The sequence below is a fragment of the Candidatus Villigracilis sp. genome (genome assembly GCF_057083605.1).
The window spans coordinates 1-40,657 of sequence record NZ_JBXMTI010000109.1; the positions used below are offsets into that span (position 1 = coordinate 1).

The 40,657-nt window shown below is 48.4% G+C and carries 37 protein-coding genes; 19 read left to right on the forward strand and 18 right to left on the reverse strand.

Annotated features, from left to right (window positions below; genetic code table 11):
- The 3 genes from AC14M5_RS15535 to AC14M5_RS15545 all read left to right on the forward strand — a co-directional run.
- Window positions 1-907 (forward strand): xanthine dehydrogenase family protein molybdopterin-binding subunit (locus tag AC14M5_RS15535; protein ID WP_484030599.1); only part of this gene is annotated, 907 nt, incomplete at its 5' end.
- Between the two features lie 167 nt (window positions 908-1,074).
- Entirely contained in the window at window positions 1,075-1,539 is a 465-nt protein-coding gene (locus AC14M5_RS15540) for a hypothetical protein (protein WP_484030600.1), read from the forward strand.
- Window positions 1,540-1,590: 51 nt separating this feature from the next.
- The gene (locus AC14M5_RS15545) at window positions 1,591-2,310 is read left to right on the forward strand and encodes a hypothetical protein (protein WP_484030601.1); all 720 of its coding nucleotides are present in this window, start codon (window positions 1,591-1,593) and stop codon (window positions 2,308-2,310) included.
- Window positions 2,311-2,565: 255 nt separating this feature from the next.
- On the opposite strand, the gene AC14M5_RS15550 is transcribed toward AC14M5_RS15545, so the two are convergent.
- The 4 genes from AC14M5_RS15550 to AC14M5_RS15565 all read right to left on the reverse strand — a co-directional run bounded on the left by AC14M5_RS15550 (window position 2,566) and on the right by AC14M5_RS15565 (window position 5,781).
- Window positions 2,566-3,555, reverse strand: coding sequence for an NAD(P)-dependent alcohol dehydrogenase (locus tag AC14M5_RS15550; RefSeq protein WP_484030602.1), 990 nt, complete (start codon window positions 3,553-3,555; stop codon window positions 2,566-2,568).
- 104 nt (window positions 3,556-3,659) lie between these two features.
- Window positions 3,660-4,634: an NAD(P)-dependent alcohol dehydrogenase gene (locus tag AC14M5_RS15555; protein WP_484030603.1), complete on the reverse strand. Its 975-nt coding sequence runs from the start codon at window positions 4,632-4,634 to the stop codon at window positions 3,660-3,662.
- A gap of 24 nt (window positions 4,635-4,658) precedes the next feature.
- Complete coding sequence (locus AC14M5_RS15560; RefSeq protein ID WP_484030604.1) at window positions 4,659-5,156, reverse strand: DinB family protein; 498 nt, start codon at window positions 5,154-5,156, stop codon at window positions 4,659-4,661.
- Between the two features lie 268 nt (window positions 5,157-5,424).
- A complete protein-coding gene (locus AC14M5_RS15565; protein WP_484030605.1) occupies window positions 5,425-5,781 on the reverse strand; it encodes a VOC family protein in 357 nt (118 codons plus the stop codon).
- 127 nt (window positions 5,782-5,908) lie between these two features.
- Here AC14M5_RS15565 and AC14M5_RS15570 point away from each other — a divergent pair, with 127 nt between their 5' ends.
- The 7 genes from AC14M5_RS15570 to AC14M5_RS15600 all read left to right on the forward strand — a co-directional run bounded on the left by AC14M5_RS15570 (window position 5,909) and on the right by AC14M5_RS15600 (window position 13,069).
- Window positions 5,909-6,769 (forward strand): SDR family oxidoreductase, encoded by an 861-nt coding sequence (locus AC14M5_RS15570; protein WP_484030606.1) that lies wholly within the window; start codon window positions 5,909-5,911, stop codon window positions 6,767-6,769.
- Window positions 6,756-7,754, forward strand: a complete 999-nt coding sequence (locus tag AC14M5_RS15575) for an oxamate carbamoyltransferase subunit AllH family protein (protein ID WP_484030607.1) — start codon at window positions 6,756-6,758, stop codon at window positions 7,752-7,754. The genes AC14M5_RS15570 and AC14M5_RS15575 overlap by 14 nt, the downstream gene beginning before the upstream one ends.
- A complete protein-coding gene (locus AC14M5_RS15580) occupies window positions 7,735-8,604 on the forward strand; it encodes a 5'-3' exonuclease (protein WP_484030608.1) in 870 nt (289 codons plus the stop codon). The genes AC14M5_RS15575 and AC14M5_RS15580 overlap by 20 nt, the downstream gene beginning before the upstream one ends.
- Before the next feature lie 44 nt (window positions 8,605-8,648).
- The gene (locus tag AC14M5_RS15585; protein ID WP_484030609.1) at window positions 8,649-10,232 is read left to right on the forward strand and encodes a class I adenylate-forming enzyme family protein; all 1,584 of its coding nucleotides are present in this window, start codon (window positions 8,649-8,651) and stop codon (window positions 10,230-10,232) included.
- 147 nt (window positions 10,233-10,379) lie between these two features.
- Window positions 10,380-11,918: a sulfatase family protein gene (locus AC14M5_RS15590; protein ID WP_484030610.1), complete on the forward strand. Its 1,539-nt coding sequence runs from the start codon at window positions 10,380-10,382 to the stop codon at window positions 11,916-11,918.
- A 158-nt stretch (window positions 11,919-12,076) separates the two neighbouring features.
- Window positions 12,077-12,496 (forward strand): secondary thiamine-phosphate synthase enzyme YjbQ, encoded by a 420-nt coding sequence (locus tag AC14M5_RS15595; RefSeq protein WP_484030611.1) that lies wholly within the window; start codon window positions 12,077-12,079, stop codon window positions 12,494-12,496.
- Between the two features lie 18 nt (window positions 12,497-12,514).
- Window positions 12,515-13,069, forward strand: coding sequence for a type 1 glutamine amidotransferase domain-containing protein (locus tag AC14M5_RS15600; RefSeq protein ID WP_484030612.1), 555 nt, complete (start codon window positions 12,515-12,517; stop codon window positions 13,067-13,069).
- Between the two features lie 2 nt (window positions 13,070-13,071).
- On the opposite strand, the gene AC14M5_RS15605 is transcribed toward AC14M5_RS15600, so the two are convergent.
- The 14 genes from AC14M5_RS15605 to AC14M5_RS15670 all read right to left on the reverse strand — a co-directional run bounded on the left by AC14M5_RS15605 (window position 13,072) and on the right by AC14M5_RS15670 (window position 29,745).
- A complete protein-coding gene (locus tag AC14M5_RS15605) occupies window positions 13,072-13,887 on the reverse strand; it encodes an alkaline phosphatase family protein (protein ID WP_484030613.1) in 816 nt (271 codons plus the stop codon).
- 75 nt (window positions 13,888-13,962) lie between these two features.
- Window positions 13,963-15,024 carry an ABC transporter ATP-binding protein gene (locus tag AC14M5_RS15610; RefSeq protein ID WP_484030614.1) on the reverse strand — a complete coding sequence of 354 codons (1,062 nt, stop codon included), beginning with the start codon at window positions 15,022-15,024 and terminating at the stop codon, window positions 13,963-13,965.
- Window positions 15,025-15,044: 20 nt separating this feature from the next.
- Window positions 15,045-15,878 (reverse strand): ABC transporter permease, encoded by an 834-nt coding sequence (locus tag AC14M5_RS15615; RefSeq protein WP_484030615.1) that lies wholly within the window; start codon window positions 15,876-15,878, stop codon window positions 15,045-15,047.
- Window positions 15,875-16,765 carry an ABC transporter permease gene (locus AC14M5_RS15620; RefSeq protein ID WP_484030616.1) on the reverse strand — a complete coding sequence of 297 codons (891 nt, stop codon included), beginning with the start codon at window positions 16,763-16,765 and terminating at the stop codon, window positions 15,875-15,877. The genes AC14M5_RS15615 and AC14M5_RS15620 overlap by 4 nt, the downstream gene beginning before the upstream one ends.
- A gap of 174 nt (window positions 16,766-16,939) precedes the next feature.
- A complete protein-coding gene (locus AC14M5_RS15625) occupies window positions 16,940-18,022 on the reverse strand; it encodes an ABC transporter substrate-binding protein (protein WP_484030617.1) in 1,083 nt (360 codons plus the stop codon).
- A gap of 167 nt (window positions 18,023-18,189) precedes the next feature.
- Window positions 18,190-19,182: an anion permease gene (locus AC14M5_RS15630; RefSeq protein ID WP_484030618.1), complete on the reverse strand. Its 993-nt coding sequence runs from the start codon at window positions 19,180-19,182 to the stop codon at window positions 18,190-18,192.
- A gap of 10 nt (window positions 19,183-19,192) precedes the next feature.
- Window positions 19,193-19,813 carry a DUF47 domain-containing protein gene (locus AC14M5_RS15635; protein WP_484030619.1) on the reverse strand — a complete coding sequence of 207 codons (621 nt, stop codon included), beginning with the start codon at window positions 19,811-19,813 and terminating at the stop codon, window positions 19,193-19,195.
- 123 nt (window positions 19,814-19,936) lie between these two features.
- On the reverse strand, window positions 19,937-21,373 hold the full coding sequence (locus AC14M5_RS15640) for a trimethylamine methyltransferase family protein (protein WP_484030620.1): 1,437 nt from the start codon (window positions 21,371-21,373) through the stop codon (window positions 19,937-19,939).
- A 23-nt stretch (window positions 21,374-21,396) separates the two neighbouring features.
- Entirely contained in the window at window positions 21,397-22,491 is a 1,095-nt protein-coding gene (locus tag AC14M5_RS15645) for a carbohydrate kinase family protein (RefSeq protein ID WP_484030621.1), read from the reverse strand.
- Between the two features lie 97 nt (window positions 22,492-22,588).
- Complete coding sequence (locus tag AC14M5_RS15650) at window positions 22,589-25,018, reverse strand: FAD-dependent oxidoreductase (RefSeq protein ID WP_484030622.1); 2,430 nt, start codon at window positions 25,016-25,018, stop codon at window positions 22,589-22,591.
- A gap of 166 nt (window positions 25,019-25,184) precedes the next feature.
- Entirely contained in the window at window positions 25,185-26,084 is a 900-nt protein-coding gene (locus AC14M5_RS15655) for a phosphotransferase (RefSeq protein ID WP_484030623.1), read from the reverse strand.
- A 92-nt stretch (window positions 26,085-26,176) separates the two neighbouring features.
- Window positions 26,177-27,805 (reverse strand): APC family permease, encoded by a 1,629-nt coding sequence (locus AC14M5_RS15660; RefSeq protein ID WP_484030624.1) that lies wholly within the window; start codon window positions 27,803-27,805, stop codon window positions 26,177-26,179.
- 106 nt (window positions 27,806-27,911) lie between these two features.
- Window positions 27,912-28,907, reverse strand: a complete 996-nt coding sequence (locus AC14M5_RS15665) for a metallophosphoesterase family protein (protein WP_484030625.1) — start codon at window positions 28,905-28,907, stop codon at window positions 27,912-27,914.
- 43 nt (window positions 28,908-28,950) lie between these two features.
- Window positions 28,951-29,745: a DeoR/GlpR family DNA-binding transcription regulator gene (locus AC14M5_RS15670; protein ID WP_484030626.1), complete on the reverse strand. Its 795-nt coding sequence runs from the start codon at window positions 29,743-29,745 to the stop codon at window positions 28,951-28,953.
- Between the two features lie 152 nt (window positions 29,746-29,897).
- Here AC14M5_RS15670 and AC14M5_RS15675 point away from each other — a divergent pair, with 152 nt between their 5' ends.
- The 9 genes from AC14M5_RS15675 to AC14M5_RS15715 form a co-directional block, all read left to right on the forward strand.
- On the forward strand, window positions 29,898-30,686 hold the full coding sequence (locus tag AC14M5_RS15675) for a hypothetical protein (protein ID WP_484030627.1): 789 nt from the start codon (window positions 29,898-29,900) through the stop codon (window positions 30,684-30,686).
- 87 nt (window positions 30,687-30,773) lie between these two features.
- On the forward strand, window positions 30,774-31,583 hold the full coding sequence (locus tag AC14M5_RS15680; protein ID WP_484030628.1) for a CBS domain-containing protein: 810 nt from the start codon (window positions 30,774-30,776) through the stop codon (window positions 31,581-31,583).
- Between the two features lie 166 nt (window positions 31,584-31,749).
- The gene (locus AC14M5_RS15685) at window positions 31,750-34,182 is read left to right on the forward strand and encodes a GcvT family protein (RefSeq protein ID WP_484030629.1); all 2,433 of its coding nucleotides are present in this window, start codon (window positions 31,750-31,752) and stop codon (window positions 34,180-34,182) included.
- 134 nt (window positions 34,183-34,316) lie between these two features.
- Window positions 34,317-35,252, forward strand: coding sequence for a phosphotransferase (locus tag AC14M5_RS15690; RefSeq protein WP_484030630.1), 936 nt, complete (start codon window positions 34,317-34,319; stop codon window positions 35,250-35,252).
- A 200-nt stretch (window positions 35,253-35,452) separates the two neighbouring features.
- Window positions 35,453-36,328 (forward strand): class II fructose-bisphosphate aldolase, encoded by an 876-nt coding sequence (locus tag AC14M5_RS15695; RefSeq protein ID WP_484030631.1) that lies wholly within the window; start codon window positions 35,453-35,455, stop codon window positions 36,326-36,328.
- Between the two features lie 174 nt (window positions 36,329-36,502).
- A complete protein-coding gene (locus tag AC14M5_RS15700; protein WP_484030632.1) occupies window positions 36,503-37,609 on the forward strand; it encodes a pyridoxal phosphate-dependent aminotransferase in 1,107 nt (368 codons plus the stop codon).
- A gap of 151 nt (window positions 37,610-37,760) precedes the next feature.
- Entirely contained in the window at window positions 37,761-38,519 is a 759-nt protein-coding gene (locus AC14M5_RS15705; protein ID WP_484030633.1) for an HAD-IA family hydrolase, read from the forward strand.
- Window positions 38,520-38,756: 237 nt separating this feature from the next.
- The gene (locus tag AC14M5_RS15710) at window positions 38,757-40,280 is read left to right on the forward strand and encodes an amino acid permease (RefSeq protein WP_484030634.1); all 1,524 of its coding nucleotides are present in this window, start codon (window positions 38,757-38,759) and stop codon (window positions 40,278-40,280) included.
- A gap of 81 nt (window positions 40,281-40,361) precedes the next feature.
- A partial coding sequence (locus AC14M5_RS15715) for an FGGY family carbohydrate kinase (RefSeq protein WP_484030635.1) occupies window positions 40,362-40,657 on the forward strand: 296 nt, incomplete at its 3' end.

Sequence of the window (40,657 nt, forward strand, 5' to 3'; positions counted from 1 at the left end):
AGGCGCGAAGGTGCAGGTGATGGGCAGTGGACGCGTCTCGGTCGTCACGGGCGTGGGCACGCAGGGACAGGGTCATTACACGAGTTACGCGCAGATCGTCGCGGAGCAACTTGGTGTGAGCGTGGATAAGATCGACGTCGTCACGGGCGACACCGACCAGTTCTATTGGGGTGCGGGGACGTTCGCCAGTCGCGGCGCGGTCGTTGCGGGCAATGCTATCAACGAGGCTGCAAAAGTGGTGCGTCAGAAAATTCTCAAACATGCTGCCGAATTCTTCGAAGCCGCCGAAGAAGACCTGGAACTTGTGGATGGTCAGGTGCAGGTGAGAGGGGTACCTCAAAAGTCCATTTCGCTGGGTGAGCTGGCGGGCAAGGCCAACCCGCTGCGCGGCGCCGTCAAGCCTGGCACCGAGCCCGGGTTGGAGGCGACCAACTATTTCGGTCCAGAAAGAGGCGCCACGGCAAGTGGCATCCACGCCATGATCGTGGAAGTCGATCCCGAGACGCTGCAAATCCACATCCAAAAATATTTAGTGGTGCACGATTGTGGCAAGGTCATCAATCCGCTGATCCTCGATGGGCAGATCCATGGCGGCGTGGCGCAGGGCATTGGCAATGCGTTTTACGAGCGGCTCGCCTACGACGAAAACGGGCAACTGCTCAACGGCACGTTCATGGATTATCACCTGCCCACGAGCCTGGATGTGCCGCGCATCGAAACGGGACATGGCGTAACGCTTTCGCCGCTCAACCCGATGGGCGTGAAGGGCGCGGGCGAAGCGGGCGCGATCCCTGTCGGTCCGTTGTTTGCGCAGGCATTGGAAGATGCGTTGCATGATGTGGATTTTGAGATTTTGGAAATTCCCCTGAATTCGAATCGGTTGTGGGAATTGGTGAGTGGTAAATAGTTATTGGATGAAGTGCCCCGCTTCTTTCTCCGCCGATGGTTGATTCTAACCATCGGCTTTTTCTTTCGCCTCAGCCTATGTGTTGAAAATTGATGCTATACTACTTCCAACTTAAGTTGAACTTCTGATTGCCTCATATACAACATAAATAATGGATAGCAACAATTATGACTGTCTCATTAAGTGATGTCGCCGCAGTTCTAACAGCGATGGTAGCAGTTGCTGGATTTGTACTCTCAGTTTATAACTTTTATGTTAACCGTAGGGATAAAACCCCTAGGTTGGTCGCCAAAATATCCAATGGCGGTTTAAATTATGGTTCAGAACTGAGTGAACTAATGCTATTTCTTGAAATTGCAAATCCTGGCGAAAAAGCAGTCAAAATTATTGCAACCGAAATCAAATGGAAGAAACGCAAATTGGTTTTTATTAATGGCATAGATGGATCGGTAAAAATTCCTTTTGAATTACAACCTGGTGATAATGCAATGTTTTGGACACCAATGAGGGAAGTAAAGTTGTTATTGAAAGAACAAGGTTGTACAGGCAGAGAATCTGTGAAAGCTTGCTTCAGAACGGCTGTCGGTAACGAATTTGTTAGTAAATCATTCCCAATCAGTTTGGGGACATAGTCAAATTCTATTGAGATGACAAAAGTAGTAAAAGATAGTTGTAGGTGAAAGATGACAAAATTCTCGTTTGTAGATATTTCACAAAGAAGATATACCCGCGATAAAGAGCCAAATGAGTGCCCGATTTGTCATTTTGCTATTCAACCAGAAGAATTCCACTGGGCATTAACAACTGTTGACGGAAGACATAGCTTTGGACTAGAAATTCTATACCAATGCCCTCGTCGAGAATGTCAGCATTTATTTATTGCTCGTTATTTGCGTTCCGATGATGATTTGCCAAACACAAGTCTCCCTGGAATTAGTCCTGGCTTACGACAATTTGAATTAAAAGAGTTAGTTCCTAGAACTCCACAAGCACAACATATTCCACAAGAGATAAGCGCATTATCGCCCTTGTTTCCAGAAATTTATGCTCAGTCTATGGCAGCAGAAAACTATGCGCTCGCACAAATTGCTGGTGGTGGCTATCGAAAAGCACTAGAGTTTCTTATTAAAGATTATTGCATTTCCAGAAACCAGAACCAAATGGATGAAATAAAATCTTCTCCTCTTGCGAGTTGCATAAACAGATATATCGATAGCCCGCAAGTTAAATTGTGCGCAGAGCGAGCAGCATGGTTAGGAAATGATGAAATTCATTATGTTAGGAAATGGACTGACAAAGATATTTCGAATCTCAAAGAACTAATCATTCTCGCCATGAATTGGATCCATAGTGAAATTCTTACTCAAAATTATGCTGATGGTATGCCAAGAGGTGGCAGTTGAGTAAAGCTTACGATACATAATCCTCCTCACAGGCACTGGCTGCAAAACAGGCAAAACTTGTCAAGGCGCTCTTTGAGTGTATGCCAGCATTTCCCCTATCCCACGCTTGCATCATAAGAGACCTCACCACTTCGACACGCCCTATCGGGCAGTCAGTGCGGCGCCCGATTGTGACGATTGATCGGCGTGTCCGTTTCACCAATCAATCCCCCAATCCTCCAATTCTCAGCATCCCAATCTCTAGTCTCCAGTCACCTACCCTACCGCCACCACCACAGCCCCCTTTTTCTGCCCGCTGTCTACATATCTATGTGCCTCGGCGATCTGTTCCAGCGGATAGCGTCGATCAATGACTGGTTTTATCTTCCCTGCCTCGATCAGCTCTTTGAGTGCAAGCAGATTTTTGGCGCTATAACCAGCCGTCCAAGTGAGTACTTTCTTGTTGCTACTCCTCAAAGCCCATCCCATCCAAATCCTATTGAAAAGCCCAGGGTTGGCATTCAGATAGATTCCATTTTCGTTAAGCGATCTTAAACTACCTGCAAACGGACTCTTGTCGAATGTATCCATGATGACATCGTATTTCTTGCCATTTTTGGTGAAGTCTTCCCGGGTGTAATCAATGACGTGATCCGCGCCAATTGAGCGCAGCATTTCCAGCTTTGACGTATGGTCCACACCGGTTACTTCTGCTCCGTACAGTTTGGCTAATTGTACTGAATACGTGCCGATACTCCCGCCTGCGCCAACGATCAAAACTTTTTGTCCTGGTTGGATATTTACTCTTCCAAGGGAATGCAGGGCTTCGAGTCCGCCAAACGAAACAGCAGCAGCCTCCTCATAGGTCAGATTGAGCGGCTTTTTTCCCATCACGCCAGCCAGGCCTGAAGGTTTTTCAGCCAGGCACATATACTCGGCATAGGTTCCCATGGCAAGACCGGTATATCCATAAACCTGGTCACCTGGCTTATAGAGAGTTACATCTCTGCCAACCGACTCAATCTCTCCGGCAAACTCCGTTCCAAGTATTGTGATTCTAGTTGGTTTTATGAAACCTATATACAGCCGAAGGGGAATCGCAAACAAGAGAGGCAGTTTGAGCCTTCGCAGCTCGGTGTCTGGTGTCGATGCGGTCACCGCATGTATTCTTATCAGCACTTCATTGTCTTTGGGAGTAGGTTTTGGCATCTCTCGCAACTGAAGGCCGTCTGGTGACCCATATTTTGTCCATATGATTGCTTTCATGATCGCATATCCTGATTTGGTTTTGTTATTCGCTTTACGCAAAACAAATGTCTTGCGCGCAATATCCTTCGACTTCGTTCCTCGACTTGCTCTTGTCACTCCGCTCAGGACGAAGTTCGCACAGTGATGACGACTTTTCCTTTGGCGTGTCCTTCTCCAAGATAGCGGAGTGCTTCAGCGGTTTCAGTTAACGGGTAACGTTTGTCGATAATAAGTTTGACTTTGCCAGATTCGATCAGCTCGGTAATATAAACCAAATCCTTTGACTCTGTCTGAACCATCAGAAGCTTAATATTCCTACTTGTGATTCGCCTAATCAATGATCCTAAAAGTAAACTCTGGAGCATCGTAGCTGCAGAGCCTCCAGCCATGAAATAATTTCCATTTGGCTTTAGCGCCCGCTTATAGGCGAATACCGAACGATAAGCGATAAGGTCAAGGATCAGATCATACTGCTGTCCGTTTTTGGTGAAATCTTCTTTGGTGTAATCAATGACGTGGTCTGCGCCAAGCGAACGCATAAAGTCCAGTTTCTCTGTATTATCCACACCGGTTACTTCAGCCCCGGCCAATTTGGCAATTTGAATTGCAAATGCACCTGTCCCGCCTCCCGCGCCGTTGATCAAAACTTTTTGCCCTGGTTGTACCTGTCCTTTATCGCGAATCCCTTGTAGTGCAATAAATGCGGCTTGCGGAATGGCTGCGGCCTCCTCGAATGTCATAGCGGCAGGTTTCAGCGCCAGTGCCTTTTCAGACTTACAGGCATACTCTGCGAAGCCGCCTCCATAATTCATCATGAGCCCAAATACATCATCTCCAGGCTTGAACTGTTTAACATCTTTGCCAACCGCTTCAACTATCCCCGCGATGTCAGATCCCAGTATCCCGTATCTGGGTTTGAGCAGCCCTCCGAATCGGGCATACAACGGTTTCCCTATCAGTCCCTCCCAGTCAGATCTATTTACGGATGCCGCATGAACCTTTATTAGCAGCTGATTGTCCCTGGGAGTCGGCTTTTGGACCTCTTCGAGTCCAAGAACATCAGGAGAACCGTATTCGTGATGAACAATTGCTTTCATGCGTTTCCTCGAGGGTTACTTCGTTCACTTTGATATTGGCACGAGCGCGTTGACAGCCTCTGCATAGTCCCAGCCATCAATGGATGGAGGAGTCACGCTGAGACCAGTGAGCATACTCTTGATCTGCTCGCGGTGTTCGGTTGCGTGATTGATGATCTGAACCATGATGACCCATGGCTCAACATAGTACCCGTCCCTTGTTTGGATACGAGTCGCGGGGAGCCTATTCTCATCTCTGGCGAGTTCCAACAACCTTTCTCCACTATCTATCAAGGACTCTTCTAATTCGGCAAACTGCACTGTGACGCGGTCTTGTCTCTCTTCCAGCGGCAACGTCAGGAGTCGCAAGTAACCATATTGTGCCGAGACGAGATGCGACAGGGTGCTGCGAATACTCCCCTCCGTGGCCGAACGGGGCTCGGCGTCGAGTTGCTCGTCATTCAGGGTTGAGCAAACCTCCATAATCTTTTGGTTCGCCCAGTTATTGTGCTCAAATAATTTCACAAGAATATTCTCGGCCATCGACAGACTCCTACCTGATACAGATTAATAAAGCTTTCGTCAATTAGTATAACTATGATTTACATAGAAGTATATGCTCTTAATCTGATTTTTTCACCCTGCAAAGTAAACCAAATATATACCATTCAGAATTAAAGTTGGCATGTTATAGCTGATTTTCTCTCCCGCCCGATGAGTCGCATCTTTCTTCTTGGCTTGCTTTCAATTTAGTTGGAGTGGTTGCTCTGACGAGAGCAACCACTCCAGTAATCAGTGACACGACCTGCTATCACATTGGAGTCACCAATTGAAAGATATTACCGTCAGGATCGGCCAGCGTTGCAATCCACCCTCCGCCCATTTCATAGGGCTCTCTGATGACCGTGCCGCCGAGGGCTTTGATGCGCTCAAACTCCTCCTTGACCTGCGAGGTTTCAAAATTGAGCATCACACGCCCGGGGTCTTTCGCCTTGCCTCCCATTTCAGAATGCTCCAACACCGATATATATGAAGTCCCCGCCTGCCATCCCCAAAAACCATTTTCCTTATCAACCATCTCTGCTGGCTTTCCCAGGACCTTTTCATAAAAAGCAGCCAACACAAGAGGTTGTTTCGTTCCGATCATGATCGAATTTAGATTTAACATTTGAGCATATCCTTTCTACTGATAAATATTTGGGAAGAGGTAAAGCTTGGCTCATTGTAGAACATTTATTCTGTTTTGACAAGATTAAGAAAAAGCAATTTCTTTATAATCGATTATATTCAGACTCATGATTCTCATCACAGGCGCTGGCGGAAAAACAGGCAGGGCACTAGTCAACGTACTCTCGAAAGTCGAGAGCGTTTGCGCATTCGTTCATCGCGAGGATCATGTTTCGGTTCTAAAGTCTTTGGGCGCGGAGAAAGTCATTGTCGGCGACATGCACAACGACTCCGTCATTCGCTCTGCTATGCAAGGCGCGCGGAGTGTTTATCACATTTGCCCAAATATGAGCCCTGATGAAGTGGCAATTGGCAAATTGGTAGTTGAGGAAGCACGAAAAGCTGGGGTTGAGCATTTTGTCTATCATTCGGTTCTACATCCGCAAACGGAGAAGATGAATCATCACTGGCAAAAGATGCGCGTCGAAGAAATGATCTTCGAGTCAGGGTTGCCCTTTACCATCCTGCAACCCACGCCATATATGCAAAATTTGCTGGCGGGCTGGAAGAATATTATTGAAGATGGAGTCTTGCGCGTTCCATATTCTGTGGACTCCAAATTCAGCTTCGTTGACCTTGAAGACGTTGCCGAAGTTGCAAAGATCGTGATGACCGAATCAAATCATGTCAATGCAATCTATGAGCTCGCTGGCACATTGTTGATGTCACATGTTCAGGTTGCAGAAATTTTTAGCCGCGTTTTGAATAGAGACGTGCGGGCTGAAAGAGAAGAGATTGGGGACTGGAGATTGCATGCAAAAGGAATAAGTGAGTATGCGGTTGAGAATTTAGTAAGGATGTTTGAGTATTATGATCAGTGGGGATTGGCTGGAAATCCCAATGTATTGAGATGGCTTTTGAAAAGAGAACCGACTTCGATGGAAACATTCATTGATAGAATTGTGAACGAGCGCGATGCAACCCATTAACGCCCTTTCCCTTTCTCCCGATGTAAACCGCTGGCTGGCGAATTCGCATCACCCGCGCATTTTGCACTTCTTTGACCATGCCTGCAACTTGATCAACGAACGCAGGGAAGTTTTATCCATCGTCACTCCGCAAATCGGAAACGGGCCGTTCAACCTTGTGATATCCAGCAGACTTCAGAAGTCTTTTGAAAGACTCCCTGAATTAAGCGCGTCACAGCAGGCTTCCGAAGTCTCTTTCAGCCATCTTAGCCTCCAATCTCCAATCTCCAGTTATCCCACTCAACTTACTCTGGGAAACATAACCATCCACATAGCCAGCGCAAAACTCTGGTCCCCACGCCCCGATTGGAAATCGTTACATGCAAAGAGAGATGATATTCTCGCTCAACTCACCAAATTACCAATTACCAATTACCAAATTCGTGGTTTCGATACACTCATCGAAGAGCACTCGGAGCTACTCAACCACCAACATGTACCACTTACGACTTACCAATCTCCAATTCCCCAATTTTCCAATACTCTACTCTCAGCCATCACAACCCAAGATATCCAATCCGCCCAATACTCGGCCCGCAAACTAGCAGGACTAGGTGTTGGCCTCACCCCCGCAGGCGATGACTTTATCCTCGGCGCGGTTCTGGCAGCGTGGATCATTCATCCACCAAGCATTGCAGGAAAACTTGCCGATGGGATAACAAATATCGCCGCGCCATTGACCACATCACTTTCGGCAGCGTGGTTAAAATCCGCAGGGAAAGGGGAAGCGGGGATTCTGTGGCATAATTTTTTAAAAACACTGGTTTTCGCAAGTCGGACTGACAACTCGACCTACACTATAGTTGTTCAAGAAGCAATGGATAAAATCCTTGCAGTAGGCGAGACTTCTGGAGCGGATGCACTGGCTGGGTTTATCGGTGTATTTATGAGTTGGATGCAACTTAAGGAAAAGGAGTTAACGGTACATGAAAATTCATCTGGTTGATGGCACGTACGAACTATTCCGACACCACTTCGGTGCGCCTCCGAAGCAGGCTCCCAACGGACAGGAAGTTGGCGCTACGCTTGGGCTTTTGCGAAGTCTCTTAATGCTGTTAACAAGCCCAGACGTAACGCACGTTGGGGTCGCATTCGATCACGTCATCGAGTCTTTTCGCAATGATCTTTATGGGGGATACAAAACAGGTGAAGGCGTTGACCCGAATCTCCTTGCGCAATTTCCATTGGCTGAGGAGGCCGTTTCTGCACTTGGAGTCGTTGTTTGGCCGATGGTAAAGTTCGAAGCCGACGATGCCTTGGCAACTGCCACGACACGATTCAAAAAGAATAAAAGCGTGGATCAAATCCTCATCTGTTCACCTGATAAGGATTTGGCACAATTGGTATCTGGCAAGCAGATCGTCTGTTGGGATCGCCGCCGCGAAACCATCATCGACGAGAAAGGTGTGATTGAGAAGTTCGGCGTAAAACCAGAATCCATTCCAGATTATCTTGCGCTCGTCGGCGATTCTGCGGATGGATACCCGGGTATTCAAGGCTGGGGAGCAAAGTCCACCGCCACGGTACTTGCGAAATTTAAACACATCGAGTCAATTCCTAAAGACCCAAAAAAATTAGGCTTGGGTTTGGGGCGCGCCACAACACTTGTTGATAATCTTCAGCAAAACTATAAGGATGCCTTGTTATTCCGAGAATTATCCACGCTTCGGGATGATGTCCCGCTCAAGGAAAAACTGAGCGACCTAAAATGGCTGGGCGCTTATCCACGATTGAAAAAGATCTGCGGCGAGCTGGGTGATGAACGAATCCCAGAGCGGATTCCCCGCTGGCGCTAGCTCTCCATCCAAAACAAATCAATATGCATATCCCAAATAACCCTATGTCTTTCCTAAACACTTTTGTAGAGAACGTTCGCAAGTATCCCGATAAAACCGCGCTTGAATTTATCGAACCGCCAATCCAGCGCGTCACATATGCTGAACTGGATGAGTTAGTCCAGCGCACGGCAGGCTATCTTCAAGGCCTGGGGTTGCAGCCCGGTGACCGTGTGGCACTGCAACTTTCCAAATGCCTAGAGTTCATCCTTCTACATTTGGCAACTGTGAAGTTAGGCGCCATCACCCTGCCGCCCAATCTGGCGTATCCACCTGATGAACTGAAATATTTTCTCGAAGACTCTGGTGCAAAATTATTCTTCGCACTTGAGTCGTCCAGGGAAAAAATCCAATCTATTCTTCCCAATCTGCCAGATTTACAGGAATGTATTTTTCTCAACCCATCCGAACCCGATCAATTTCAACTGCTAATTAAAAATTACTATGCACATGATGGTTTCGATACGTCCATCGAAGAGCACTCGGGACTACTCAACCACCAACATTTACCAATCTCCAATTCTCCAATCTCTTCGTCCTCCACCGCCGTCATCATCTACACCAGCGGCACAACGGGACGCCCCAAGGGCGCGGAGATCACACATGGAAATCTCAAATCAAATCTTGATGCGCTTCACATCGCCTGGGGCTGGCAACCCGAAGATATCCTCCTGCATGTATTGCCCATCTTTCATGTACACGGATTGTTTGTCGCTTTGCATGGCGCGTTGAACGCTGGCGCAACCACTTTGTTAATGCGTGAATTCGATGCGCGCAAGACTCTGCAAACTCTTGTTGATCGTCGCTGTACCGTCTTCATGGCTGTGCCCACAATTCATAATCGCTTGCTTGATGTGCCCGACGCGAAAAACTTCGATCTCTCTCATCTTCGCCTCATCACCTCTGGCTCAGACCGACTGCCCGACGAAGTCTTCACGGGCTTTAAGCAAACCTTTGGTCACACCCTGCTCGAACGCTATGGCATGACCGAAACGGGCATGAACTGTTCCAATCCCTTGCATGGCGAGCGGCGCATTGGGTCGGTGGGGCTTCCCCTGCCCGGCGTGGAAGTGCGCGTGATGTCGGAAGCAGAACAGATTCTTCCAGATGGAGAAATAGGAGAATTGGAGATTCGTGGGCCGAATATCTTCAAAGGATATTGGCGACAGCCAGACAAAACATCCGCTTCTTTCACCGCCGACGGTTGGTTCCGCACTGGCGATTTGGGCTACCGCCAGGCAGATGGTTACATTACCTTATGCGGCCGCTCCAAGGATTTGATCATCAGCGGCGGGTTGAACATCTATCCCCCCGAAGTTGAACGTGTGCTGGTTGAACATCCTGCCGTCAGTGCCTGCGCAGTGATTGGCTGCCTTGACAAAGAGTGGGGCGAAAAAGTCACAGCGGTGGTGGTGCTCAATCGCGGCGAATCGGTTTCGGGCGCGGACCTGATCGCTTTTTGTCGCGAACGCCTTGCACCGTATAAATCGCCCAAGTCCATCGTCTTCAGAGATGACCTGCCGCGCAATGCAATGGGCAAAGTCCAAAAAGCCGAGTTGCGGAAAGAAGTTTGCCAGGGTAATTCATGACACGATAAGAAATCGATCAAACTGCATTTGTTATATAATGCCCACGGTCATAAATTGAGCTTTCCCACTTTTGAAAAAGCTCAATTTATGACCGCGCTGGGTATAATAAAAAATAATCAATCGTACTACACCTTTGAGGTCTTAATTATGAATCATGGTCTTGGACGCAGGGATTTCCTAAAACTGGCGGGGTTGATCCCATTGGGGTTTATTGCTTCGCCACTCGTAAAAAAGTTTGGGGCCGCTCAATTATTGCAAGGCGAACAAAAAAATGTACTTGTAATTCTATTTGATTCTTTCTCCGCCTCCGACATTTCCATGTATGGCTATGGGCGGGCGACCACACCAAACCTGGATAAACTAGCCAGGCGGGCGACTGTATATTACAACCATTTCGCCGGGGGTAATTACACAACGCCTGGCACAGCATCCCTGCTTACAATGGCGCACCCCTGGTCGCATCGCGCATTTCGGTTCGGGGCGAAAGTGCAGGATTCCTACGCAGGCAAAAGCATCTTCCATGCCTTCGATGACTATCACCGTATGGGATACACCCATAACCCTCTTGCGAATATATTATTATTGCAATTCCAAAAGGATATGGATGAATATGTCCCAATGGAAAAACTTTTCATCAGCGATGAAGGTCTGATCCGCGAGTTGTTTTCAAAAGATGAAGATATTGCCACAGTAGCCTGGTCAAGAGAAATAAAGAGCAATGAATTCGGATATTCATACTCGTTATTTTTGTCGCATTTATACGAAAAATACCAGGAAAGCAAAATTGCGAGCTATAAAGATCTTTACCCCAATGGCCTGCCAAACACCAGTGGCGGCAACTATTATGCGCTTGAAGAAGGAATAGACTGGCTTAGAGACCAGGTCACGGAACTTCCGCAGCCATTTTTTGCTTATGTGCACTACCATCCACCTCATTTCCCATACAAGCCGCGCATTGAATTCAACAATATTTTTATTAACGATTCCTTTAAGCCTTTGGATAAACCTCAGGACAGTTTCTTCAGCGAAGGGAATGCATTTGAAACCCTCGCAAACGCCAGATCGTATTATGACGAATTCATCCTCAACGTAGATAGCGAATTTGGGCGACTGTTCGATACCCTTGAATCTACGGGCATGCTTGAGAACACCTGGGTGGTTCTCACATCCGATCATGGAGAAATGCAGGAGCGCGGCATTTCGGGTCATGTAACGCCCACGCTTTACCAGCCCATCGTTCGTGTGCCATTGATGATCTTTGAGCCAGGTCAGCAAACTGGCAGGGAAATTCACACCCCAACCAGCGCGGTCGATTTGATGACAACCCTTCTGCATGTAACGGGGCACAATATTCCCGAATGGTCAGAGGGAACCATATTGCCGCCATATGCACCGCAAATTCTTCAAAAAGAAAATGAAGTATATACAGTTCAGGCCAGGCGGAACAACCCCGAACTGCCATTAACTCAGGCAACGATCATGCAAGTGATGGGGAAGTACAAATTAATTTATTATATGGGCTACGAACAACTTGGCAGCCTCGGTGAACACTACCAGCTTTTTGATATCGAATCTGACCCCGAAGAACTCAATGACATATCAATGACTAAAAAAGATACAACAACCGAATTGCTGAATAGGTTAAAGTCGAAATTGAAGAAAGTTAATGAACCGTTTTCAGGCTGATTGAAATTCAATCGGCCTTCACCAATGATTGCAGGATTTGCAACTTGGCTATCCATATCGCTTCCCATCCGCTTCATTCTCAGCCGATGACTGATTCCGTGCTAGTGATTTAGACCACACTGAGGCTAACGGCTACTAAAATTCAATAAGAGATGGCTATGAAATCCTATCGTAAAGAACTTTGGTTTAATATCCCTGCGCGCCGTGGCTTTGTGAACATCACCCCGCAGGTCGAGGAATGTCTGCGTGAAAGCGGAATCCGCGAAGGACTCCTTCTTGTAAATTCGATGCATATTACTTCTTCTGTATTCATCAATGACGATGAGTCGGGTTTGCATCATGACTATGAAAAATGGCTGGAGAAACTTGCTCCTCATGAGCCCGTCAATCAATATCGTCACAATGACACAGGCGAAGATAATGCGGACGCGCACATGAAACGCCAGGTCATGGGGCGCGAAGTGATGGTGGCAATCACAAACGGAGAACTGGATTTTGGCACATGGGAACAAATATTTTATGGTGAGTTCGATGGCAGGCGTAAAAAGCGTGTATTGGTAAAGATTATTGGTGAATAAAAAGAAAAGAGGTGCACTATGCGTTTACAAGGCAAAAAAATTGCGATACTGGTTGCTGAAGGTGTTGAAGATTATGAGTACTTTGTCCCCATGATGCGCTTGCAGGAGGAAGGTGCAGAGGTGCTCACTGCCGCGCTTGATTTGAAACCTATAAAGGGAAAAAACGGTTTAGTGATCACTCCCGATACATTGATCGAGTCACTCCAAGCGGATGAACTTTTTGCGCTCGTGATCCCCGGCGGCTGGGCCCCGGACAAATTACGCAGGTATGATGCTGTGAAAAGTATTGTCAAGAAAATGGATGATGCCGAAAAAGTCGTTGGCATTATTTGTCACGGCGGCTCTACTGCCATCTCCGCTGGTATTATCAAGAAAGGCCAGCGCGTTACGGGGTCAACGGGTATCAAGGATGATCTCGTCAACGTGGGCGGGGTCTGGGTGGATGAGCCAGCCTTTCGCGAGCGCAACCAGGTTTGGGGACGGGTCGTGGCGGATATCCCCGATTTCAATCGTGAGTTGGTGAAGGCTTTAGTCGAAGGCTTGTCCTCCCGAAGGAACATCGGGACGATGTGAGTTTATCGAAGGGATAAAGGTTTCTGCTTCATCGTTTTTGGGATTGGAACATCCAACAAATTGAGGATTGTGGGTGCGATCTGCAACTGTGAGATGTTCTCACCCGTATCGCCTCTTCCGCCGCCGTTGGGCTGAATCACAAAAAATGGCACGGTCCTTTGCTCGGGCGTTGTTCCGCCATGCGCCCCATCCTTGTTGATTCCATGGTCACCAGTGACAAAGATTGTATAGCCGCGCTCCTTCCATTCGACGATGAGCGGCGCGAGCCCAACATCCTGATGAATGGCATGATTGCGATATTGACTCGAATCTGATCCATAGGTTTCACCGTGGTAATCCATGCCCATTGGATGAAGTAAAAGATAATCGGGAGAATATCTACGCACGAGCATAGCAGCGCTCATGAATAACTCGAGATCAGGGTATTCATCCTGAGTATAAAATCGCCCATGTTGAATGGTGAGGTTTTCGTTATCCACTTCTTTATCTTCGATGCGATCATATGGAGCGTGGTTATATAACTCAGAGACCCAGTAATACGCTGCCGCCGCAGTGACCTTCCCTGCGGTCTTCACCGCCTGAAAAATATTTGGCTTTGTAGAAAGCCTGACAATGGAATTCGCAACAATGCCATGCTCGTTGGATGGCAGGCCTGTATGAACTGATTCGTACATAGGGCGAGACATGCTCGGCAATTCACCAACAATTTTATACAGGCTGGCAAGTTTGTATTCCACAAGGTGACCGAGAAAGCCCATGTTTTCTTTGGCAACGTCGTAGCGTAACGCGTCGGAGAGAATAAGAATCATTTTGTTCATGGTAATTAACCTAAAGACCTGACCCCTAAATTTTTTTCAAAATTTAGGGGTCAGGTCTGCTTAAGGAATTATTGACTAATCGCTCAACACCAGCACTGCTTCACGCGAGCATGTAACTTGATCCTTGTCGCCGATACTCGGCAGGTCAAGGAAGGGGTTGTTGAAAGTGTCCACGTAAAATTTTGTATCGCCGATCATCACCTGAATGCGGACAATGGAACCGAGGAAGGTAATGTTCTCAATCTTACAATCCACTATATTGGCTTTCTTCTCCTGAGAAACAAAGTTGAAGCGTTCAGGGCGAATGGCAACGCGGACTTTATCTCCCTTTTTATTTTTTTTCAGATCTGTTGCTGTCTCAAACTGTACCCCATCCACGGCTATCAATCCTCTGGCAGGGTCAACAACTTCACCATTGGCTGTATTCAATGTCCCGACGAAATTGGCAACAAATACAGTTGTGGGGAAATTGTAGATCTCAAATGGAGTACCGACCTGGTCCATCTCACCCTCACGCATGACGACAATTCGATCTGAAAGCGATAAAGCTTCCTCTTGATCGTGTGTGACATAAATGGCGGTAATGCCGAGTTTTTGTTGAATACTGCGAATCTCTGCACGCAGTGATATGCGAATTTTCGCATCAAGTGCGGAGAGAGGCTCATCGAGAAGCAAAACTTCGGGTCGAATGGCCAGTGCCCGGGCAAGAGCGACGCGCTGCATCTGTCCGCCAGAAAGCTGATATGGGAAACTATCCGCTTTCTTTTCCAGGTTTATGATCGAGAGCATTTCAGCGACACGTTCTTTGATGTCAGATTCTTTTTCCTTACGAACGCGCAAACCAAAACCGATATTCTGCGCGACGGTCATGTTCGGGAAAAGAGCATAAGATTGAAAGACCATGCCCACATTGCGCTGACTCGGAGCTTTGTTTGTGATATCCGCACCTTCAAGGGTGATCTTGCCAGTAGTTGGAATTTCAAAGCCCGCGATCATGCGCAAGGTCGTTGTCTTGCCGCAGCCTGAAGGTCCAAGAAAAGAAACAAATTCACCTTTTTTGACATCGAGGTTGAAATCATTAACTGCAGTGAAATCGCCAAAATGTTTTGAAATGTTCGTTAACGCCAAGTGTGTCATATCAATTCTCCATCAAAGATTTAATGCGCCCCTGCAGCCTGACCCTGCCCGCCTGTAAACAGTTGAATGAGCCCCATGACAACCCATGTCATTAGAAAACTTGCAAATGAAAGAGCGGCAGGTTCATACGCACGGTGCTGACCAAGCAGGAAAAGGTAAGGACCAAAAGCAGGCACACCAAGAAAGGAAGCAAGCGTGACCTCACCCACCACAATGGCAAAAGTAAGAAGCGCACCGCTCAATAATGCGGCGCGGATATTGGGCAAAATCACTCGCGTAATAATGATGAACCAGCTTGCCCCAAGGCTTTGCGCAGCTTCGGTCAGAGTCCGTATATCCACAGTACGCATACCCGTATCCACGGAGCGATACATATAGGGCAGCCCTAAAACTACATAACCTGCAACGATCAATATATCAGTGCCCAACTCGAATGTTGTTAGCGGCTGCAATAATGTTGTATCTGTGAATGGGATATTGACCGGGGAACTATAGATGCGGATCAAACCAAACACAAGAATGATCGCAGGGACAACGAAAGGCAAAAGCGTGATGAACTCAACAATGCGGCGCGCTTCAGGCAGGCGGAGACGAATCCAATATGCGGTAGGCACGATCAAGATGATACTCACAATGATGGTCATCAATGCAAGCACATTTGAATATAGGAATGTCTCAAGAAATTCGGGGTCTTCTAGCGCGCGGACATAAGCTTTGAATCCAATTACATCACGCTCCATGCCAAGCGAGAACTCAAGTGTTGCATACAACGGCAAAACGAAATACAACGCGCCTAATATGAACCAGAACCAACTCCAAAACGGAATTCGGCGGATTCGAGCAAGCATGTTCATTTCAACCACCTTTCGGTCTTACGCTGAAGCCAAGAATATCCCACCAATGAGACCGCCATAATAACCACCATCCCCATCGCCATTGCGTAACCAAGCCCGGGGTTGTGAAGAACATCGCCTCGTATTTGCGCCCCGATCTGGATAGTGATGATACCCAGCCTGCCGCCCGTAAGTGCATAAGCTGTGGCATATGCACCGAAGGCGTTACCAAACAACAGGATCATCGAACCGAGGATCGATGGAAGCAAAACAGGGAATGCAATCCGCAGCCAATATTGGGTGGTACTTGCGCCAAGGTTTTCGGCAGCTTCGCGCCATTCACGCTTCAGACCATCCAGAGCGGGGGCCATGATCAACACCATGAGTGGGAATTGGAAATACATATATGTGAGGCTTAATCCCCAAAAGCTATACAAGTCAAAATCTGTTTGTTTATATAAGTTGATCCCAAATAGGTTTTCAATGAGCGCGGTTACAAATCCTGTGCGCCCAAGTGTGGCAATAAAAGCAAATGCAAGCGGAACACCGGCAAAATTTGAAGCCACGCCTGAAAATGTAATCAACACAGAACGGAGAGGTTTTGGCAATCCCCCTACCGTTACAGAATAAGCAAGTAAAAAACCAAAAATGCCTCCACCCAGAGCGGTAACCGCGCTAACACGAATACTGAGCCAGTAGGCATCAAGAATGGATTTTTCCTGGAACAATTGAATGATATTTGCGAATGTAAATTGTCCATCGTTGTTGGTGAAGCTTCCAAGGAAAAGGCGCAGGGAAGGTAGAACAAGAAAAAGAATTGCAAACAGGAAGAATGGCAAAACGCCAATCCATTTTTTCCAATCAGAGGCAGGGAGTGAAACTTTTGGGTTAAGAGCAGTTTGAGCCATAATTTAATTACCTCAACTTACAGGGGACTGCAAAATTTGCTAAAACAAAACCTTGATCTTTGCCCATCTTTTCGTATCTGTAGTTTCGGAATTGATGCAACCGGCAGCTTCTCTTGCTGTGGCGAGACCCTGCCATATGGCAGGGTCTCGCATTATTACACCAAAATATATTTGTTACGGAGCGGCTTGAACGTCTGCGCCGACGACCGAGTCCCAATTCTCAGTGATGAGCACTTTTGCTGCATCGAGTTGGGCAAGGGTGGGGAATACTGCGCCAGAAACATCGGGCAATTTGGCCAGTAATTCATCAGGAATCACACCACGTGCGCGCAGGTCAGCTTCGCGGATCGGATGGCAATATCCTTCCATCCAAAGCAACTGGCCTTCATCTGAGTACAGGAATTCCATCCACAACTTGGCATTCTCAGGGTGAGGTGCGTAAGCGCTAATGGCCTGAACGTACACACCAGCAAAGCGACCAGTGGCAGGGATCACAACCTCAGCGGTGGGATTTCCTTCAAAGGAGTCGACTGCGGCAAGGGCGTTGTAGTCCCAGGTGATGCGGACAGCCGTCTCGCCGGTAGCGACCAAACCGTTATTCGCAATCAACGGGACGAGGTTGCCTGCTGCGTTCAAATCAGCAAAGAAATCGAGGCCGGGTTGGGCATCGTCAAGAGAGCCGCCATTAGCAAGGGTTGCGGCAAACACAGATTGAATCGCCTGGTTGGAGGTGCGAGGATCGCCGGAGAGCGCAACCTGACCGTTGTACTTCGGGTCGAGCAAGTCAGCCCAGTCTTGAGGAACATCAGGTTGAACATCGGTGTTCACCAGGAAGGACAACACACCGTAGTAATCGCCATACCAGTAGCCATCGGGATCTTTGGCATCGTCAGGAATGGTATCCCAGGTGGAGACTTTATAGGGCTGGATCAGTCCTTCGGCCTTGGAAGATTCACCGAATGAGAAACCCACGTCAATCACATCGGGGGCCTGCGGGCCTTTGTTATCCTTATTGGCTTTAATAGCCTCGATCTCATCGCCTGAACCAGCGTCAGGATTCAATTCGTTGACCGTGATATTAGGATACTTGGCTTTGAAGGCTTCAATCACCTCACCGTAATTGCACCAGTCGGGTGGGAGGGCGATAACATTTAGCGCGTCTTCAGATTTCGGAGCGCCACCGCCACATGCTGACAACACGGTTGCCGCAATCACGAACAGGGCGAGCAATTGATAAGCAAGTTTTTTTGTGCGCATTCTCTCTATCTCCTATATGATTATTGATTGATTGGACGAATAGAACACTTTCCATGATTCTCTTCCGGGCGCCTCCAATCTGTTAACAAAGTGTTAACATTTTAACATTATCAATATTCAAAGTCAAACAACCCTTTGAACATATTGATCACAATAAGATACTGCGCTTACGACCTTCCCATCACATTCGCGATAAACCAGTAAATTGCTGCTGAAATCAACCCACTGACCGGGATGGTGATCACCCAGGCAATGAGAATATCGTTGACGACACTCCAACGCACTTTGCCCAAGCGTTCAGAAGCACCCACACCCACGATGGCAGAGCTTACAACCTGTGTGGTGCTAACTGGCGCACCGCCAAGAGAAGCCGCAAGAATCACAAAAGCGGAGGTCATCTGTGTGGCAAAACTATGTACCGGGCGGATTTTATAGAACTTGCCGCCCAAAGTGCGGATCAACCTCCAGCCACCCAGAGCAGTTCCGAGCGCCATGGTCGAGGCGCTTACAGCAATCACCCAAAATGGGACGATAAATTCGCTCAACACTCCACCGATCAATAAACTAAGCGTAATGATGCCCATCGTCTTTTGCGCATCATTCGTCCCGTGGCTGAAAGCCAATCCAACAGCGGTAAAAAATTGCGCGCGCTTGAAAAATTCATTGATGTTCGGCGAAGCATGGCGTGCAAGGAAATAGATCAGCCGTATTACCAAGTAACCAACCAAGAAGCCTGCCAATGGTGACAAAAACAAACCAGCCAGCACCTTGTAAATTGCATCGAGGTTGATCACGTCAATGCCCGCAGTAAATGCAACCACACCGATCAAACCGCCGATCAATGCATGAGATGAACTGCTGGGTATTCCCAGATACCATGTGATCAGATTCCAAATGATGGCTGCCAATAAGCAGGCAACAAGTGCATCGAGGGACAGCAAATGCGAATCAACAATATCGCCGCCGACTGTTTTTGCCACAGTCACCCCAAACAGAAAGGGCCCCAGGAATTCCGCAACGGCAGTCACACCCAGAGCAGTGGTTGGATGGAACGCCCGCGAAGAGATCATGGTTGCCACAATGTTGCTTGAGTCGCGCATTCCATTGATAAACTCGAAAACCACCGCCAGAATAATAACAAGGATCAATTCAGAAGACATTAACGCCCTGTTAAGTTTTCTTTACAACAACATCTGCGATAATATTCGCGGCTTCATCACCACGGTCGGCAGCGTTGGAAAGATGGCGATACACTTCGCGCAGCTTCAGCATTTCAACTACATGATGCAAATCTTCAGGGCCGCTGAAAAGATCTGCAATCGCTTCACGATAAACAGCTTCGACGCGATTTTCCAATGCCTTCGCGCGCTGGGCATGATCTATGGCAACTTTTGGATGTTTCGGCAAACGTTGAACAGCATGCCAAATTTCATAAGCAGCATCCTTCAATAAAGAGGCAATTCTCAACATATAGGGTGTGGAACCTACTTTGAGAATTACCATTTCGATCACTGTACTGTCTGCATAGTCCATAACATCATCAATCGAACGGGAAAGGGAAAAAATATCCTCGCGATCAAAGGGCGTGACAAAAGTGCGATTCAACTCATCGATCAGGATGCGGCGTACTTCATCCGCTTCCTTTTCTTTAATGGACAGTTGTTCAGCAATATCTGCATCGCCTGTTTCCAAGTATTTTACGAGCAGTCGTAACCCATCATAAGTGATGGATGCCTGCTCTTCGATCAATTTGTGAAAAACATCTTCACGACGTCTAAACAATTTAAACATGCAATCTCCAAAAAAATATTAGGTATTGCGAGAAGGGTGTTCATCCCGACGAAGTAATCATTCTTACAATAGGAGATTGCTTCGTCACGAAGAACAAGATCGTTCCTCGCAATGACATATTAGTTACTCAATTGGCTCCAACATGCCCGTCACCATACCTGGAAACGCAGCGCGAAGCTTCTCATCCAATTCAGGTGTTATCAAGGGCGTGGTATTGCTCGACATAATTTCTTTAACGCGTTTCATTGCGCGCGTTTGAATATCGGTGGAGCCTTTCTTTACCCAGGCTGTACGCGCATCCCGATCTGCCAGCTTGGTCATCACAGCCTCGGTCTTCATTCGGCTGATGGTGTGTTTTGCGACAATATACGAGCCACCGGGGCCGATCTCTTTTATTAAGTTGATGGCCAGATCCTCATCGCTAAATGATATTCCACGTTTAACGCGCTTCATCATCTGGGCAACTTCATCATCAATCACCGCTTTTGCAAAGTCAAAGGTTGTCAACGCATCTATCAAACCGCCAATATTGAACATATCCATTCCACTGACCACACCGCCCATCGCAGACATGCCCGTTTCATACCCTGCCTGCGCATCGTTCACTTTGGAATTGGTCAGGCCAATATAACCGCCGCAGGGCACATCATAAAAACGAGCCATCTGTGCAAACGCCATGTGCAGCATACCACATTCAATTGCCCCGGAAGTATATGCACCTGTCCGCATATCGGCCACAGTAGCAAGAGTGGCATAGATCGTGGGTGTGCCTTCCTTCACCATTTGCATCAAAGTTGCCGTTGCAAGAAATTCCGCATTGCCCTGCGCCAGTGTGCCCGCCATGGACATGGGCGAAGTGAGTCCTGCATTTGGCACAATGGTCGGGTAAACCGGCAGACCCTCACTGGCAAAATAAATAACATTTTCTGCTGAAAGTTTATCCATGGACAGCGGCGACACAGTAGGACAATAATGATGCGTTAGGAATGGATGTTCCTTGTATGCTTCCTCACCACCTGCAACGATATAGGCCATTTGCATCATGGCGAGTGTATCTTTGTGATCTGTAGTGGTAACACGGATCGGTTTGAGACAATACTTGAGCGCAGGATACAACCTTGAGATTGTGAATTGATCCGCGGGTGCATCTTCCGCCAAAGTGGAAATGGAGAACATGTCATAACCCGGCAATTCATTGATGAGATGCGCAATCTGAGCGATATCACGGGACTCAGCGCGTCTTTCCTTGCCGGTAGCTGGGTCAATGATATTTGGAGCGGAGCTCGCCGTTACAATGACCGGGCTATCCTGCGGAATCGTTTTATCAAATTTGGGGTCGCGCGCATGAAAGGTAAATGTCGATGGGTACACCTTGCGGTATTTTTCAACCACCGCGCGAGGAAATTTAACCCGCTCACCATCCACAGAACAACCATGTTTTTCAAAAATATCACGCGCGGGTTCATAGCGGACCTTCAAACCGACATCTTCAAGGATTTCAAGCGCGGCATCGTGGACTCGTTGCACCTGCTCTTGTGTAAGAAGTTCTGCATACGTCATGGGTTCACATCCTTATTGTTAAATTATTCAACCAGCGATCTCTTGATCTTCTTGCGCTCTATTTTTTTCTTCGGTATATATTTTTCAGCCAGTTTGCGCCCCTGCTTTACAAGAATATTATCAACCAATGGACCTTTCTGCGGCAATCGCAAAAATCTTTTGATGGTATGGAACCGATCACCACGATAGACCATGCGATCAACGCGCAATTTTGCTGCAAGCGCCTTGATCTCCTGCACCGGGAACATTTGCAAACCCGAATGTGTGACTTTTAATGAGGCTGCCGCAATTGCAAAACGGACGGTGTCTTCGAGGTTGAATCCATTCAAATAGCCGTAAATAAAACCAGAAGAAAACGTTGCTCCTGCACCAGAGCCATCCACTGCTTTGATCTTGGGCGCATGAACACGCACGGCTACATTATCGTTCACAACCATGCATCCCTGGCTCGCCATGGTGATAATGGCGGTCTTAATCCCAGAGTTTAACAATTTACGCGCCACACCGAGCATGGCTTGTTTTTTTCCGATCTGGGCGGCATCCGTCACTGCCTGACAAACTGTTACCAAACCGGAATATTTCTTGAGCAATTCAGGATGTTTGTGCCCATGCTCAAAATTCAGAAAGACGGGTACTTTATGACGAAGTGCTTCTTCCATAGCACGGACAATATGGTCGCCATCGTACCAATCCACATACAACAATTTTGATTTCTTGATCAGCGAAAGATCTGCCGTATCGAGTGTGCTCAAAATTTCCGCCGACCTCTGCCAGAAATAAGTGCGCGCACCTTTTTTATCAGAGATATTCACTTCAAGCGGTGTTTTATATTTCTTGGTAAAACGCACCTTGCCTTGCACACCCAAGTCTTTTAGAGTGCTCGCAACGTGATGGCCGAGCAGGTCATCGCCTACGGCGGTACCGATCATGGCAGTAGGCACATTCCATTGGCGGAGGTTACAGGCAATGATGGCCGCGTCGTCATATACATATTCACTGACTTGATGCACGATTGCACCAGTATTGTGTTTTGGAAGTCTATCCAGCGCCATGATGTAGACGGGCGTCAACATGCCGAAGCCTACATAAGCTGGATAGGTTGATTTTTTTTGAGTCATAACAAATTAAACACAAAGGACACGAAGTACACAAAGATAAGACCTTTTTGCGCTTCGCACTTCCTTCGTGCCCTTTGTGCCCTTCGTGTTTAAAGGATTAAGCACGCGCCCTCTCGCCTTTTGGGTCGAATAACACAGGGGCGGTCACTTCCGCTTCGCGCCGACCCTCTATCAGGTCAATGGTGAAGCGATTGCCTTGCTTCGCCAATTCAGTTGGCAGATAGGCATACAGAATATTCTTCTTCAATGTAAAACCATATCCGCCACTACGGACGCGGGTTAGCACCTTGCCTTCGTGATAGACCGCTTCGCCGCCGTAGATTTGAGTGAAGTCATCACCATCAGACAATACGAGTGTACACAGTTTTCGTTTTACACCTTCCGCCTTTTGTTTGATCAATGCTTCACGTCCAATAAAATCACCTTTATCAAGATGCACGCAGAAACCAAGGCCAGCTTCGTAGGGAGTTTCAGAAGGTGTGATATCTGCTGTGAAATAACGGTATCCCTTTTCAAGGCGAAGTGAATCCAAAACTTTGTAACCGCCAAGCTCAAGGCCAAACTCTTTGCCAGCTTCGATCAGCATATCCCAAACCATCGTGGCGCGCTCGTTGGGGATATAAAGTTCCCAGCCAAGTTCGCCCGCGTAACTAACACGTTGAGCATACACCTTCGCGCCGTTGATATTGATCGGCTTCGTTTGTAAATATGGATGAGCCGTATTGGATATATCATTCTTTGTGATTTTTTCCAGCACCACGCGAGACTTCGGCCCCCATAAAGCGAGGCAAGCAAAGTCTCGTGTAATGTCACGAATGGATACTTCACCATCTTTTTCATCCACGTGCATTTGGATGCGCGCAAAATCATTGGCAATAAAACCTGAACCTGTAATCACCCAGAAATGATCTTCACCCAAACGAGTGACCGTTAAATCCGATTCAATTCTGCCGCGTGTGTTCAAAAATTGTGTATAGATCGCATTTCCAACGGGTTTATTAATATCGCTATCCGTCAGGCGTTGCAACAAAGGCAATGCCCCTTTGCCTTTGACCTCGATCTTTCCAAATGAAGTTAGGTCATACAAAGTAACGCGCTCACGAGTGGCGGTGTGTTCCTGCTGCATCCGCTCGAAGAATGGCGGTTTTGCCCAGCCCCACTGGCGTTGGTCCTCGCCCATGCGGCGCGATGCTTTGCCAGGGTCAAAATAGTTGACGCGTTCCCAGCCAAACTTCTCACCGAAGACCGCGCCATTTTCCAATAAACGATAATGAAGCGGACTTACGCGATGGGGCCGCGCCCTTTCATGTTCATCATGCGGGAAGCGCAGGCGATAATAATATTTCACGCTCTCGCATGTTCGTTCCGCCGCATAATTGAAGTCGGAATAATAATTTCCAAAACGAGTTGCGCGATAGCCGTACACATCCATCGGCGCTTCACCTTCGATAATCCACTCTGCCAATAATTTCCCCATGCCGCCCGCGCCGCCGTATCCATTCAATGATATGCCCGCCATCATCCAAAGTCCGCGGACGCCGGCCATGGGTCCAAGCAAGGGTTGGCAATCAGGCGTGTATGCACCGGGATGGCGTACCAAAGTAATAATGCCTGCCTGATCCAAAAATGGCAAGCGACGGATCGCACCCTCAAGCAGCATTTCAAATTGATCAAAGTCGCCGGGGAAACTCTTGCTTCCGTGCTCCCAGGGCGCGCCATCAATCCAACGCGGTAACGGGTTTGGCTCATAACCACCGATCACCAGGCCGCCCTGTTCCTGCCGCATATAAACGAGATTATCGGGGTCACGCAAACATGGAGTATCCGCAGAAAACTCATGCCCCGGCACAGCCCGCAATGCAATATGCTGATGATCGACTGGAGTGGTTGGGATGTGCAAGCCTGCCATCGCAGCGATACGAGGCGCCCACATCCCGGCAGCATTGATAATGATCTCGCATCTGATCTCGCCTTTATCTGTCTCAACCGCCTGAACCTCTCCCTTAGCCGACAGTTTGATTCCCGTCACCCGCGTGTTGGTGTAGACTTCCACACCCAACTCCTTCGCAAACTTCACCATCGAAGTTGTCGTTGTGTACGGGTCAAGCTGCCCGTCACGCGGGAGATAAATTCCGCCGTACAGATCCTTATCTGAAATCTGCGGCATGACCTTCAAGGCTTCGTCGGGAGAGATGACCTCCACCTCAAGCCCCAACGCCTTGGCACGACTCACGCTTCTTTCCAACTCTTTGAGTTGCTCCTTGCTCGAGGCAACTCTCAAACTCCCAACATGGTCAAACAAACCAAGCTCAGAATACAACTCAATGCTATACATGCGGAACTTGAGCATGGCCTGCGAGGTGGCGAACTGAGTCACAAGCCCCGCCGCGTGGGATGACTCTCCGCTTGCAATCTCACCTTTTTCCAGAATCACAACATCCTTGCGCCCATACTTCGCAAGATGATATGCAATTTGCGCACCATAAATCCCACCGCCAATTACAACGATCTCAGCTTGATCCTTCATTCAATTCACCTGTTTTATATTGAAGTGTATCCGGGTGGTCGAGTAGTTTCGAGCCGCCATGCGGCGAGAAACGTATCGAGACCACCCATTTCATCCAAAATTTCCATCAACTGGTGGTCTCGATATGCCCCGCGAAAACCATGCGGTGCTACTCGACCACCGAAGTTTACTGTGCCACTGCCTTCAACCATCCCTCAAACTCTTTCGAGTCCATCTTCTCTACTGCCCTGCCCCAGCGCTCTTCGGCCCAGCCCCAAAAGTCAAAGTCAATGGTGGAGATATCCGCCTGAATAGCGGCCCACAATCCCCAACCTACATCAGACATGATCATATTTAGCTTCATACGCGCGATCATGGCTGGAGTCGCTTCGCCGAAATAGGCTGCACAGACTTCCGAGATTTGAGAATTTGAGAATTGCATTTCCTGGCAGGTATTTCCAAGTTCAAAGGTCGGGTCGTTGTTTCCGCTGTATTCATAATCGATCAACCATAATTGCTCGCCATCATCGATATAATTTTCGGCTAATAAGTCATTATTGCATGGAACTGTCGCCAATGGATTTACGTTCATCGCTTCTTCGATCTGTGCCACAGTGGACATTCTATCCAGATAACCATCAGGGGTGCGGATATCACGTTCTTTGCAAAGGCGGAGATAATACTCCGTGAGGCGGAACATGTTGAAGTCCGAATAGAAGCGCGGACCTTCGTTCAGTTTTTTAATTGCCTGCGCCATGCGAGTCGGCATGCCTGCTTCGTTCAGAGAATCCTTCGACATGGTTTTGCCATGCAGGAATTCAATCACCATGACATTATATTCGGGCAGGTAATGCAAAATCTTAGGAGCCACACCAGCCTGCGATGCGGCCTTGGTGTTGTGATATTCGTTATTTCGATCAATAGCAAGGAGTTCCGTGCTTTCACCCGGCACGCGGACAAAGTGCGGAACGCCATCCACTTCCACCTTGAAGTTGGTGTTGGTCAAACCACCTGAAAGCGGCTGAATGGAAATATTCTTGCCTTTCCAATCCTCGATTTTTGCAACCACTTCTTCGATCACCGACATTAATTCTCCTAATAAGATCGTAGGGACACAGCAGTCAATTCATAATTGCGACGATAGGATATTTCGCTGTGTCCCTACTTTTTAAGAAAGTATTACTCTGGCGGAATTTCCTTGAAGGCGTAATCCACGTTGATGCCTCTGGATTTTTGAGCATTCTTGGCGAGTAAGTACCAAACGCCCGAAAAGATCAAAACTCCGAATACAACGCTGTAAGCCAGTGTACTGGTAAGGCCAAGCTGTGCATAGAACATGAACATCAGGGTCATCGCGCCGCCAAGAATGAAACCAATGACGCCGAGTATCGTAACCAGCGGAGTATTCCCAACCTTATACTTTGCACCAGGCGAGGATTCGTAAACTTCTTTTGCGCGATAGGGCAATAACGCGCCTGCCAAACAAGTGATCACGAATACATAGCCGCAGGCAAAGGTAACACCCAACGTCAGTCCCACCCAATTTGAGTTCAGGTTATACAGCAGAATGACCGGTATGCTGGCAAGGAAATAGGCCAGATGGGCGTTGACCGGCGTATGGCGTTTCTCATCTACTTTGCTGATCCATTCGGGAAGCAAACGATCAAGTGACATGGCAACCATGACGCGCGTCATTCCGATATAGCAGTTATGCACGATCTGATGTGAGTTGAGGATATAGCCCAGGCCGATGATGATCACAACCAACGGACTGGCTGTCAGCGCGATGGCAATGATATTCGGCCATAGCCAGAACCCAGCAATGGTCGATTCGCCCACACCGGACCAATATCCTGCGCCCGCCACATAGAGGAATTCTGTGCCAACCGCTTTTTCCAAGGCAAAGGCGAGAACGGCCAGCAATATGCCTGTGAAGATCAACGAGCCGACAATGATAAACATTTGGCTGTTGAAGGATCGGGCGTTTTTGATCTCACCATTTTGCTGGGCACTATAGGTCGCCCATTGCAGGGACGTCCACGCGATGGGTGCAACCAGAATAGTAGCCAACAAACTGAATGGCGGATTTAGATCCACACCGGCTGCAACGGAGGCGTCTCGGGCGGTTTGAACAAAATTTTGTGCCCCACCAACAGCCAGGGCGAAGGCATCGATTTTCGTCATGGAAGAAGCAGGTTCACCCAGGAACAGGACAACCAGCATGGTGAAGAACGCAAGCAATGTACCCACGATCATTACAGCTTGAAAACGCACATAATTCTTGAATCCACTGATGAGGATCATCATGGATACGAATGCGTTCAAGATGCTGGTAATGATAATACCGGTTGAGCCGGTAAACCAAATCCCCAGGTTGGACATGGCCGCGTTGCCCATGGTGGCCCCAAGACCAAGGAATAAGGGCGCAAATCCAAGATAGGATAGAAGCCAACCAGATAGCGCCACCCATTGCAGAATCCAGATCACATAGCCGGACATTACCACTGTGAAGGCAGTGCCGCCACCAAATACGCGGCTTTGAAATACATAGTCACCACCGGAGCGAGGCAACGCAGTAGAGAGCCATACATACACAAGCGCAATTGGGATTTCGATCACCATTGCAAGCAAAATTCCCCACACCAATTTGCCGCCTGGCAACGCGCCCGGTGCCCAAAGATAGGTCCAGGGGAAGATCAGGCCCATCGTCAAAATATTGTAGACGAAGGCCGAGAACGGAGACATGACACGTACAAGCCCTGAGGCTTTTCGAGTAAAGACTTCTGGTTTTGCCGTAGCTGTAGCCATTTCTTTTCTCCTTTGGTTAGAACTATTTCAATCCGTACACATTCTCCTTACATAATTGAGCCAATTAATTTGGATGCGCCGCCTCCTTTCGATCCGATGAAAAAGATTATCCGCTGGTCATTTGATAACCTTGCACTTCGCCATCCACAAAAGTGACAAGGCAGCCGCGTAAAACACCCTCGGCATATTCACTGCCAGGGTTGATACAAGTCGTGCGCCCGATCTTCGCTACGGATTGAGATTCATGGATATGACCATGCAACCCAAGCATGGGCTTATATTTTTCGATTGCAGTGCGGACGGCAACGCTTCCTGCTCCGTGCATAACTGGTTGCCCTCCCTGAGTGATTTGCTCAGGTGGATCTTTGTCCCAATCCAACATGGGACAGGTATCGAGGGTGGAGTCTTTGGGTGGGTCGTGAAAATTGAAAATGGCCTTGTTCATGTCAGGCACGAGTGCAGCCATTTTATCGATCATCGCGCCAAGTTCATCTTCCGAAACCTCACGCGGGGTGTTCCAGGGAGTGGGTGTGCTCAACCCAACTGAGATCATGGTGTGATCATCGTCCACTTGTACAGCTTCATTTTCACAAGCGAAGAAAGATTTTGCACCCTCGCGCTTCATGGCGCTTAGAACCTCCCACTCATCATCATTGCCACCTGTGACAAAACATTTGATGCCAGTGCCATTTAATCGTTCCTCGGCCAGGTCAACCCAGTTGACCAATTTTTGTTTCGCGAGTTGATTGAACAAGCCTTCCACTGATCTTGGATCGGCTTGCAGGGTATGGAATTCATCGTCATCCATGATCTTGTAATAGAAACCCAGGATATCAAGTTTAGCCGTCAAGGCCTTTAATTCTTCTTCGCTGGCAAGATGTTCAACCCGTCCCTGCACGGTGGCACGATGATGACCATTTGCTTCCTTGATGATCGGAATCATCAACTTGCCCTGAATATCCCCGCCCATCACGATCACATTCACATTGTAGAACTTGCCTGCATTAATGAATTTACGGAAAGTGCGTTCTGAGCCATGAATATCGGTGGCAAAGAAAAGTCGTGTTGGTTCCTTTTTAGGCTTCTTTGAAAAGAAGGGCATCTGGTTTCTCCAAACGAAAAACCTGACGGATCACGAATCTACGTCAGGCAGGGATGGCTGTGGAATTGGCAAGCAGGCAGGCTATATTGTGTTCGGCCAGCGATTCCACTGCTGAAGAATCAAGGCGTTCGTCTGATACAAGTTTATCGATCTCATTAATATTTGCAATCTGAAAATTCGAGACCACCCCCCATTTACTATGGTCTGCAACCACAATGACCGAGCCTTTCGTGCGTTCAATCATGCGGCGCACAACTTCCGCTTCGGCATTGGTCGGCACGGTGCAGCCATGTTTTAGGGAGATTCCGTCTACGCCTAGAATAGTTTTATTGGCATAGACCAGGCCCAAATTGTCCAGTGCGAAGCGGCCTGCCAAAGAGTTGGAACGTGATTGGAATTCGCCTCCCGTCATGTAGTAGTGAAAGCCCGGGTCACCGAGATCCATCACTGCGCTGACGTTGTTGGTAAAAACCGTGATGCGAGAATCCCCGCGGATGTGTTGAAGTACCTGTGTTGCAGTGGTGCCGCTGTTGATAAAAACAATATCGCCCTCATCGATTAACGAGGCGGCGAGTTCACCAATTCGTCGTTTTTCTTCGGGATGGTGCTGGGCTCTTTGCTGATATTCCTGTTCCAGGATCATGCGTTGATTTAATATCGCGCCCCCATGCGTACGTTCAAGAATTCCCTTCCCTTCAAGCCATTCAAGATCACGCCGTACGGTTGCTTCAGAAGTTTCCAACAAGTTACATAGATCGACTGTTCGGGCGATTTGATGAATTGCAAGATATTCCTGGATTCGCTCCCGCCGCTGTGCTGGTATGAGGGGTTTGCTCATTAAGTGGTCTCAGTTTGAGAATGAAGGAAATTGCGCAATTTGATGATGCATTATATAAGAATCTGATGAAATTTGCAAGTTTTTGAATTTTTCATTATAATAGCGCCCAATTCCTGACAAACAAGAAAAGATTCAAGGCTTCGGAGAATTGTATGGCAAACAGTTCCATTGGGATGGGCGAACAAGACCGTTCTGAACGCGAGAAATTTGAGAACGAATTGAAAGCGATACTGAAAGCCAGTGATGACGCGAATATCCTTTTACGGGTAATCGGCTCACTGGCTTTTCAAATGCATTGCCCAAAATTTGGATACTTGCAAGCCGCCATGGGACGCGCCTATACAGACATCGATTTTGCTGCATATGGCAGGCAGAACAAACAGATCACCGAGATGATGACGAAGATGGGTTACGTGGATAATCGCGAAGTCTTCATTGCGTCCGAAGGGGAACGCGCGATTTTCGATAAACCTGGTACGGGCCTGCATGTGGATATCTTCTACGAGAAACTCGATTTCTGCCATGCCATTTATTGGAAAGACCGTTTGGAAGTTGACTCCCCCACCATTCCATTGACTGAATTGCTTCTCGAAAAAATGCAGATCGTGCAGATCAACGAGAAGGACATCATCGACACGATCATGTTATTGCTTGAGCACACATTGGGCGATACCGATCAGGAAACCATCAACATTAAACTAGCGGCACAATTGTGTGCGAATGAATGGGGGCTATGGCGCACCACCACCATGAATCTTGAAAAAGTAAAACAACTCGCAGGGCATTACACACAACTCACACCAGAACAAAAGGCAAAAGTGGTATCCCAAGTGGATGAAATCATTGCGCGTTTGAACAACGAACCCAAACCGTTGGCGTGGCGCATCCGTGACCGCGTAGGTGACCGCGTCAAATGGTACAAGGATGTGGACGAGGTTTAAGACTATGGAGTCAAACGTCTCCTGACGTTTGGCTTGAAAATCAGGAGATTTTCTAGTCCACTACGCCAGGAATATTAAGGAGCAATCATGGCAAAACTTGTAAAAGACTTAATGCACGCAGGGCTGATCACCTGCAAACCAACTGCCACGCTTGGTCAGGTGGCTGTATTGCTGAACCAACATCATGTTCATGCCCTGGTGGTGACGGACCGCGACGGGCGCACGCTGGGTCTGATTTCCGATTTTGATCTGATGGCAGGCGAATGGCTTTCATCTGATGAAGAAAGCCTGACCGTGATGCGCAAACTGACCGCCGTTGATCTGATGTCACAGCCAGTTGATACGGTTGAAGCCAATACTCCTGCTTCTGAAGCAGCCAGCACCATCATGGAGAAGAAGGTCAGCCGTCTTCTCGTTACTGAAAATGGTAAATCCGTCGGAATCATTTCTCTTTCTGATTTTATTGCCAGCATTGCAGGTGAAATTAAGAGCAAGAGGGATACAGTTGGCGATGTGATGTCCGATGCAATTCTGGTTTGCCGCGGCAAGACCCCCGTCGTCTCCGCCGCACGCGCTATGACATCTGCTGGCTGGCGGTCTGTGCTGGTAGTGGATGCAAAAGGCAAAATCCTTGGCGTGGTCAGCGGCCACGACCTGCTGCACCTGGTCAAGGATGGTGTGGATGAAAAACTTGTCGTCCGTGATGTGATGCATCCCGCATTGACAATTGACATCCACGCCAGCCTGCGAGAAGCCGCAGATATGATGATCCAAAACTATCATCACAGATTGGTTGTGGTTGATAAAGATGACCCTGACTCCTTCCCGCTTGGCGCGATCTCGACCTTTGATATCGTGGCAGAAATGGCAAGACCAGATTCGGTTTGGCAGAAATAAACTCCGTTGGTCGAGTAGGGCGAATGCACTTCTCACCCATATCGAGACCAACAAGTCACAGGTGAACATAAGGTAACTGGCAATAACTGGTGGTCTCGATATGCTCTTCGCATCGAACGCTCAGAGCTACTCGACCACCGCAATAACACGGCAACAGGAGCAAAGCATGTCGGAATTTCCAACACAGGCGCAGGTAGTTATCATCGGCGGGGGCGTGGGCGGGGCAAGTATTGCATACCACCTCACAAAAATGGGGTGGAAGGATGTTGTCATTGTTGAAAAGCACGAATTGACAGCGGGGTCAACTTGGCATTCCGCGGGGTTAGTCGGCCAGATGCGCTCAGACGCAAACCTGACCCGCATGATGCATTACAGCACGGACTTGTATCGCAACCTCAAAGCCGAAACGGGGCAGGATACTTCGTGGCGCGAAGTGGGTGGTGTCCGCCTCGCTTCATCCGCTGAAAGATTAGAAGAAACGAAACGTCTCGTTGGCATGGCTCGTTCCTTCGGTGTGCCAATGGAATTGATCTCGGCCAAAGAAGCACTCGAAATGTTTCCGCTCATGAACATTGACGGCGTAGTTGGCGCGGCATATACACCCAACGATGGCAGCATTGATCCTACTGGTCTAACCAACGCATTAGCCATCGGCGCAAAGAATCGCGGCGCAAAAATACTAACCAATACATCGGTTACCGCCATCAATCTCAAGAACGGGCGTGTGCATGAGGTAGTAACAGATAAAGGCACGATCAAAACCGAAGTTGTAGTAAACGCTTCGGGCATGTGGGGACGCGAAATCGGAAAAATGGTGGGGCTGAGTCTGCCCGTCGTCCCGATGGCGCATCTGTACATCATGACCAAGCCCATAGAAGGTGTGACAAATAAATTCCCAAATCTTCGTGACCCTGATCTTTTGGTTTACTGGCGCGAAGAAGTTGGCGGATTGATCACAGGTGGTTACGAACGTCAGCCCGCGACCTTTGGCATGAACGGCATTCCAAAAGATTTCAAGTTCCAATTACTGCCGCCAGATTGGGAACGCTTCACTCCGTTAATGGAGAATTCAATCCGCCGCGTGCCTGCAATCGAGAATGCGGAAGTTATCAAATTACTAAATGGCCCCGAAGGCTTTACGCCCGATGGTGAGTTTTTATTGGGCCCAACATCCGTCAAAGGTTTCTGGGTGGCATGTGCCTTCTGCGCACATGGATTGGCAGGCGCAGGCGGCATCGGTAAAGTGATGGCGGAATGGATCATAGATGGAAACCCCGAATGGGATATGTGGCGCCTCGATGTGCGTCGTTTTGGCCTAAACTATAACAGCCTCGATTACACGGTTGCACGCACCTTTGAAACCTATACTCAATATTATGATATTCATTTCCCCAGTGAAGAACGCTTATCGCGACGAAACGTTCGCACCTCACCCACTTATTATCGCCTACGTGATCTCGGCTGTGCCTTCGGTGAAAAGATGGGATGGGAACGTCCGAATTGGTTCAGACGTTATGAAGAACTCGCCACGCATGGTCATGAACCGAAAGGCTGGCCTCGTCATAACTGGTCACGCGCCATCGGTTACGAACATTTGATGACACGCGAACATGCGGGTCTCTTTGATGAAACATCCTTTAATAAATTTGAAGTACGCGGACCTGGTGCACTGAAGTTCCTCAATAATGTATGTGCGAATGAAATGGATCAGCCGCTTGGCACGATCACCTACACACAATGTCTCAACAAACGCGGCGGTATCGAATGTGATTTCACTGTCACCCGCCTTGCAGATGATCGTTTCTTCATCGTCACGGGCACGGCGTTCGGTCAGCATGATATGTCCTGGCTTTCGCTAAACATGCCTGAGGATGGTTCGGTCACAATTGAAGATGTTGGTTCCAATTATGCCTGCCTCGGTTTGTGGGGCCCGAAAGCGCGCAGGATTTTGGAAAAGGTCACAACGGACGACGTATCGAATGCAGGCTTTCCTTACATGACTTCCAGGCGAATGAACGTGGGTGATGTCCCGGTCATCGCTTCACGCGTGACTTATGTGGGCGAGCTGGGCTGGGAGTTTTACTGCCCGATGGAATACGGCCTGCGACTCTGGGATACGCTGTGGGAGGCAGGCCAAGCTGAGGGCATGGTGGCAGGCGGCTATAAAGCCATTGATACTTTGAGAATTGAAAAAGGCTATCGCTATTGGAGCGGCGAAATTTCTCCCGATTACACCCCTTATGAAGCAGGCCTCGGTTTTGCTGTGAAATTGGATAAAGCAAATTTCATCGGCAAGGATGCACTGGTTAAACAAAAGAAAGATGGCATTACACGCAAACTCTGCACGATGACGTTGAACGATGACCGCACGATTGTCATTGGCAAGGAACCTATTCGCTCTGGCGAAACAATTGTCGGTTGGGTGGCTGGAGGCGGGTTCGGATATTCGGTTAAGAAGTCGATTGCGTATGCGTATCTCCCGATGGAATGTGCAAAGGCTGGCACAAAGTTAACCGTTGAATGTTTCGGCGAGCTGATCGGCGCGGAAGTAACGCAGCCCGTGTTGTGGGACGCCAAAGGCGAGAGAATTCGTCAGTAAACAGAAGCAGGTAAAACGTTAAGAAAGAAGCGGCGGTGCGTCCAATTTGCACCAGGAGGTTCTCGTCAAAGAAAAAAACAGTTAGATGAAGCCACGCACGAATCCAATACTATATCCGATTTGGGAAGGATGCCATGACAACTCTTGCAATTGATAAAGCTATCGCCAAAGTTCCGTTCTTACAGACATCAAAGAATGTGAAGAAGACGCCATTAAGCGGTGGTATTACAAACTTGAATTTCAAGATCGATGCAGATGGAAAATCGTACGTGCTCAGGCTGGCAGGCGAGGGAACGGAGCAATTAGGGATCAAACGTGATGTTGAACATGCGGCCAACAAGGCAGCCGGTGAACTGGGGATTGCACCTGAGATCATGTATTTTATCGAACCTGAAGGTTATATCGTGACGCGCTTCATCAATGGCAAGCCGATTCTACCCGATGTGATCAAGCAGCCTGATTATCTTGCGCGCGTGGTAAAGAAGATCAGACTCTTTCATAGACGAGGACCGAAATTGAAAGGTGAGTTCAATGTCTTTCGACGCGTGGAGATGCTCGAAAAAGTTTCGAGAAGCAAAAACTGCAAGTTCCCACATGATTGGGATTGGATCATGCAGAAGACAAAGGAAGTGGAAAAGGCGCTGGCGAAAGACCCATATATTCCCACACCATGCCATGATGATTTGCTAAATCTAAACTGGCTTGAGGAGGAAGTGCCTGGGGATATTGGCGAAATCCGCCTGCTGGATTGGGAGTACGCGGGCATGGGTGATATCTTCTTTGACCTCGGCAATTTCTCCCATCATCATCGCTTGAATGAAGAGCAGGTGCGTTACTTCTTACAGGAATATTTTGGTGAAATTACACCAAAGAATTATGCACGCCTGCGCTTGATGTGGCCCATGTCTGAACTGCATGAGTCGATGTGGGGCACGACTCAGACGGGCATTTCCAAATTGGAGGAGGATTTCCAGGGGTATGCCGACCTGTGGTTTGGACGTTTCCGCCAGCATGTTACGGACCCGCGCTGGGATCAGTGGTTGAAGGATGTGGGGAAGAAAGGGAAGTGAGCAGTGATTAACGTTGGTTGAGTAGCCCCGTGCAGGTGGGGGCGTACACTTGCACCCGCTGCGTTTGGTGCAGTGCGGTGTCGAGACCAACAGTAAATGGAAAACATAGAATAGTTAGTAAACATGGTGGTCTCGATATGCTTTTCGACGAACACGAAAAGCTACTCGACCACCGAGGTATATAAAACAAGGAGAAAATAATGTCTATCGTAAATGCAAAAGAAATCATGATCGAGGCGGCCAAAAACGGTTATGCCGTGGGCGCCTTCAACATCACAGATTTGCTTCAATTCGAGGCGGTGATCGATGCCGCTGTCGAAAAGAAAGCGCCTGTGATCGTTCAAACTTCCGTCAAGCCATCCCAGTTCCTTGGCACGGATATGATGGTGGCGATCTATCGCACGCTCGCCACATCTGCACCCGTGCCTGTGTGCCTGCACCTTGACCATTGCACGGATATCAACTACTGCAAGAAGTGCGCGGATGCAGGTTACACCAACATCATGATCGATGCGTCCAAGCAATCGTATGAGGAGAATATCCGCCAGACCAAGGAAGTTGTGGATTACTGCCATAAGGTCGGCAACATCTCAGTTGAAGGCGAGTTGGGAACTGTCGGCGGTGTGGAAGACCAGATCAAGGTCGCGGAGGATGAAGCGCAGTTGGCGAATCCAGAACAGTCGATTGAATTCGTCGAGCGCACGGGACTGGATATTTTTGCGCCAGCAATCGGCACCGCTCACGGCGTGTACAAGACCAAGAATCCGAAGATCGATTTTGAGCGTATGGCTGTCATCCACAAGATGTTAAATGGCAATGGAATCAAGACTCCTGTGGTGGTTCATGGCGGAACAGGGTTGCCTGAGGACTACATCAAGAAGCTGCTCGCGGCGGGCGGCGCCAAGTTCAATGTTTCCACCGAATTGAAGCACACTTTGATCGATACAAAGTTCGAGTACATCAGCGCACACCGCGATGAATATGACCCAGGCAAATTGGATGTTGCTGTCCGCGATGCGACGCGCAAGGCCGTGATGCATTGGATTGATATGTTGGGCAGCGCGGGGAAGGCATAATCATAAATAATCTGTTGGTCGAGTAGCCCGAACGATAGTGAGGGCGTATCGAGACCAACAAGTGAACAGTGAACAGAAAACAATTTGAAAAACGCGGTGGTCTCGATACGGGCGAGAAAAACACTCACCCTACTCGACCACCAGTACACATAAATGTTTGAGGAGTCATAAAGCATGAAAAAAGTTGAAGAATATTACGCACCTTGGGTGAAGGGCATTCCAATGTACATTTCGGAGCATATTGAAAAAGCCTGGAGAGATCCAAAACTGCATCGCATGATGTCTAATGAAAATCCGCTTCCGCCTTCGGACAAGGTTTTGGATGCAATGGTGAAATACGCGAAAATGGCGAACCGCTACCCTGATCAGGGTCTTGTGGTGCGCAGCAAGATCGCGGAAATGAACAATGTGGATGGCCCCGGCAATGTGATGATCGGCAATGGCTCCAGTGAAGTGTATGACAATATCTTCCGTATGTTCATCACTCCCAGCGATGAAGTCATTCAACACACGCCGTGCTTTGGTATTTATGGTCTGCGCGGAACTTTGCTGGGCGCGAAGATGGTCTCTGTGCCAATGGTCTACAAGGATCATCTCATGCACTATGACCCTGATGCGATCCTAAAAGCCGTGACTGATAAAACCAAAATTATCGTTGTTGCGAACCCGAACAACCCCACTGGCAATTTCATGGATGCAAAGCATTTCATCACCATTGCCGAGACGAGTATACCGTTCGTGATTGACGAGGCTTACGTGGAATACGCGGGCTTGGGTATGTCTCAGGTGCAGTTGACCAAAAAATATAAGAACGTGTTGATCACACGTACCTTGTCAAAAGCTTATGGCCTAGCAGGTATGCGGTTCGGATACGCCATTGCAGATAAGGAAGTGATCGATCAGATCGCTGGCTCACTTCTTCCCTGGAACGTCGGCACGATTCCCATGTGGGCGGCGCTTGCAGCTTTTGAAGATAAAGAGGGTCTCGAAGAACGTGTCAAATTCAACAATAGCGAAGTGGATTTCATCACCGAATCGTTGAGCGATATCCCCGGTTTCTATATCATGCCGTCTAAAGCCAATTACATCCTCTTTGACTGCGGTGAAACTGGCAAGACAGGCAAGGAAGTGTTGGCATTCGCTGAAACCAAAGGCATCATTCTGCGTGGCGAAAGCAAGAAATACGGAAGTGACGGCTGGTTCCGCGTGACGATTGGCTCAAAGGAAGAGAATCGCCTGTTTGTAGATACCGTCCGCGAGTTCTTTGGGATGAAGAGATAGATAATTCGCGTTGAGCGGAACGAGCGACAGCGAGTGTAGTCGAAACGCAAGGTACGCAATTTACTGCCCTTCGACTGCGGGTCTCGGTACGAGCGAGGTGAACACTCGCTCCACCCGACCCTCCGCTCAGGGCGAAGTTTGGAGACAAACCATGTCAAAAATAAAAGCAGTGTTCTTTGACCAGGATGGCGTGATCATCGATACCGAGCGTGATGGTCACCGTGTTTCGTTCAATATGACCTTCAAGGAATTCGGTTTCACCGACGAATGGAGTGTGGAGTACTATCACGAACTGCTCCAGATCGCAGGCGGCAAGGAACGTATGAAACATCACTGGAAGACCAAGGGATTCTCCAAACCGCTGACCGAAGAAGAGATCGATAATCTCGTCAAGGAAATGCACAAGCGTAAGACCGCCCTGTTCGTGGAACTGATCGAGACAGGAAAACTTCCACTGCGCCCGGGCATTCGTCGGTTTATGAAAGAAGCGATGGATGCGGGCCTCAAGATCGGCGTCTGTACTACATCCAATGAACAGGCCGCAAAGGCCATTACTGAAAAAATCCTGACAGATATTAAATTCGAGATCGTGCTGGCAGGAGATGTTGTCGAGAAGAAGAAACCCGATCCTGAAATTTACAATCTCGCCCTCTCCAAATTGGAGTTGAAACCCGATGAAGTTTTCGTGGTGGAAGATTCCAAGAATGGCGTTAAAGCCGCAAAAGCCGCCGGCGCGAATGTGATCGTCACCACCAATCACTACACTGAAAAAGAAGATGTGGAAGCAGGCGACGTGATCGTTTCTTCTTTAGGTGACCCCGATGGCGAAAAGGCAAACCTGCGCAAAGGTGACATCAAGGACTTTGATGGTGTCATTCATGTGAAGCAGTTGGTGGATCTGTTTGGATAGGTATAGACATGAGTGTTTAGGCTCTCTTTATACATTCATGCTGATTCGGAAATTGCTGGCTGCATTCCATAGGCGAACCCATTGCAAAGAGCCAGTGTTTTCAACATATATCACTCAGAGGAAATCTCCCTTTCGGGAGGAGGAGGATGCGTATCATAAATGAATGATCTTTGCTATTCGTAAGTTCAGTTTCTTGATTTCAGATATCTAAATTCAAGTACAAGGAGAATTACGAAAATGGCTGACAAAAGTATGGAGCACGACAAGAAGGTTCTGCATAACATGGGGTATGCGCAGGAACTTGCCCGCCGCATGAGCGGCTTCTCGAACTTCGCGATTTCATTCTCGATCATTTGTATCCTGGCCGGCGGCATCACAACATTTCCTGTCGCTTTGAGCGCAGGTGGTGGTTTTTCAGTGGCTATCGGCTGGTTTGTTGGCGGCATTGCCGCTTTGATCGTTGCGTTTGGAATGGGACAGATTGCATCTGCGTTTCCCACTGCCGGCGGGTTATATCACTGGAGTTCCCATCTCGGCGGGCGGGCCTGGGGTTGGGCAACCGCCTGGTTCAATTTGCTGGGATTGGTATTCGTTGTATCATCTGTGGATGTCGGCGTCTATTTTCTCTTCAAAGATTTGTTCCTTGCCACGGCGCTCGGCGTGGATGTTTCAGCTTGGGGAGCTACTCATCAGGCGATTTTCGTTCTGGCGTTGTTGGCGTCGCAGGGCCTTTTCAACCACTATGGCATTAAGCTCACAACCATGCTGACTGACTTCAGTGGTTATTTGATCTTTGTAGTTGCCGCAGTGCTCGTCATTGCCTTGCTCGCCTTCTCACCAGTAGCCTTGGACTTCTCCCGCCTCACCACATTTACAAACTTTACTGGTGACACAGGCGGTGCCGTATTCCCGTTCCACCCAAGCGCAGGGTTTGTCTTCCTACTCGGCCTACTGTTCGTATGTTACACCATCACGGGTTTTGATGCCTCGGCGCACACATCGGAAGAAACACATGATGCGCAAGTGAATGTACCCAAAGGCATGTGGACTGCTGTGTTTTGGTCCTGGGTATCAGGCTTCATCATGGTTGCAACCTTCGTTTTGGTCATGCCAAGTGTGGAAGAAGGTGCAGCAGCAGGCTGGGGCTCCTTCTATTATTTGATCGGCGCATCCAAGATGCCGTCCTTCCTACTTATATTCCTTGCCGCAGGCATTGTGATCGCAAACTATCTTTGTGCATTGGCTGGGTTAACCTCGTGTTCCCGCATGATGTTTGCCTTTGCGCGTGATGGTGGCCTGCCAGCCTCGGGATTTCTTTCTCACATCAGCACCCAATATCGCACTCCAACCTATGCCATTTGGACCGGTGTAGTGGTTGCCTGGCTTTCCACACTTTATGCAGGCGCCTTTGTTGTGCTGGCTACGGGCTGCGCAGTATTCCTCTATCTTTCCTACGTAATGCCTATTGCCGCCGGCATCCTGGCTGAAGGCAAAACCTGGAAGGAAAAAGGCCCCTTCAATCTTGGCGGATTTTCCAAGATCAATGGTGTGCTCGCAGTGCTGGTAGGGATTGTGCTCGCAATCACTGGTTTCTTCCCGCCCAACGAAAAAGTGTTTTATCTTACCGTTGGGATGGTCGTGGTCATGGTCATCCTTTGGTATGCTCTTGAGCGTAATCGCTTTGAAGGCGTACCCGAAGGCGACAAGATCACAGAACGCCAGAAGATGATCGCCGAGATCGAAGCTAAATACGTCGATTAGCCTCGGTGACCTGAATCTTATGTAATATAAAGCGGTATCTCAAAAGAGGTGCCGCTTTATAGTATGACATTGGAGCACGCCATGAAATATCTACTTGGGATTGATCAAGGTACGACACAAACGACAGCAGTGATCGTGAATGACCACGGCGAAATGGTCGAAAAGAATTCATCGCAACTGCCCGCCCGTTTTCCACAGGCAGGATGGGTGGAGCAGGAACCCGCAGACATCCTCCGCACGGTAAAAGAAGCCTGCGCACCTTTGCTTGATAAGTATGATATTTCCGCGGTCGGCTTTGACAACCAGGGTGAAACCTTTGTGGTTTGGGATAAGGACACGGGCGAGCCTGTGACTCCCGCCATAGTTTGGCAGGATAC

Bases quoted from the DNA above. Each gene is read 5' to 3' on its own strand.
- AC14M5_RS15540 (WP_484030600.1), top strand. From the start codon at position 1,075: ATGACTGTCTCATTAAGTGATGTCGCCGCAGTTCTAACAGCGATGGTA.
- AC14M5_RS15670 (WP_484030626.1), bottom strand. From the start codon at position 29,745: ATGAGCAAACCCCTCATACCAGCACAGCGGCGGGAGCGAATCCAGGAA.
- AC14M5_RS15645 (WP_484030621.1), bottom strand. From the start codon at position 22,491: ATGACTCAAAAAAAATCAACCTATCCAGCTTATGTAGGCTTCGGCATG.
- AC14M5_RS15550 (WP_484030602.1), bottom strand. From the start codon at position 3,555: ATGAAAGCAATCATATGGACAAAATATGGGTCACCAGACGGCCTTCAG.
- AC14M5_RS15690 (WP_484030630.1), top strand. From the start codon at position 34,317: ATGACAACTCTTGCAATTGATAAAGCTATCGCCAAAGTTCCGTTCTTA.
- AC14M5_RS15595 (WP_484030611.1), top strand. From the start codon at position 12,077: ATGAAATCCTATCGTAAAGAACTTTGGTTTAATATCCCTGCGCGCCGT.
- AC14M5_RS15565 (WP_484030605.1), bottom strand. From the start codon at position 5,781: ATGTTAAATCTAAATTCGATCATGATCGGAACGAAACAACCTCTTGTG.
- AC14M5_RS15610 (WP_484030614.1), bottom strand. From the start codon at position 15,024: ATGACACACTTGGCGTTAACGAACATTTCAAAACATTTTGGCGATTTC.
- AC14M5_RS15600 (WP_484030612.1), top strand. From the start codon at position 12,515: ATGCGTTTACAAGGCAAAAAAATTGCGATACTGGTTGCTGAAGGTGTT.
- AC14M5_RS15630 (WP_484030618.1), bottom strand. From the start codon at position 19,182: ATGTCTTCTGAATTGATCCTTGTTATTATTCTGGCGGTGGTTTTCGAG.
- AC14M5_RS15560 (WP_484030604.1), bottom strand. From the start codon at position 5,156: ATGGCCGAGAATATTCTTGTGAAATTATTTGAGCACAATAACTGGGCG.
- AC14M5_RS15575 (WP_484030607.1), top strand. From the start codon at position 6,756: ATGCAACCCATTAACGCCCTTTCCCTTTCTCCCGATGTAAACCGCTGG.
- AC14M5_RS15585 (WP_484030609.1), top strand. From the start codon at position 8,649: ATGTCTTTCCTAAACACTTTTGTAGAGAACGTTCGCAAGTATCCCGAT.
- AC14M5_RS15555 (WP_484030603.1), bottom strand. From the start codon at position 4,634: ATGAAAGCAATTGTTCATCACGAATACGGTTCTCCTGATGTTCTTGGA.
- AC14M5_RS15545 (WP_484030601.1), top strand. From the start codon at position 1,591: ATGACAAAATTCTCGTTTGTAGATATTTCACAAAGAAGATATACCCGC.
- AC14M5_RS15705 (WP_484030633.1), top strand. From the start codon at position 37,761: ATGTCAAAAATAAAAGCAGTGTTCTTTGACCAGGATGGCGTGATCATC.
- AC14M5_RS15570 (WP_484030606.1), top strand. From the start codon at position 5,909: ATGATTCTCATCACAGGCGCTGGCGGAAAAACAGGCAGGGCACTAGTC.
- AC14M5_RS15710 (WP_484030634.1), top strand. From the start codon at position 38,757: ATGGCTGACAAAAGTATGGAGCACGACAAGAAGGTTCTGCATAACATG.
- AC14M5_RS15695 (WP_484030631.1), top strand. From the start codon at position 35,453: ATGTCTATCGTAAATGCAAAAGAAATCATGATCGAGGCGGCCAAAAAC.
- AC14M5_RS15625 (WP_484030617.1), bottom strand. From the start codon at position 18,022: ATGCGCACAAAAAAACTTGCTTATCAATTGCTCGCCCTGTTCGTGATT.
- AC14M5_RS15675 (WP_484030627.1), top strand. From the start codon at position 29,898: ATGGCAAACAGTTCCATTGGGATGGGCGAACAAGACCGTTCTGAACGC.
- AC14M5_RS15650 (WP_484030622.1), bottom strand. From the start codon at position 25,018: ATGAAGGATCAAGCTGAGATCGTTGTAATTGGCGGTGGGATTTATGGT.
- AC14M5_RS15635 (WP_484030619.1), bottom strand. From the start codon at position 19,813: ATGTTTAAATTGTTTAGACGTCGTGAAGATGTTTTTCACAAATTGATC.
- AC14M5_RS15605 (WP_484030613.1), bottom strand. From the start codon at position 13,887: ATGAACAAAATGATTCTTATTCTCTCCGACGCGTTACGCTACGACGTT.
- AC14M5_RS15700 (WP_484030632.1), top strand. From the start codon at position 36,503: ATGAAAAAAGTTGAAGAATATTACGCACCTTGGGTGAAGGGCATTCCA.
- AC14M5_RS15680 (WP_484030628.1), top strand. From the start codon at position 30,774: ATGGCAAAACTTGTAAAAGACTTAATGCACGCAGGGCTGATCACCTGC.
- AC14M5_RS15685 (WP_484030629.1), top strand. From the start codon at position 31,750: ATGTCGGAATTTCCAACACAGGCGCAGGTAGTTATCATCGGCGGGGGC.
- AC14M5_RS15660 (WP_484030624.1), bottom strand. From the start codon at position 27,805: ATGGCTACAGCTACGGCAAAACCAGAAGTCTTTACTCGAAAAGCCTCA.
- AC14M5_RS15590 (WP_484030610.1), top strand. From the start codon at position 10,380: ATGAATCATGGTCTTGGACGCAGGGATTTCCTAAAACTGGCGGGGTTG.
- AC14M5_RS15655 (WP_484030623.1), bottom strand. From the start codon at position 26,084: ATGTCGGTGATCGAAGAAGTGGTTGCAAAAATCGAGGATTGGAAAGGC.
- AC14M5_RS15580 (WP_484030608.1), top strand. From the start codon at position 7,735: ATGAAAATTCATCTGGTTGATGGCACGTACGAACTATTCCGACACCAC.
- AC14M5_RS15665 (WP_484030625.1), bottom strand. From the start codon at position 28,907: ATGCCCTTCTTTTCAAAGAAGCCTAAAAAGGAACCAACACGACTTTTC.
- AC14M5_RS15615 (WP_484030615.1), bottom strand. From the start codon at position 15,878: ATGAACATGCTTGCTCGAATCCGCCGAATTCCGTTTTGGAGTTGGTTC.
- AC14M5_RS15640 (WP_484030620.1), bottom strand. From the start codon at position 21,373: ATGACGTATGCAGAACTTCTTACACAAGAGCAGGTGCAACGAGTCCAC.
- AC14M5_RS15620 (WP_484030616.1), bottom strand. From the start codon at position 16,765: ATGGCTCAAACTGCTCTTAACCCAAAAGTTTCACTCCCTGCCTCTGAT.